Genomic DNA, 57,671 nt, shown 5'->3' on the forward strand with positions numbered 1-57,671 from the left:
AGAGATAATCTTATCTCCACATTTTCCTGCTACTATATTTGTTCTTTTGTATTTTTTACCTGGTATTTTATCGTAAACTTTTTTACCTCTTATAGCTCTTGCATATTCTCTATAAATATAACCTTGTATTCCTGTTTCATCAATATATACTATATCTTCTTCGCTAAAGTTTTTTATCTCATTTAAATATTTATTTACTTTTTCCTTACATTGTTCTTTGTATGAAGTTGTCTTTTTTTTCGTGTTATATTTAATTTCTTTAATGCTTTTCTTATTGCACACTCACTACAATTAAACTCCTCTGCAATCTCAACTAAATATGCATCTGGATGTTTTTCTATATATTTAATTAACTTTTCTGGATAAATCTTTTTTGGTTTTCTAACCTGTATTTTTACTTCTCCTAATTTACATTCNAGAGATAATCTTATCTCCACATTTTCCTGCTACTATATTTGTTCTTTTGTATTTTTTACCTGGTATTTTATCGTAAACTTTTTTACCTCTTATAGCTCTTGCATATTCTCTATAAATATAACCTTGTATTCCTGTTTCATCAATATATACTATATCTTCTTCGCTAAAGTTTTTTATCTCATTTAAATATTTATTTACTTTTTCCTTACATTGTTCTTTGTATGAAGTTGTCTTTTTTTTCGTGTTATATTTAATTTCTTTAATGCTTTTCTTATTGCACACTCACTACAATTAAACTCCTCTGCAATCTCAACTAAATATGCATCTGGATGTTTTTCTATATATTTAATTAACTTTTCTGGATAAATCTTTTTTGGTTTTCTAACCTGTATTTTTACTTCACCTAATTTACCTTCCTTTTCTTTATTTATCCACCTAGTTAGTGTTGTTTCAGATATTTTAAATACTTTACAAGTTTCTTTGTAAGTATGGCCTTCTCTTTGGTATTCTACTGCTCTTTGTTTAAACTTTATATCATAACTCATATTATATTTGTTAACTTATTTAATAATTTTCATACCTTTATTATTAAGTTCGTTTACTATAACTACTATAGAGAAGTCATTTGAACACAAAAATAGAGCTGAAATGTATTCAGCTCCTTCTATTTCGTCTATGTATTCAGGTATTATTCCATTTAGTTGCTTTTGCTTTAGATCTTTTATTCCAGCTTTATCTACTACAACTACGTATCCGCCTAAATCTTCTGCTGTTCTTTCTGTACCGTAGTTTTCATCTAGCATTTCTATGGTAGTTTCTATTGCAGACAGTACTTCTGTTGGTAGCTCCTTTATTAACTGCAAGTCTTGTTTTTTCCAAATACTTATTATCATTGTATTTTCCTCCTTGTTTTTGAACACAAAATAAGCTAGATGAAGTATTTTTACCTCATCTAGCTTTATCATAGTTATAATATATATTTGAAATTACTTTTTATTACATGTATTTTTAATATCTTCGTTTAAATCTTTCTCTTTATTAAGTTTATCCAATATTAAATATCCCCAAAAAGATACTATTCCTGATAAAAATATTACACTTAATGTAACTTCATTAATGTAACTCATATATGCATCGCTAACTCCTACACCTGATAACATTCCAGAAAAAATGTATCCGATAATAATCGTTACGATACTTCCAATTAAATATTTCATAATATATTTTATCCTTCCATTATCTGTAGCACATAAGTTGATTTGGTCCTATAGACTCAACTTTAGAAGAAAAACTTATCCCTGCACTTGCTGGAAATGAAACACTTGGACTTATAGATAGTGTTGAATGTTCATACTTAACTCCAACTCCAACTTGCTTTATATCTTCATTTTTTCTATGTAAATAAACTTTTCCTTGTCCCGATTTAGCATAAGTTAATCCGTTATTTCCTAAAACTTTAAATTTAAAAGATGCGCCTGTATTTCCTGCTCCATCTATAGATGCAGATATCTTTTTACTAGAGCTAACTCCTGAACTATTTAACGGTTGATATGATACATTTAGATAAGAATTATTATGGAAATACATTCTTTCACCGTTAGATACAGCCATTAAATCAGTTCCTCTAAAAAGTGGTGCTCCATTCCATTTAAATGAAAAATTTACTACAAGATTCGTAGCTTTATTAGTCTTGTCATAATAAAAACTATCTTTACTTCTAGTTACAGTACAAGTAGCACTTGCTCTTATCATTTGTTCTTCTGAACCATCAAAATTTCTAATTATATTTATTTGTTCATTATCATATCCTAATCCTGATAAAAATTCATTAGATAATTCATTTAACTCATCTATGTTTTCACTAAATGCTTCTTTGTATTCTCTTATTTGCTTTATATCTTGATCTGAGTATCCTATTTCTCTTAACTTAGATTCACTTTTTTTATTTAGCTCCTTTAATTTAAGATACTCATTTATTGTTTCTGTTTCCTCACTATCATTTAATATTTGTATATTTTTATTTTCTAAACCAGTATTATTCTACATCGCATTTACATTACTTAATACAGGTGTTGTAACTGCTACCCCCACTAAAGCTAATGCTATACTCTTACTTGCTCTTTTCTTAAAATTCATTTCAATCTCCTCCTTTGTAATTGGATGACATAGATATTCATCCTTAGACCCTATGTTTTTCCAAACCTCAATTTATCAAGGTTTGGTTTTTCAATTTCTTAATTTGATTATATTTGGAAAATTATGTAAATAAAAGTCTTTAATTATAATAATCTTTGTGATATTATTGTCATATATGAATTTTAATTAAAAATAGCTATACCAATCACTAATGGTACAGCTATTATCTTACTAACTTTTATTAATTTTTCTTACAAAAACCGCGCTCCGTTACTTGTGATACGGTTCATTATTATTGATTCTAAACATTTTATAAATTTGTACTAATTATAACCAATATTTATCTAGTTATCTTCCTTGCTAATGTAGCCGTCCATATTCCCATCATAGTTAATCCTAAAAACATCTCAACACCAGATAAAAAAATACTTATATTTACAGGCGTTATATCACCATAACCTACAGTTGTAAATGTTACAGTACTAAAATACAAACAACTCATAAAATCTGTTATCACATTTCTTTTCAAAAATCCATGTGAAAAAACATCTACATAATTTATAGTAACCCCTTCTATACTAAGTCCCGTAAACATGTATATAACAGCAAAGACAAATATTATTTCAAGTGATGTTATAAGTGCATATGTAGGTCTTTCTCCATAACCACATAATAGCCAAAATATTGTTGACTTTGTCTTATCTATTCCAGTAAGAGATTTATTCTCAACACACTTAGATAAGTAATAATACTCTGATGCATAATTTACTAAATTATTCTCCTCTAACTTTTTAGCTATACTCTTATATACTTTTGCAGCTTCCTCATAAGACTTTTTATATTTTTTATCTAGCTTAATTGTATCTATAAAAACATATTCATCTAATTTAGTTATATTTTTATCTTCAAATTTTAATTTTTCTATAGCTGAATTTACAATTTTTAAGCCCCTACAATCACAATCACTTATTTGATTATTAACTATAAGCATATTACTAAAAATAGCATTTTCTAAAGTAGATTCTATAAATTTTAAATCACTAATTCTACATTCTTTAAATACACTACTTTCCAAATTACAATTTTTAAATATACTTTTCATAAAAATGCATTCATCTGAAAATATATTTATATTATCAGATTTATAAAATCTACAATTTTCAAATAGTACATTTTCAAATATACATTTTGAAAATATATTTCCATTAAATATACAATCTTTAAATATTATATCTTTAAATTTACATCTCTTAAAATTGTTATATTCTAATTTTGCATAAGAAATTATATTTATATCCTTATTTATATGCCCTTTTATACTTTTATCTTCTATATGAGTAAATAATATTTTTCCTTTATCTTCTATATTATAATTGTCTTCTCTATCTAAAGTTGATTTTCCCTTTATATGATTTTCAGATTTTAAAAATCTATTATTATATAAATTTAGCTGTAAGTAATAATTTTTTTTATGATTATTAATTCTATTTTCCAATTCTATATTTATATTTTTCTTTATCTTCTCAACATTTTGAAGTTGCATTTTTTTCCCCTTCGCTTAAATATTCATATCTATAAAAATTTATATTCTCTAAAATAATAAAATTTCCTACTTTATAGAATACTTGTCTAATTTAATTAATATAACTATAATATATAAATTTATTTATACAATTTTTAAGGGGGATAAAATGGATAATAAAATTAATGAACTTAAGAAAAACTTACCTAAAGAAAGTTGCTCTTTTTGCACACATCTTTCTTTAGATGGTCCAGATGAAAATCTTAAATACAATGTTAAATGTGTTATATTCGACAGTCTACCTAAATGTAATGATAATTGCGAATACTTTGAACCAGAATATAGTGGTATAAATAGTTATGATTTAGATGATTTGTATATTAAGTTTCTAGATTCTTGCTTGAGAGTTCCTTATTATGAATATAAAAAATCTATACATTGGAAATTGTTTAAAGATTATGCTTTAAATAAGTTAGGTAATAAATGTTGTAAATGTGGCAATGAAGAAAATTTAGATGTGATTCATATAAATAAAAATTTAGGAAGAGAAACATTAGATGACGTAGCTGTTATGTGCTTTAATTGTATTTATGACTTATAAAAACTTATATTGATCTTAGTTACTATATCTACTTTTTATTATACTAACTTTAATCTATTAAATTTATACATTAAAAAGTAATAAACTAAAATATAGTTTTATTACTTACATAATTTGCTAGGTATAAATATTTTCACTATTTGTTATAAAAATAATCTCTATGTAAATAATAAGTTATATATTATTTTATGGAGGTATACATATGACTTTAAATTGTTCTGCTTATAATTGTACTTATAATCAGTCTGGTACTTGTTACGCTGGAAAAATAACTATCTCTGGAACAAAGGCAACTAACTCATCAAATACACATTGTTCTACTTTTTCAGAAAGTAACGGAAATTTAACTAATTTATCTAGCAATTATTTTACTACATCTAACGATATAACTTGTAAAGCTGTAAATTGTCATTATAATGCTAATCATACATGTACTGCAGATAGTGTACACGTAAATGACTCTCATGTAAACTGTGATACTTTTATAAATGATTAAAATCATTCTCTATTATTTATTAAAACATATATATTTATAGTATTTTTAACCTGTTGTGCTAATTATTTTACTAATAATATTGAAATTACTATATAGTTTTTAACTATCAAAATGTAGATTGTTATAATCTAGTATTTTCAATAATCATATTTAATTAGCACAGCAGGTTAATTATATAGTTTATAATAAATAATACAACTACAGGCATTTCTGCTATAACATTTATTCACTAAACTTTTTAATTATGTCATCTAAACATGATTGACATATAGAATAGTTATTATAATACTTTATATTATCTTGTGTACTGCAAAATAAACATTTAGATTTTGATTTTGCAATTTCTATATGGTCATCAAACAGTTTTATGCTAACTACTTCATTTTGTTCAAAGTTTAATTTATTTCTCATTTCTTTTGGTATAACTATTCTTCCTAGATCATCTATATGACGTTCTATTCCTAATGATAATTCTTTTGATGTATCTTTTTCCATAACTGTAAATTAATCCCTCCTTAATATTCTATTATACATTTATTTTCAGAATACTTGTTGAGGTAATTTTTGGTAATCTTTCAATTTAATAATACTTTATTTTACTAAATCAGCTTCACTATATATCCTTACATCTTCTTCTTTATTTAATACCCTAAGTATACCTAAAGATAAAGATTCTAATTCATTTTCTCCTGGCATAACACAAACATCACTTATGAACTCTACTCTTTTTCTTATATTTTCAGTGATAAGATTAGAGTAAGCTATCCCTCCAGTTAATATTATTGTATCTACTTTTCCATATACTACTGTTGCCAATTCTCCTATTCCTTTTGCTATTTGATAAGTCATAGCCTCATGAACCAATTTTGCATTTTCATTTCCTTCACTTATCATCTTTTCAACTTCTCTTACATCAACAGTACCTAAGTATGAAGAAATTCCACCTTTACCCCTAATAGTTTTAAGCATCTCTTTGTGTGTATAGTTTCCTGAGAAACATCTATCAATCAACTTTTTACAAGGTACTCTTCCCGATCTGTCTGGAGAAAAAGGACCTTCATCATCAGATACTATATCTACCATTTTGCCATTTTCGTGTACACTTAGGGTTATTCCTCCACCTAAATGAGCTACTATTAAATTTAATTCATCATATCTTTTATTGTTATCTTTAGCATACTTTATAGCCATAGCCCTTGAGTTTAATGCATGGCTTAAACATTCTCTATCCATTCCATTAACTCCAGACAATCTTGCCACATCAGTTAACTCATCAACTGATACTGAATCATATATGTATGCATTAATTCCTAAATTTTTAGCTATTTCATAAGATATTATTGCACCTAAATTTGATGCATGTTCTAAAACTGGTTTATTTATTAGTCTATCTATCATTTCATCATTTACTAAATACGCTCCAGATTTAACTGGTAGCAATAATCCACCCCTTCCAACTATAGCACTTAAAGAATCTAACTTTATATTATTTTCTTTCAATGCCTTTAATACTTTTTCTTTTCGCATTTCAAATTGTTCCTGTACTTTATCGTACTTTTCTAAATCTTCTACTTTATGGTCTATAGATTTTACTAATATCTGTTTTTCATTATCATATACAGCTATTTTAGTTGATGTAGAACCTGGGTTAATAGCTAATATTCTATAAATCATATATTTCCCCCTTAAAATATAAAAATTGCTATCTCAAAATAGAATTTATTAGTTACCTATAAAATTCTATTTTGAGATAGCATCAATAATTAATTAGACTTTAAAGGAAATGCTTCTTCTGAAACCATTTCCATTCCTTTTTTAAATGCTTGTAAGTTTATATCAACAAATTTTTCTTTAATATTTTCTCTTATTATACTTTCCCAATCTATATCTTCAAGGCTCATAGATTTTACTAATGCTCCTAAAAGAATTATATTCATTACTTTTGAATTGCCCAACTCTTTAGCTTTATCTGCTGCGTTTATTATAGTTGCATTTAATCTATTAAGCTCATCTTCTATTTCTTTTTCTTTATAAATAGCTTTACCTGTCAAAACTGGTATAGAATCTATTCTATAATTATTTACAACTATCTTTCCTTCTGGCTTTAAATATTCTAACCACCTTAAAGCTTCCATTTTTTCAAAGGATACTAATATATCTGCACCACCTATTTCAATAACTGGTGAATAAACTTTTTCTCCGTACCTAACTTGTGAAGATACTGAACCTCCTCTTTGGCTCATTCCATGTATCTCACTCATTTTTACATCATATCCAGCATTCATAAGACCTGTAGTTAATAATTTACTTGCAAGTATAGTTCCTTGACCTCCTACACCTACTAACATAATACTTTTTGTCATACTAATTTACCTCCTTAGATATAGCATCCTTTGGACATACTTGACTACATACCTCACAACCTACACATTGATTTTTATCTATGCATACTAATTTTTCTTCTGATTTAAACGATATAGCAGGACATCCTGTTTTCATACACAACTTACATCCTATACATTTATCAGTATCAACACTACATTTAAAAGTAAATGGATTATTAAACTCTTCTATATCTTGTCTTGAGAATTTTTTAAGAGCACATGGCCATCTTGTTATTATTACTGATGGTTCTTCTAAATTAAATGCCCAATCTAAGGTTTCTTTTACTTGTGATAAATTATTTGGGTTTATAGTTCTTATGTGCTTAACTCCACATGCTTTAACTAACTCTTCTATATTTACTTCACTAGTTACATCACCTTGTAATGTATATCCTGTACCTGGATTTTGTTGATGTCCTGTCATTCCAGTTATTCTATTATCTAATATTACTGATATAGAATTTCCTTTATTATAAACAACATCTAATAATGAGTTTATTCCTGTATGGAAAAATGTTGAATCTCCTAAAACTCCAACAACTCTTATCTTGTTGTTTTCTTTCATATTAAATACTTTTTGAGCACCATGACCACTACTTAAACTTGCACCCATACAAATAGTAGTATCCATAGCATTATATGGAGGCGCAAATCCTAAAGTATAGCATCCTATATCACCTGTAACCATAACATTTTTTCTTTTTCCTAATTCATAGAAAAAACCTCTATGAGGACATCCTGCACATAATCCTGGAGGTCTATTAACTACTAAATCTTTGTTATAATCTATAGTATCATTTGTTTTACCAAATACTGATTTTCTTATAACATCTGGTGTAAGTTCTCCATATGAAGGGAATATATCTTTACCATGACATTTTATATTATTAGCTTTTAATTGTTCTTCTATAAATGGGTCATTTTCTTCTATTACATAAACGTTATCTACTTTAGAAGCAAATTCTTTTATTTTTTCCATTGGTAGAGGATTTGTAAATCCCAGCTTCATATATGATGCATCATCTTTAAATACTTCTTTTGCATAGGTATAACACATTCCTGATGCAACTATACCTATTTTAGTATCATTTATTTCATAATTATTTAAGTGAGTATTATTAGAGTACTCTAGTAATTTACTCATTCTATCATCTATTTCTACTCTTCTTACTCTAGCATGAGCTGGTACTGTTAAATTCTTTTTAGGATTTTTAATATACTCCTTTATAGGAACTTCTACCCTATCACTACACTCAACTATTCCTTTAGAATGACAAAGTCTTGTTGTAACTCTAAATAAAACAGGCGTATCGTACTTTTCACTTATTTCAAATGCCTCTTTAAGCATATCCTTAGCTTCTTGACTAGTTGATGGTTCAAACATAGCTATTTTTGCAAACTTAGCATAGTTTCTATTGTCTTGTTCATTTTGTGAAGAATGCATTCCAGGTTCATCTGCAGTTATTAAAACCATTCCTCCATTTACTCCAGTATATGAAAATGTAAATAATGGATCAGCCGCAACATTAACTCCAACATGCTTCATAGATGCCATAGTTCTAGCTCCTGCAATTGACCCTCCTATAGCTGCTTCTAATGCTACTTTTTCATTGGTTGCCCATTCTGCTACTATATCTTCTTTATATGTAGCTACATTTTCTAATATCTCAGTACTTGGCGTTCCAGGATATGCAGATGCAAATCTTACACCTGTTTCATATGCTCCACGTGCAATAGCTTCATTGCCAGTCATTAATAATTTCATAGCTTAGTTTCCCCCACAAATATTTATATTTTTAACCCTTAGCTAAAACATGATTTAATGCATTTTTTATAATACTTGGTGCAATAGCACATTTTTCTTCTGATACTGCACATACTGCAAATCTAAGTCCTTTTTTAAGCGGTACTACAAATACATTATCTTTTGTTAATTCTTCACTAACAGCTTTAGGGTCTTCACAAGGTATACTTATAAAGAATCCATCTATATATGGAAGAATATCAAGTTCACACTTTTTAGCACTTTCTACAAATGCTTTTGCTCTTTTACTTAACATATCTTTGTATATTTTCTTTTCATCCATATATTCTTTATATTTTTTAGGATCATTAATTATATTAGTAAGAACTTTCATAGGAGCTCTATTACAATTTGACCAGTTTGCTCTACAGGAATGGACACAAGAATAGTAGAATTGTTCTGCTACATCTTCACTAGATGATATACAAATAGCTGCTCCCATTCTCATTCCATAAGCAGTAAATCCTTTTGACATACTAAATCCAACTATAACTAGTATATTTTCTGGAAGGTTTGTGAATTTTTCAAAGAATTTTCTGCATCCATCATCATCTTTTACAAAGTCGATGTATGCAACGTCTACAAATAATATTATTTTTTTCTCTGGATTTTTGGCTACTTCTTTTGATAAGTCTAATATTTTATCCCAATCATCATCTGGAACGCTATATCCTGTTGGGTTATGAGCTGGTGTGTTTAATATAGTGAATATTCTTTCTTGTTTAGAAGCTATATCTAAAAATTTTTCTTTAAAAGAGTTGAAATTGAAATTATTATTTTCATCTAATAGTTGATATGTAGTTACTTTTCTTCCTACTTCTTCGCTTATATTTACATATGGACTCCAAAACCAATCTGATGTTAATATTTCATCACCTTCATTAGTATAATTCCATACTGCAAGTTTTATAGCTCCACTTCCACCAGGAGTTGCAACTGCTCTTATATGTGCCTCTGGCATAGAATCTTTAAAACAAGCTTTTTTTACTGCTTCTAAGTAATCCTTTTGACCTGCTATTGATGCATATGCTGCTATTTCTGAATTTGGTAATGATTTATATTCATCAAATACAGTATTTAAAGTTATAAGATTTCCATCATCATCTGTTAATGCTCCTATAGTAGCATTTATTACATTTTCTTTACCAAAATCATTTATAGCCTTTTGAGCCCTTTCTGATATATTAAAAATTGGGTCTGAAACTCTTGGCCAATTGGCATGTTTTGCAACCATTGTTTCTTTCATAAAAAGTCCCCCTTTTAAAATTAATAAAAGTAAATATCATACTATTATATATTTTATTCTATACTTTTTATTTTTAAAACTATTTTGTATAATGAATAAGCTCTGTTAGAGTATTATATTGTAGTGATTTTTCAAATAAATTAGTATCTTTATTAACTTAGCTAACTTTGTTATGTTATTATTATAAAAATAACCATATCTTAGTATTTTCAATAATTTGAATTATAAGATATGATTACTTATTTTAACTTAACTCAACAAATCTATTTCTAATAGTAATTCTAATTATATCTTTATATTTAGTCGACACATTTATGAACATATCTTTAACTAGTCCACTTTTCTTATTATTTTTACTTAGTTGTATAAACTTAAACCAACCTAGATAATTAAATATACCATTTTTAAATTTAGTATATATATGTATACCATTCATATATTTATTAATAGATATATTTTATGGTATGGAGGTTCTATTTTTATGCAGTTTAGAAATGGTAAAATGTATATTCCAACAGATAAAGGTTCTTTATCCGTCAACGGAGTTGGATATTTAGAGATTGAGTCCGATTTAATTAGATTAAACCTTGGAATTACAAGCGATAGTAAAAGCGCTGAGGAGGCTAAAGATAAAAATTTACAAACACTTGAAAGCTTAATTACTAGCTTAACTGACTATGGTATACCTAAAGAATACATAAACACTAAAGATATATCAGTTACTAGAAATTATATTGGATGTGCTAATCAACAATTATCATTTATTGTAACTAATTTAATTACAGTTATGATACATGATGTATCAAAATTAAAAGATATTTATTCTTTAGCTATAGAAAATGGTGCTAACGATAATATAAATGTAGACTTCTTACTATCTAATCCTACTTATTATTACAGTAAAGCACTAAAAAAAGCTAGTAAGGATGCACTTAATAAGGCTGCTTTGCTAGCTAGTAGTTTTAATATTAAATTCAATCCAGCTCCATTTAAAATAATTGAAAAAAGTTCTTCTTTATACTCTATTGCTTACTCTTCTTCTAAATCATTTGTAGCTTCTACTCAAGATTTATCATCTGGATTAGTTAAAATTACTGCAGAAATTGAAGCTATCTTTACTACTGTCTCTTGTTAAATAAAAGTTACTTTAAATTTTTAATACTTAATTAATAATAGTAAAAAATACCTTAGATATATTTTTTATATCTAAGGTATTTTTTATTTATTATCTAGAATAATATTCAACAACTAAAATATCATCTATCTCTATTGGAACTTCATTTCTTTCAGGTTTTCTAGTAAGTACACCTGAAAAGTTCTCTAAATCCTTTTCTAAATAAGGATATTGGCTAGTAACATTTTGTTGAAAACTTTCTTTAAACATTGTATTATTTCTAGACTTTTCTCTTAAAGATATAACTTCTCCTATAGATACTCCATAAGAAGGTATATTAACTTTCTTTCCATCAACTAGTATATGTCCATGAACAACCATTTGACGAGCTTGTCTTATAGAACTTGCTAATCCTAATCTATATACTAAATTATCTAATCTACATTCTAATGCTTGTATTAAAGCTGTACCTGTAGATTCCTTAGATTTCTCAGCTTTCTTTACATAATTAGCAAATTGCTTTTCTAACACACCATAGTATGCTCTTAATCTTTGCTTCTCCAGTAACTGTACTCCATAAGGTGAAAGTTTCTTGTCTGCTCTAGACGTTCCTTTTACTGCTCTATCCATTGCTTTTGGATGTCCACATACATTTAAGCCTAGTCTTCTACATTGTTTAAATCTAGGTCCCATCATTTTTGCCATAATTATCATCTCCTATTAATATTAGAAATTTGCCGCGATAACTTTAAGCCTAAATTTAATATACCACACTTTTTTATAATTGTAAATGAATTTCATTATCGTTAAAATAAAAAACTACGATACAGATCGTAGTTTTTTTAGACGTATGTGTAATTATTTTAAGTAAATTAAAAGTTATGGCAAGTATAAGCGATACATCAATATGTAAAACATAGAAAAATATTATAGCGTGCTGAAGGTTATAATATTTTAAAGTTTACACAATAAATCACTTATAAGTACATAATTAAGTATATATGTACTTTATAACTTTTACTTATTTAAAGTATAACATACATAATCATCGTTGTAAATAATAATAATTATCATTTTCAACATTTTATATAAATTTATTAAATATCAAAATAAAAGTTTTAAAAATTATGTCCCTAAAATTATTATTGATAGTAATATCAATCTAATAAATAATAAATGCTTTACTTCCTCTTTTTATCTTTAGTTTTTAATTATATTAAAAAAAGTCTACATAATAGTAGACTTTTTATATCACACAATTTTCTATTTGAATTATATAATCTTGGCATTTTTCACAAATTATTATACTTACTATGTAGCTATCATCAACTTTACCTTGTCTAGATAATTTGTTAAATGATAATCCTTTATACTCTTTGCTTATATCACTTATTACATACTCGCCTTTTTTAGTAAGTATATAAAAATGATACTCTAAAAATCCAAAAAACTTTTGCTTTTCTTTTACACCTGCTAAACACTCAGGACATGCTTCTTGATAATATTCTATATCAAAGTCAACATCATCTGCTTCATTTAACATATTTAATATACTATCAACTGTTATACCTTTAACCGGCTTTTCTTCATCATTAATTAATTCACTACAATTATTTGCATTTAATATATACTCTGTATCTTCGTAAGTAAATTTATATTCCCTCATATTAGCACCTCTTTAATTTATTCTATTTCTGATTTAAACGGAACCTTTTCACTTATTGCTTGTGAGTATTCCTCTTCATCTATATAACCAAGTTCTTTCATCTTGTATAATATAACTTCTTGTCTTTTCTTAGCTTCTCTATGCTCTTTATATTTAGCTGGATTATTAGTTATTCCCACTAACATAGCACTTTGAGCTAAAGTTAAATCTTGTACATTTTTTCCAAAATATACTTTTGAAGCTTTTCCCACTCCATAAGCTGACTTACCAAAATAAACATTATTTAAATAAGTACATAGTATTTCATCCTTAGTCATAAATTTGTCCATTTGAGTAGCATAATATATATCTTTTATCTTTCTTTTCATAGTTCTATCATCACTAGTTAAAAGATTTTTAGATATTTGCATTTCTATAGTACTTCCACCTTGAGTAGTATCTGATAATATATTATGCAATAATGATCTTGTTAAAGATATAATATCTACACCTTTGTGTTCATAAAATCTTTCATCTTCTATAGAAACTAATGCCTCTTTTAAGTATTTTGGTATTTCATTATCAGGTACTACCTCACTACTTATATAATTCTCTCTCAATATTTCTTTATTTATAACTTTTGTATCTCTTAAAGAAGATACTACAAATACAGATCCCACTGCTGATAATCCAACAAATAAAGCCAATGTAACTATTAAAAATGCCTTTGCTAGTTTAAAGCCTCTTTGTTTATTCTTCTTTCTTCTACTACTTCTTGTACTTTTATTAACCTTATTTGTATTATCTCTTTTTATTTTATTATTTTCTATTTTTCTTTCATAACTTGTATTGTCTATTCTTACTTTTTCTTTATAATATCTTTGATGTTGTTTATATTTATAATTATAATCATTTGAGCTTACTTTTTTTCTTCTTATTCTATTATCATCATTATTATTATAATTCATATGATCCTCCTAAATATTATAAATTTAATTATACCTTGTTATATAAAATAAATCAAAGTACAAATTTGTAAGATATTTATAAAATTGGTGATTAAAACTATAAATTTAGGGAATTATATATTTTGTACTATTTTTTTAAGGAGGTGCTATAAATGGCTTACTTTATAACAGATGCTTGCATAAGCTGTGGAGCTTGCGAGCCAGAATGTCCAGTTAACTGCATATCTGCAGGAGATGACAAATACATAATAGATGAAAATATATGTATAGAATGTGGTACATGCAATAGTGTATGTCCAGTTGATGCTCCTCAACCTGAGTAGTAAAAAAAAGAAAAGCATTTGCTTTTCTTTTTTATTTTATATCTATAGTTTTTACTATTGTAGTATTTCTAATATCTTCTATATCAGAAAATTCCAATCTTATAGGTTCTTTTGTGTTATGTAGTGTTACTCCCATTTTTAGTGTTTTGCTTTCTCCACTTTTTAGGTTTCCTATAAATCCACTTATCTCATCTTTATATGTACTTACAAAATATTTAGTAGCTAAGCTACCTTGATATGGATATACATCTAAATTAGCTAATTCTATATCGTTTAAACCATTGTTTTTTACATCCACAGTTATTATAGCTGATGCATTATAAACTTCATCCAATTCTATAGATGTATTGTTTATAGCTATATCTGTTACCTTTATATTTATAGCTTTATCATTTATATTGCTTGTCCATATATCTTCTTCAGTTATATATTCTTTTTCTAAACAAATAGAAGCTGTAGATAAGCATAACAAAAAAAATATAGTAACTATACTTTTAAAAAATTTAGTCTTCATATTTTCCTCCTAACAATTTATTCTTATTTTATGCATAGGAAAAAATTTCATTCATCATTAGTTAAATTAAAGTAATTTTTAAATATAAATTTGTACTATTATTTTTTTATATTTTTTATTATTTTTTTCGACATTTCTATTGATTTTTTTGTCGAACTTTGATATTATTAATTCAAGGTTATTCCCCTAATAACCGATTATTTTACTCCCCAAATAAAATATATTCCCTAATAAACCCCTTTTTATAATATATTTTACCCCTTTTTATAGCCTTACTTGATCGGATTAAAGTAAGGCTATTTTTTCATATTTTTTTATTATATCTCTTATAGCTCTATAGCCTTTTGCCTTTGTTTCAACATATAAGCTTTCTCTATAGTCATCTATAATTTCCCACATATTTCCTACTTTAAGTAACATTATATTTATATAATTATCGTTAGTATTTAAAGTCCATGTAAATTTTTCTTCATTTTCTTTATTATGATACCAATCTAAATGTGTATTTATAGATGATATATCATTCATAATTTGTAAAACATTATCATACCTATCATAAGTATTAACATTAATACATTTTTCAATTATATTTATCATCTCTTTTGGTATATGTGGTAAATATTTTTTTCTAATCGGAAATTTTCCTTTTGCACAAGCAATCTTTAGACTATTTAAATCTTTATATCGTCTTGCTTGCTTATTATACTCTTCATTGCCATTGCACAACCTGTATAGTGTAGTTCCTATTTGATATATGTCTATCTTTTTATTTATTGTTGAATTTGTACATTGTTCTGGAGCTATGTGCTTATAGTATACATTTTTTAACCTTGCATTACCTAGATTATTTAAATATAATGCTGAACCAAAATCTGTAAGTATTGCACTTCCTTCATTACTTATCAATATATTATTAGGCTTTATATCACAGTGTACAATATTATTTTCATGAACATAATATATCGCTGAAAGAAAATCTAATGAATATTTTATTATTTGTCTTAGTGTAAGGTTTTGATTTTCTATTAGATGCTGAAGTGATCCATTTTTTAAGTAAGGCATCGTTATATATATATATTCATTATCATAAGATGCTGAATGTATTTCCATTATATTAGGATGCTTTAGTTTATATATTTTTTTGGATTCTTCAAAATATCTTTCAGGTTCTTTTAGACCTTTCTTATCTATTTGTTTTAGTATAAATTTAGATCCAACCTGTAAGTCTTTTACCATGTATAAAGATGAGTTAACACCTTCTGACTTTATATTATTTATTACTTCAAAGTCAAACTGAGTACTTAATTGCATATCTCCACCCCATAACTTGATAGTACTTCTTCTAAAGTTCCCTCTATTTTTATAGTATACACTTCTAATTTATCTTTTATATTTAAATATGCCTTTTTTACTTTATTTTGATTTATTATCATACTCATAAATTTTCTTATATATTCTAACTTATCTCCCATACTAAATGATACTGGTATTCTTATTTCATTTTGGATGATAATATCTCTCTTATCATTATATATAGAAAATACTTCAAATTGAATTCTATCTCTATATATATTTATAGATATTAAATTCATGATATTAACCCCCTGTAAAGTAAATTCATCTTTATATACTATGAATTTAATTCAAGATTAAACACTATTTATAAAAATTTCAATTAATCTAGTTTTACTCTTCATAAATATCTCTCAATGTAAATATCAATTCTTTCTATATAAAATTTATTTTTTATAAAAAATTATTAATAATATTGCTAATATATTAATACGTTAATAAAATGTACTAAGGATTATTTTGTCAGAAAAATCATATAATTATAGTTATATAAATTAAATGGAGGGATACTAATGAAAAAATTTGTAAAAGCAAGTACAGCAATACTTATTAGTATTTTAATGCTGACTGGATGTAGCAGCTCTAGCAATAATGAAAGTAATGCTGTTGATCCAAGTGATGTGATGCAAAATATAAATGCTCGAAAAGCAATAGCTATGGCTATTGATAAAACATCATTTGTTGAAACTATACTAAATAATGGTTCTATAGCTACAAATAAATTCGTTCCATCTAAATTAGCAATAGACTCTGAACTTGGAGACTATAGCGATTTCTCTGGTAACTTAGGTTATGAAAATAATGATGAGGAAGCTAAAAAGTATTGGCAAAAAGCTAAAGATGAATTAGGATTTGAGAATGTAACATTAAAATTAGTTCTTACAGATACTGAATTTAGTAAAAGATTAGGTGAATACATACAATCCGAGCTAGGAGATTTAGATGGTCTTACAATTGATTTAAAACAAATGCCTATGAAACAAAGAATGGAAGCTTTAGCTAATGGCGATTATAATATATCATTTAGCGGTTGGGGTCCAGACTATCCAGATCCATTGACTTATCTTGAAACTTTTAGCTTAAATAACACTTATTATGAAGACACTGGATACGATAGTAAAGAATATAACTCTCTTCTAGATAAAGCTAAGAAAGCTTCAACTACTAAAGAAGCTTGGACTGAATATAAAAATGCTGAAGAAGTTTTATTAAATGATGCCTACTTAGTCCCTATTTACCAAAGGGGATTTGCTTATTTACAAAAAGATTATGTAAAGGATATAGTAGTTAATCCTTACGGCCCTAAATACTTATATAAGTATGCAGATGTAGATAAACCTAATAAAACTCTTAATATGAGTAATAGCGATGACATCACTACTTTAGATACTAGTCTTGTAAAAGATGCATTATCTAGTGAAGTTATTTCTAATACCATGGAGGGATTAACTAGATTAGATAAAGAATTCAATGCATCAGAAGGTATGGCTAAGTCTTGGAAAGTTTCAGAAGATGGACTTACTTGGACATTTAATTTAAGAGACGATGCAGTGTGGTCTAATGGTGAAAAAGTTACTGCCCATGATTTCGAGTATGCATGGAAAAGAACTTTAGACCCTGCTACTGCATGTGAAACTGCTAGTATCTTCTATGATATTGTTGGCGCAAAAGATTATAATTTATCTAAAAATTCTGATAGAGACAGTGTTGGTGTAAAAGCAATAGATGATTATACTTTAGAAGTTAAGTTAAATAGACCTGTTCCTTATTTTGATAAAATGGTAGCGTCTACATCTTTTTATCCTCAAAATCAAAAATTCGTAGAATCTAAAGGTGATAAGTATGGAACTAGCATTGAAAATAGCATATTTAATGGACCATTTATACTAAAAACATGGAAATTAAATGATCAATATGCAATGGGTAAAAATCAAGCTTATTGGGATAGTAACTCTGTTAAGTTAGATTCTATTAATGTTAAAATAAGTAAAGATTCAAACACAGATATAAATCTATACAATGCTGGTGAAATAGATAGAACTACAGTGTCTTCTGATCAAGTTGATAAGTATAAGGATAGTCCTGAATTTGGAACTGGAATAGACTGTGCAACAAATTTCTTACTATTAAATGCTGGAAATATAAATAAGTAATATTTTAATATAAAAAGAAGCTTATTAGCTTCTTTTTATATTTTATCTTTTATTGTTAAAAATAGTTTTGCCGTAGCCAACGTATCGCTATCAGCTCTATGTGCATTTTTATTTTCTATATTATAATAACTACAAGCAGTTTCTAACTTTTTATTCTTACCATTATATGATTTTACTTGTTTTAGCATCTCTAATGTACAAATGTAATTTGTTATAGGCTCTAAGTTTAAAGCTTCTAAATAATAATTTAAAAATTTTAAATCAAATTTTGCATTATGAGCTATCATAATTTTATCCCCTAAGTATTCTCTAAATCTAGGTAAAACTTGCTCTATACTTTCTTCATTTTCTACCATATCATCACTTATATTAGTTATCTCTGTTATAAAATAAGGTATATGATTTTTAGGTTTTATTAATCTTGAATAATTCCTTCCTATTTCACCTTTAGTTATTTCTGTTACACCAATCTCTATTATTTCACAGCCTTTATATGGATCTAGCCCTGTTGTTTCTAAATCCACAACTATATATTCTTTCATAATTATTCTCCTTTTTATAATAAAAACTTCGATTTGCTTAATACACGTGTCAGCGAAGAGCTTCATATCACCAATGATATGACACTCAATACCACTTTGAGCAATGTGTTGACGAATCATTTCAGTTACATCCATTGCTCTAAATATTATTTTTTATATTTTTAAAGTTATTGATTTTACTTATATTCAGAAATTATCTACAAAAAATATTATAATTTTCTTATACATAAAAAATTCGCTTCGCTCATTTCGCCAACGATATATCCTTGCTACCACTACGGATACATCCGTTACTCAAAAATGTCATTTTTTACGTTTATAAAATTATTGATATTACTTATATTCATAGGTTATCCACAAATATAGTTATGATATAATTTCTTTATACGCAAAAAATAAGTACCTATAATATTATAATATATAAGGTACTTATTTTTTAATACTTATTTTATATATGTTATTTTACAACTTAAAATGAGATATATCTTAAATAATAAAAAATCAATAGCTATATAAAAATATTTATATAAAAATAGCTAGACAACGGAAACTCCAATATATCTAGCTATTTTTATTATTTATCTATAAGATAATTCTCTAACAGAATCTACTTTAAATTCTTTTATTAAAAATCCTACTATTATCAGCGTACTTATTATATCTGCTAATGGTTGAGCTGCCCATACACCATTTAATCCAAGTAACTTAGGTATTAATAATATTAATGGTATAAATACTATTACTTGTCTTAGTAGACTAAGTACTATTGACATTTTAGCATTTCCTATTGATTGGAAATAAACTGCACCTAATATACATATACCTACTGCTGGTAGTGTTAATGAATATATAGATATTCCATTAAGAGCTAACTCCATAAGTGTAGCGTCTTTAGTGAATATTCCTATAAGTATCTCTGGGAATAGTCTAGTTGCTATAAGTCCCAAAGATAATATTCCTATTGCTCCTATCATACCTATTGATAATGCCTTTTTAGCTCTATCAAATTGCTTAGCTCCATAGTTGTATGCAATTATAGTTTGCATACCCTGGCTTATACCAAATACAGGCATATAGAATAATAAATTTATAGATGTTATAGCAGTCATTGCTCCTATAGCTAAATCTCCACCATATAGTTTTAAAACTTTATTAGTTATTAAATGTATAAATCCTGCTGATAACTCCATACAGAATTGTGTTAAAGCTATTACTAGTATTCCTTTTATTATTTTTGATTCTATTCTTATATTCTTTAATCTTAGTTTTAAGTTTGATTTACCTTTAGTAAAGTAATATGTTGACCATAGGCAAATTACTAACTGACATATAACAGTTCCTAAAGCTGCACCTTTGATTCCCATACCAAATCCAAATATAAATATAGGATCTAATATTAAGTTAAGTAAACAACTAGTTATCATCATTTTTGAGGCAAGTTTAGGATTTCCTTCACCTCTTATTGCACTATTCATTGCAAATCCTGGTAAGTTAAACCATGCACCGCACATTATTACACTCATATAATCCATTGAATACTTTATAGTATCGCTACTAGCTCCGAAGAAGTATAATATATCCTCTAAGAAAAATGCTGATATAATCATCATTGCTATACCTACAAATAGCTCTATAGCAAAGGTATTACCTAAGGCTTTTTCTGCTTCTTCTTTGTTACCTTCTCCTAGTTTTATAGCTATATTAGTGCTTCCTCCAACTGCAAGTCCAACACAAAATGCTCCTAGTATTGTCATAAATGGCATAGTAACTCCAAGCCCTGATATAGCTAAAGCACCTACATCTTTCATAGAACCTATAAAAGCCCTATCAACTGTATTGTATAAAGATGTTACCATCATAGCTAGTATAGCTGGTATTGAGTACTTTATAACTAGTCTTAATACTTTATCATCTCTTAATTCATTTGTTGTCTCTATCTTACTTGTCATATATTTCTCCTAACTTATCATGTTCTAAGTTAAACATGATAGAATTTAAAAAAGATATTACACTAAATTTAGTATAATATCTTTTTTATCTTATACATTAACATAATGTCTTCCTTTTGGTATTATAAATGGTGAATTTGATACTGGATCTTTTATAACTTCACAGTCTAATCCAAATACAGTATCAATAAGTTCTGATGTTATAACTTCATCAGGAGAACCTTGTTTAATTAATTTACCTTTACGAAGAGCAAATATATAATCTGCATATCTAGCAGATAAATTTATATCATGAAGTACCATTACAATAGTTGTATTTCTTCTACGATTTAAGTCCGTTAATAAATCTAGAATTTCTACTTGATAAGCTATATCAAGATATGTAGTTGGCTCATCTAAAAGAAGTATATCTGTTTGTTGAGCAAGTGCCATGGCAATCCAAACTCTTTGACGTTGACCACCAGATAACTCATCTACACATCTATTTGCAAGGTCTGTTATTCCCATTATTTCAAGTGCTTCTTCTACTGCTTCAAAGTCTTCTTTACTCATACTTTTTAACATTGTTTGATATGGAAATCTACCTCTTGATACTAAATCCCAAACTGTTATACCTTCTGGAACTACTGGTGATTGAGGAAGTAGTCCTAAAACCTTAGCTAATTGTTTTGATGGCATTGAAGTAACTTTCTTACCGTCAATAACAATATCACCTGAAATTGGCTTAATTAACCTAGCAAGTGTTTTTAGTAAAGTTGACTTTCCACATCCATTTGAACCTATAATAACACTGATTTTATTGCTTGGAATAGTTATATCTACGCCATCAATTATAATCTTTTTATCATAGCCTGTTACTATATTTTTTCCCTCAAATGAGTGTTGATTATTATTCATTATACTTCCCCTCTCTTATTTACACATATTAATAAAAATAGCATATACGGTGCTCCTAGTATTCCTGTTATAACACCTACAGGGAATCTTGTACTAAAGACAAATTGTCCAATCATATCAGATGCAAGTACTAATAAAGCTCCAACTAAAGCTGAAGGTATTACATTTGGCGAACCTTTCCCTACAAGCTTTGATGCTATCGGTCCTGCTAAGAATGCAACAAAGGCAATTGGACCTGTTGTTGCAGTTGCAAAAGCAATTAAAAATACTGCACTTAAAACTAATATAACTCTTACTAAATTTACTCTAATTCCAAGAGTAGTTGCAAATTCATCTCCAAGTTCTAAAACTTGAAGGTATTTTGTTAGTAATACAATAATAGTTCCAAATACAACTACTACTACAAATAAGCTTGGTACACTTTTCATTGTCATTCCGTTTAAACTACCACTTAACCATCTAAGTGCACCAGAAACATCATATTGTGTTGCTTTTAATAATAAAAAGGATATTACAGCTTGTAACATAGCCTGTATACCAATTCCAATAAGTATTAATCTACTTCCTGAAAAACTTACATCATTAGATAATAAGTATATAAGTGCTGCTATTATAAGTCCTGATATAACGGCTATAATAGATACACTAGGACCACTCATACCAAGCATTAGTATACAGAAAACTGCTGCCACACTTGAGCCTGATGTAACACCTATAATATCTGGACTTGCTAATGGATTTCTAAGCATTGTTTGGAATGTGTTTCCTGCAATACCAAAAGCCATACCAACTAATAAAGCACAAAGCATTCTTGGTAAACGAAGTGTTTCTATTGCAAAAGTTGCACCTTTTACATTTTCTCCACTTAGTACTTTTATAACTACATCTAGTGGATACTTAGTATTTCCATATATAAGCATCATAGTGCAAAGGCATAAAGTTAATGCTGCAAGTAAAATAGTAACACCTATTAAACGATTCTTTCTTTGTTTATAACCTTGTGTAATTATACTATTCTTACTTTTTATCATATACTTTTCACCTTCGCTTTCCTTGCTATCATAATAAGTATTGGTGCTCCTAAAAATGCTGTAATAATTCCAACTTCAAGCTCACTTGGGCTACCAATTATTCTACCTATAACATCTGAAATAGTTAAAATAATTGCTCCTCCAATTGCCGACATAGGAATTAAATTTTTCATATCTGAACCAAAAATAAGACGTATAGTGTGTGGTATCATTAAACCTACAAACCCAATAGGACCTGCTATTGCTGTAGTTGCACCACATAATATAACACCTGCTATTGCACATAAAATTCTAACTAATCCTGTATTTACACCAAGACCAGTAGCTAATTCATCACCTAAAGATAGTGCATTTAATGCTGGTGTTGATACTATACTTATAACAAATCCTACAATCAGAAATGGAAGTACAGCTTTAATACTTTCCCATGTTGCTCCACTTAAACTTCCTACTTGCCAAAATCTATATGCATCCATAACATCTGCACGTGGAAGTATTATTAAACTAACTAAAGATGATAAGATTGCACTAACTGCTGAACCTGCTAAAGCAAGTTTTATAGGTGTAATACCTCCAGCACCAATAGATGCTATACCATATACACAAATAGCTGTAATAGCTGCTCCAACAAGTGCAAACCAAATATATCCATTAGCTGTGCTTAAATTAAAAAATGTAATCCCTATTACTACAAATAAAGATGCTCCTGTATTTACACCTAAAATACTAGGGTCAGCTATAGGATTACGAGTAATTGACTGCATAAGTGCTCCTGATACTCCAAGAGATGCCCCTGCAATAAGACTAAATACCGTTCTTGGTATACGCTCACGAACTACTAATGCATTAAAAGACATATCTTTACTTTGTGTTAAAGAATTAATTACTTCGCTAAAATGAATATATCTTGACCCCCATGCAAGTGAGGCCAAGATACACATTCCTAGCAAAATAAAACTAAGTAAATATATTACTGTTGATTTTGATTTTGATAGTTTCATTTTCTTTAATTATACGCTACTTATCTAATTATTTAACCTTAGATGCAGCCGCTCCTAATATTTCTAAGTATTCATCTATTGTTGCAGGTATTGATAATGCACTAGGTGTACAAGATGCAGATAATACTGAACCATCTTCTATAAGTGCTACTGCACCATTTTTAACTGCAGGAACAGTTCCTAATAAAGCATCTGATTGTAATGCTTTTAATAAATCATCATTTCCATAAGCGACTAATATATCAGCATCTTTTAATACATCTATGTTTTCAGCACTTATTTCTATTGAGAAGCTATCTGCTCCTAACTTAGATATACTTTCTGGGAAAGATAATCCTAAGTCAGTTAAGTATGCTGCACGAGGATCTGTTGGTAGATATATGTAAAACTTACCTAAATCAGCTGGGTTAAAGTAACAGAATACTGCAGTTTTACCTTTTAAGTCTGTGTAATTAGCAGTCTTTTCTTTTATTAATGCATCTAAATCTTTTACTAATTTTTCACCTTCAGCTTGTTTACCCATTGCAGTTGCATCCATAGTTATTTGTTCTCTCCATAATGTTTGCCAAGCATTTTTTGGATATGCTACTACTGGAGCTATTTGGCTTAATAAGTCATACTCTTCTTGAGTTATTCCTGAATAAGCTGCTAATATAACATCTGGATTTGAATCACTTATAGCTTCATAATCTAATCCATCTATATCATCGTAAACAACTGGCTTTTCAACACCTAATTCTTTATATTTTTGTGCTGTCCATGGTAATAATCCATTTTCATCACTTTTTCCGTAGTTAGCTTTAGAAACTCCTACTGGAACTACTCCTAATGCTAAAGGAACATCATGATTCCCCCAAGATATTGTAGCAATATTTTTTGGCTCACTTTCAATTACAGTTTCACCGTATGCATGTTGTATTTTTATTGGATATTTTCCTGATGTATTTTGAATATCATTTTTACTTTCTTCTGTTGTTGTCGCTGAACATCCTGTCATTAAGACTGCACAAGCAACCACTGCCGAACATAACTTTTTTAATTTCATAATATTACCCTTTCTCTATTTAATCTAATAATCATTTTCAATTACAGTTAATTATTATATATATGTTTTTTGTTTTTGTAAATAATATTCTTAAAAAATTTGTATATTTTTTTTAATATTTATAGATATAGTAAAAGTAAGCAAAATTTTCTATTAAATTTTATATAATATTGATTATTATTTATACAATATACCCAAATAACAGCAAATAACACATTTTTTTATCATTCTTCAACCTTTTATTAAAGTATAAGACTTTGTTAGACAATTGTGTGACAAATAATAAAATAGCTAGACATATTGGAGTCTCAATTGTCTAGCTATTTTTATATAAATTATTTTGTAATATATTAATTTTATGAACATCTTACCTTAATAGAAAACACTAATTATACCGCAAATCAATAATTGTAATCCGTACTTTAGGTGTATTTTTGCGAATAATTCTGATTCCATATAACAAATAAGTTTATTTAGAAATTGTAAATTATTAAATTCTTGTATATTTTTATTTTCTTTATTTGTTAATTTACCTAAAAATATAAATGCTATGCCTACAAGACCTATATTTATAAAAAAATCCATATGCATACACCCTAACTTTATGATTTTATCGTTATATATTTGGTAATATATAACAATTACCAAGTTAATTATATTTTATCACTTTCAACACTAATTTAAAACATAGTCTAAATTTATTTATCTTTTTACAAATTAACGGAATTAAAATTCCTAAACGAAACAAATAGTGCAATATTTACCTGTTTTTTTATTTATAACTAGGAGAACCTATATTCAGAACAAACGTTTTGATAGGAGGTAAATATGAACATGAGATCAGAACTATTTAACTGTATTTGCGAGTTAAATACTTGTCAAAATCAATCTATAAAAATTATATTTACAAATAAAACAGAGAACATATTTACTGATGGTTTCGAACTAACAGAATCTTATAATTGTGGTTACTTAAAATGTATAAAACTTATAATAAAATTATTATCCTGTCAAAGTGAAGAAAAAGAAAATGTCTTCAAAGAAATAAATTCAGTTGACTTGTCTTATTACTATAACTATTCATGTAAAAGTTGCTTTGTTAAAGGTTTTATAGTAAACGAACTTAATAATAAAGGTATGAAAATTATTAAATAAGCTAACAAATATAATATGAGTTATGATATAAAGTTTAAACAAAGAGCAGTAGAATACCAAAGAGAAGGCCATACTTACAAAGAAACTTGTAAAGTATTTAAAATATCTGAAACAACACTAACTAGGTGGATAAATAAAGAAAAGGAAGGTAAATTAGGTGAAGTAAAAATACAGGTTAGAAAACCAAAAAAGATTTATCCAGAAAAGTTAATTAAATATATAGAAAAACATCCAGATGCATATTTAGTTGAGATTGCAGAGGAGTTTAATTGTAGTGAGTGTGCAATAAGAAAAGCATTAAAGAAATTAAATATAACACGAAAAAAAAGACAACTTCATACAAAGAACAATGTAAGGAAAAAGTAAATAAATATTTAAATGAGATAAAAAACTTTAGCGAAGAAGATATAGTATATATTGATGAAACAGGAATACAAGGTTATATTTATAGAGAATATGCAAGAGCTATAAGAGGTAAAAAAGTTTACGATAAAATACCAGGTAAAAAATACAAAAGAACAAATATAGTAGCAGGAAAATGTGGAGATAAGATTATCTCTCCTTTAGTGTACGATAAAATAATGGATAGTAAGTTTTTCGAAAAATGGTTTAAAGAAATGTTTTTAAATGAAGTAGAAAAAAATAAAGCTATTGTAATGGATAATGCAACATTTCATTGTAAGAGTAGATTATACGAATTATGTAAAAATGCTAATAAAAATCTAAAACTAATATTTTTACCACCATATTCTCCAAATTTAAATCCTATAGAAAAGTATTGGGCAACATTAAAGAAAAATTTGAAAAAAATAACTAAAAATAACAAGAGCCTTGAAGAATCTATTTACGAACTTTTTTTAAGTTCGACTACTATATCCACAAATATAGTTATGATATAATTTCTTTATACGCAAAAAATAAGTACCTATAATATTATAATATATAAGGTACTTATTTTTTAATACTTATTTTATATACGGAACTGGATTTACATGCTTTCCGTTTATTCTTACTTCAAAATGAAGATGCGGACCAGTTGAGTTACCTGTAGAACCTATTTTAGATACTACTTGCCCTTTTTCTACTCTTTGCCCTACTGACACTGCTAATTTACTATTATGCCCATAAAGAGTTACTTTTCCATCATCATGCTGTATCATAACAGTGTTACCATATCCTCCTTTAGTCCCTGAAAATATAACTTTTCCTGAGTCTATAGCTACTGCAGGTGTTCCTGTTGGTGCTGGTATATCTATTCCAGTATGCATCTTTTTAGTATTAAAAATTGGATGTATTCTATATCCATATGGAGAGCTTATTCTAGAATGCCCTGGCACTGGCCAAGAACCACTAGATATAACTTGTCCTTCTCCATTGACAACACTTTGCGCTGCTATTTTTTCTATTTCTGATTCTAATTCATTTTCTTCTTTTTCTAATTCAGATTTTAATTTTTCTAGTTCTATTTTATCATTATTTAAAGATTCATTATCTATTTCTAATAATAATTTTAACTCTTCTTGCTCAACCTTTTTATTTTCTATTTGGCTCTTTTTATCTTCTATTTCTTGTTTATTTTCATCAAGTTCTGTTAAAACTTCTTTATCTTGTTTTACAATTTGCTTTACTATATATACATTATTAAAAAAGTCAGATATTGATGAACTATTTAATAAAATCTTTATATAGCTCATAGAATAATTGCTATTTATTACTTTTATTCTTTTAGATAATTTATCTTTATTATTTTGTATATTATTTTCTAATTCATTTATTTCAGATTTTATCTCATTTATCTGCAAATCAAGTTTGCTTATTTCTTCATTAGTAGATAATATTTTTTCTTCAACTTCAATTATTTTAGAATTTAATTCTATTATTTGTTCATCTAATCGTAATTGACTATTCCTATTTTCAGTTAGTTTTTTTTCTAAATCTACTTGTTTATTTTGACCATAAACAATACTTGTACTAAATATTATACTACATAATGTTATCGTAGTTATTACTTTCCTCACTAATTCTCCCCCCTAAATCTTATACTTTTAAATGTCTTTTTACAGATATAATACTACCTAGTACTCCAATGGTAATTCCTGTTATAAATAAAACAAATGCTAAAAATATTGCTATTTCTGAAACTGGAATCATCATGTTATTATTCATAAAGTTAATTGCATTATTTATATTTTCTAATATGTATTCATACATATATATACATATGAATAACGCTATAGTAGATCCTATAAATCCTATAGTAAAACCTTCAACTATAAATGGCATTCTTATAAAGTTATCACTTCCACCTACATACTTTATTATTTCAATTTCTTCTTTCTTGCTGTACACTATAGCTTTTATAGTATTTGATATTATAACTAAGCATATTAATATTAAAAATATAATAAGTACTGCACCAAAGTTTCTAATAGAGTTTGATATTTTAACAAAGTTTTCTATTACATCTTCATTATATTCTACATTTTTAACATTATCTAAAGTAGATATTTTACTTGACACTGCTTTTATATCTTTTGAATTTTCTAATGTAACGATGTAGCAATCATCTAAAGGATTTTCTACCTCTTCTAATAAATAGGCATCTTCTCCCCAGCTACTTTTCATGTCATTTAACATGGTTTCTTTGTCTTTAAACTCTACACTTTTTATTCCTTCTATATTGCTTAATTTATCTTTAAGATTCTCTATACTAGTTCCATCTAAGTTAGGTTGAATAGATACTCTTATTTCATTTATTTCATATTTTGTTGTTTTTATGAATTGATTTGTATTTAATACAATACTAGTTATTATACCTAATATTATTAACGATGCACTAACAGAAATTATAGATATAAAACTCATAGTTTTATTTGTAAAGATTCCTTTTATACCTTGTTTTACACTATATAAAAAATTAGACAGTAGCTTCATACATTTCCCTCTTCGTGTCTCTTATTATTTTTCCTTTTTCTAATTGAATAACTCTTTTAGGAAATAAATTTATAATTTCATTATCATGTGTTGCCATTATAATAGTAACACCTTCTTTGTTTATATCATTTAATATTTCTAATATACTTATAGAGTTTTCTATATCTAAGTTACCAGTACATTCGTCTGCTATAATTATTGATGGTTTATTTACTATAGCTCTTGCTATAGCCACCCTTTGAAGTTCTCCACCAGACAATTCATCTGGATATTTATTATACTTATCTGCTATTTTAACCTTCTCTAAAACTGACATTACACTTGGTTTTATAGTTTTTGAATTGGCTCCAACTGCTCTCATTGCAATTTCAACATTTTCATATACAGTCTTATCTCTTAAAATCCTAAAATCTTGAAATACTACACCTAAATTACGTCTATACTCATGAATTTTTCTATGTTTAATCTTACTTAAATCTTGTCCTAGTACTGACACCCTTCCTGATGAAACTTTTTCTTCTCGTGTTAAAATTTTAAGTAGTGTAGATTTTCCTGCACCAGAATGTCCCACTAAAAATATAAATTCACCTTGGCTTATTCCTAAATTTATATTATCAAGGGATTTGTTTCTATCAGAATATACTTTTTCTACGTTGGTAAATTTAATCAATTTTATCACTCCATATATCCTTTTTTTTACACTAAATTTATGCACATCATCTATTATATATTATAAGTATCATTTTTGTAACAGTTTTGTAGCATTTTGTCGTTTATTTTTATTTTATATTAATTCTATTCAAAACTAAAAAGCTATTTCATATTAAGGTAAATTATATATGAAATAGCCCCTTTATTAATATTTAAATTTTTTCATATTTTTTTCATCCTTTAAATATACTAGTCCATTTCCCTGTACAGTTCTAGGATATTCCAGCACTCTTGTGTGCTTTATCAATTGTGCATATAATTCTTCTTGTGTTAAATTTCTTTGAAATTCATTTTTAGACCAATTTTTTAATAAAGCTAAGCTTCCTGTAACATGAGGCGCTGCCATACTAGTTCCACTCAAAACAGCAAATCGATTATTAGGATAAGTCGAAAGTATATCAACTCCAGGTGCAACAACATCTATAGCTGTATTAGAGTTAGAAAACTTAGCAGGTACACCTTTTTTATCAACAGCTCCAACAGATATTACATCTGGATAAGCTGCTGGATATGAATATTCAAAACTATCAGCATCTCCATCGCCTTCATTACCTGCTGCACAAACCACTAATATATTACTATTAACTGCTTCTTTTATTACCTTTTCTAGTTTAGGACTATTTTCTGATAACCCAAGTGACATAGATATTATATCTACCTTTTGCTCTACTGCATATTTTATAGCATTTATTACCCAATTTAACTTACCTGTTCCAGTTCTATTTATAGCCTTTAAAACGTAAATTTGCGCATCTGGAGCCACACCTGTTATATTACTTCCATTTGCGCATATAGTACCTATTACATGAGTTCCATGTCCAACTCTATCAATCACTATATTAGGATTTTTTTTATCTTCATCTGTAAAATTTTTTACACCTATTATATTATTTTTTAGGCTTTCATGATTTATATCACACCCAGAATCTATCACTGCAATTTTAACTCCAGCACCTTTTTGTGACTCTTGCCATATACTTTTTGCCTTTATCATTTCTACTCCATAGATGGATTTTGTTCCTATGCCTCTAAACTCTTTATTTATTGTAAAAGGTATTAGCTTTACATCTAAATCTAAAATTTCTGTTTTCATTAATATCACTCCAAAATATTGTATATTAAATTATATATTTTTAGAGTGATTATGGTGATTAATATTATCATTTAAATATTTTTCTATATTTTCTAGCATTTCTTTTTCTTCTATAATATTTAAATCTATATCATTTATGTACTTTTCTTTACCATTAGCTTTATATACACCATTTAATATATTACCTTCAATTACTACATCAATTACAACTTTAGAGTTTAAGTAGTAAGTTCCTACCTTTCCTTTTTTATCATTTTTCCATTCACCAATATATTTATATAGACTACATACATATGTACCTATGCCATGGCGCTTTCCTCTTTTAAAATCACCTTCATATATTCCTTCATTTTTATATCTATATCTTCCATTACCTTCAAATAAATCATCCTTAAACTCACCTTCATATACAATATTATCTATAGACTTTAATATTCCATATCCTTTTTTTAAACCATATCTATATTCACCTTCATATGTATCACCACTAGTATTTATATAGCACCCATGTCCATGAAATACATTGTCTTTAAATTCCCCTATATATTTATCTCCATTTGAATAAATATATTCACCCCTTCCATTAATTTTATCATTTAAGAATTCTCCTATATATTTATCTCCATTTGCTTTTATTAATTTACCATCTCCAAATTTTAAATTATCTTTCCACATACCTATATACTTGCTTCCATCTTTATAATATAATACACCCTTACCTTCTTTTTTATTGTTAATAAAATGACCCTTATATATGTCATTATTTTTGTATGTGTAAGTTCCTATTCCCTCAGCTACTCCATTTCTAAAATCTCCACTATATGTACATCCATTGTTATAAGTATATTTACCTATGCTATGCATTAAATCATTTTTCCATATACCTTCGTATCTTTCTTTATTTGCAAATATACAAACACCAAAACCCTGTCTTTTACCATTTATGAATTCTCCTTTATACAAGTCTCCATTATCATATTTATAAACTTTCTCATTAGTCAAAGATTTATCTACAACTTTATATGAATTATCTTTATTTTCATTTTCAGTCTGTTTAAGTATTTTGCTACTACCTCTCATACTTAAACTATTATTTCTCTTATTTTTACTTTTAGTTCTTGAATATTTTATAACTGTAAATATTATAAATATAGAAGATAATAATAGAAAAACCTTAAATATAGTAAAAAAATACACCTTTATCTCGTCCATATTGAGTATAATCTCCTTTTATTAAATTAAGATATATTAATTTATATTTTTTAGATTTATTTATTATACTTATAAAAATTCACTTCCCTTGAGCAACATGTCTGTAAAGTATTTTGCTCACCCTACAGACACATACATTGCTTGACCTACTGCGTGAGCTAAGCATTTTAAAACATCATTTTTACGTTTATAAAATTATTGATATTACTTATATTCATAGGCTATACATAAAACTTTTCATGCTATAACTTACCTATACATAAAAAGCTATTAATAAAATATTTTATCAACAGCTTTCTTCTAAAATATATTCAAAATCTATACCTTCATATAATAAATCTTCATTAAATAATAATATTATATTTTCAATTTCTTCTTTATACTCTGTAGTTGTAACCTTATATAGCATCAAATCGTCGAATAAATCCTTCATATCAAAATAAAGATTTTCTAATAAGAAAAAATATCCTACTTTTAAGTCTTTCAGATTATTAATAACTTCTAATTTTCTATTTATATCTCTTAATATTTCTATATTATATATATCAATCTGTTTTATAGATTCTATATATATACGAATAGTTTTTAATATTTCTATAGATATATCCTTATGTATTTCATCACTATTATTTCCATATAAATTTATTCTATATTCTTCAAATATGTATTCTAAATTTTCATTTATAACTGTAAATGGTTGCCTTACAATATCTTTTATCGTTAATATATTCCTAGTTTCTTCACTATTTTCTAGTGTTTTATCTAATATAAATAAATTATATGCATCATATAAAGGGTCATGTGCATCTCCATAAAATTCAACATTTGCGCAATCTAATAAATTTTTAAGTGATACATAATTAATACATCTTATTCCGTAATTTATATATTTATCTTTTATATCTACAAATAAGTTTTTTATATTATTTACAAATCTAGGATGATTATATTTATTCGAACTTTTTTTATCTGTATTGTTAAAGCACATTAAATCTAAGTTCCCAAATGTATAAATTCCTTCTATTTGATAAATTTTTCCCAACCATTTTTTAAATTTCCTCATAACAGTTTCATAAGAAGGAGCCTTTGATATATCCTCTTGGCTTATATTTGTAAGTTCTTGTATATGTGGAAATATATTTAAATTAGTTATTGGTTTTACTAAAGATTTAAATTTTTCAATTTCACCAGTGTCTGTATCATACTTTATTGCTCCTATAGCTATTATATCCGCATCTAGCATATCCTTTTTTGTTTTTGTATTTGCCATATTCATTTCAAAATCTATATATATTTTTTTCAAATAAATCACCCCTATTTATCTAGCTATAAATATATTTTACCATTTTCTATAATTATTTTTATTGATAATTTAAAATAATAATATAAAATAAAAACACTGATATAGTACCAGTGTTTTCATTTTATATTATTATTTTTCATAATTTTCTAAGAATGAATGTTTAACTCCATCTTGTTGCCAGCCTAAAACAGAATCTATATTAACATTTTCAGCTGCCTTAAATATAGATTTTTCAACATCTTTAAAGTTTTCACCTAAACTTTTTATAAGATCTTTTATTTCATATCTTTTATTTCCAGTCTTTTTCGCTGCAACCATACATGCACAGTTTAATGGCCATATACCACTATTTTGTATAAACCTAACTATATGTTCTTCTCTTATATAGTAAAGAGGTCTTATTATTTGTATTCCATCAAAATTTGTTGAATTTAATTTTGGTAACATTGTTTTAAAGTTTCCTGCACATAATAAGTTTAACATAGTAGTTTCTATAACATCATCATAATGATGTCCAAGTGCAAGCTTATTACACCCTAACTCTTCTGCCTTTGAGTATAATGCTCCTCTTCTCATTCTAGCACACATATAGCAAGGATAATCTTTAGCTATTTCATCTGCTATTTCAAAGATTCTAGAATCAAATAAATGTATTGGAATATCTAAGTATTCACAGTTATCTATAAGTAGTTGCTTTATATCTTTATGATATCCTGGATCCATAGCTATAAATTCAACTTCAAAGTTAACTTGTCCATGTCTTTTTAATTCTTGGAACATTTTAGCCATAAGTAAACTATCTTTTCCACCAGATATGGCAACTGCTATTTTGTCACCTTCTTCTACTAGATTATAATCTCTTATAGCTTTTATAAATTTAGACCATAAATGTTTTCTATATTTCTTTATTATACTTCTTTCTATATCCTTTAATGGCTGTCTTTCATCAAAAGGAACTATAATTTCACAGCCTTTTCCTGCTAATTCGCTCATTTTATCACCTCATCCTTATGTGAACATGCAAATTATTTTATCATAAAATCTATTATGAATTCAAGTAATACACAAATTAAATACTTTTATTTAACATATTTATTAAAAATCATTAATAATATTTAAGTTATTCAAGTAACCAAATTTGCTTGTACGAATACTATATTATTAGATATTTATTATCTAAATTTTTACTGGGAGGAATTTTAATGGAGGATAAAAAAAGAGGTATATCTAAAAATTGCGGTTGCGAACTTGCTAGACCTTATGTAAATGATCAAACATTTACAAAGATGTATTCGCTTTCTGCTGCACTAAACAAAGGAACTTTATTTCCTGAATTATATTTGATGGATTCACTAATGTACAATAAAGAATTATATTCTACACCTAAAAAATTACGTGGGGGTAAAAGATAATGGCTCAATTAAATAGATATGAAATAATATTAAAAATCCAAGAATTAAGTTTTGCTTGCGTAGATTTAAATTTATATTTAGATACTCATCCAGATGATGCAAATGCTGTAAATATGTACAACTCTTTTTCAAAACAATTAAATGAAGCTATACGTAATTATGAATGTAAATATGGACCTTTAACTAATTTTGGCTATGGTAAAAGTGGATGTCCTTGGCAATGGATTGATCAACCATGGCCTTGGGATAGAGAATTTAACTGTTAATATTAAAATATAGGGGAGGATTAAAATTTTATGTGGGTATATCAAAAAACTTTACAACATCCTGTAAACATAAAAAATATGGATTTAAAAATGGCTAAGTATTTAATAACTCAATTTGGTGGACCTAACGGGGAATTGGCAGCTTCACTTAGATATTTAAGTCAAAGGTATACTATGCCTACTGGTAAAACTAGAGCTCTTTTAACTGATATAGGAACTGAGGAACTAGCTCATGTTGAAATGATTGCTAGTATGGTTTATCAATTAACAGCAGATGCTACTCCTGAACAATTAAAGGCTGCTGGACTTGGTACAAATTATGCTCAAAATGGATTTGGTATATATCCTTCTGAAGTTAAGATAACATATACCCAATTTTTAATTTAGATATATGTTATCAAATTTATTATATAAAGTCAATATATTCATACATCAGTATATATTAAAATCTATATATATTTTATCATGGCTAATTATAATCTTATCAATTAATTCTTGTAATATATTTTTCTTTTCCAAATCGTTAGATTTATCATATATATCATCAAAATTTTTATACTTCTGTAGTAAGTAAATTGCTTTTGATGTTTTATTCTTTAATTTGTTTAATTCATCTATATTTATATTTAAAACTTCTTCTAGTCCTTGTTTTTCATCTTTCAATTTTTGTATTAATCCATTTACTATTTCTATATCTAAATTACTCTCACCTAGAATTATATTTTCTATTTGTTTTATAGCTTTTTCTATATCCTTATTTTTCTTTTCTATATTTCTTTGAATTATATCTATGGTATCATTTATACCTTTTATACTATCATTTATTTCTTTGTTATATCTCTTTTCTAGTGTTTCAATATCTGTATTACCCATAATTGATTTTATATCATTAATTACTAGTGGCTCTATTTTATTACTGTTATAGTTCTTCGTTATCTTTGCTTTTACATCTTTGCAATGTTTACATCTATAATATGGTCTTTTATCCCCATTTTTAAGTTTTACATAGTCCACATGTACTTTTCTTATCTCTCCATCTTCGCATTGATGCCATAATATACTTTCTAGAAGTGCATCCGTTTTATTTACATATTTAGTAGTTCCTTTAGTTCTTCTATTCTGCATGATGTCTTGAACTTTATAAAATAGTTCATCACTAACTATTCTCAATTGTGGCATATCTATAAGTTCACCTTGATATTGTTTTTTACCTATGTATATTGGGTTATGAAGTAATTTAAGTATCTTTTGCCTATTAAACTGTTCACCACGTTTAGTAATTTTATTTTTTTCTATAATTTTTATTATTTTAGGTATTCCGCCTATTACATATTCTTCAAATAACATTATAACTATCTTACTCTCTTCTTCGTTTATTTCAAGTTTCTTATCAACTACTCTATATCCATAGTTCGGAGTCCCTCCTGCATACCCATCTTGTTTTATTTTTGCTAATTTACCATTTTTAACTCTTTTTGATGTTTTTCTACTTTCTTGTTGTGCTGTCCAGAACCTAATACTATTTAATAAATCATCTGTATCACAACCACCATTTAGGACACCTTCTGTTACTGATATGACCTTTACTTTACATTCTGTCATTAAAGACATAAAACCTACCATTTCCATCCTACGACCTATTCTGTCAGAATTAAATATTATTAATGTATCTAGTTCTTCATTTAAAGCCATATCCTTTATTATCATCAATCCTTTTCTATCTTCTAGTCTAGTTTTAAATCCAGATACAGCATCTTCTTCTATCCATTCGTCTACTATAAGTCTATTATCATTTATATACTTATCAATAGCTGTTTTTTGTGATATATTATCTTGCATTATTGAACTAAATCTAGTTAGCACAACTGTCTTTTTTCTCATATACTCCACCTTCTTTTTTTTCTTCTGTTTCAATTCTTTTTATTATACCTGTAAATATATCATATAATTTATCTTTATCAACCATTTTATTAGTATATCTTATTTCTACCTTCATATCTTCTATTTTAACTTTTTTCATATCCAATCAATCTCCTATTATGGTCTTAATGTAAAATATGAAAGCTCTATAGCTTATGTGTATGTCCACTACTTTTGCTATCTTTTACATTCTAAAACTGTCTTTTTTAGTGTTCAATGAATTATATACAAGATAGCTACAAAATGTAAAAAATATTAAAAATAGGTGTTGAAAAGTATTTATTCCAACACCTGCAGCCTTAAAATAAAAGAATAATTTTATTTAGTTTTTTTGAGCTTCTTTTTCAAGTTTTTCTTTAAGTTTTGATATAACATATTTATTCTCTAGACTTGTTATAAGTTCTTTAGCTTCTTTTATGTTTACTTCTGCATCTCTTTTATTTAGACATATAATCCATTCATACTTTTCATCTTCACACATATTAATAGTAATCAAAGTACTTTCTAATTTTTTAGCTTGTTCTATAGTGTCATACTCTTTTAATATTCTTGTATGTTCTACTAAGTATCTGTTAAGTTGTCTAATGTTTTCGAACTTATACATCTTCATTAATACCCTTAATAATTGACCTATTTTATTATTTCTTGATATATTCTTATTACACCATTTTGAAGTTCTAGTTCCTATCGTTTCATCTGTTGAACCTATATATTGATATATAGCCCTCGAAATACCATATTTTTTACTTTTATAATAGCTTAAATCTGTGAAGTCAATTTCTCTAAGATATACTAATGATTTATTCTCCATCCTTAGCACCTCCAGCAGGTAACATTGGGTTAAATATCATATGATTATTTATAATAGCCCTAATGGCTTCTAATAGACTTCTGCACTTATTTTTGTACATGAATTTTTCTATATATTGTTTTTGTTCTACTGTGCACCTTGCTTTTATTAATTGGTCTTTTATCATTGGTTTTACCTCCTATATTTTGAATTCTAAAAATGGATCGAGTTACCGACCTTGTAATAAAAAAGCTGGATTACTCCAGCTTTATTTATTTAATACATTATTTAAGTAATACATTTCTTTAACTAATCTATTGATATTTATGGTATTCTTAGTTCTTATGTTATTAACTTCTTCAAGAACTCTCTCATCATCCCAATGAGGAAACCATAAGCCTATTAATTTACTTGCGTACTCTTTATACTCTTTTACTGATATGCTATCATCCCAATGAGTATTTAATGCTACATCTAGTATTCGACCAACTAGCCTAATACTTACTCTCATCCTAAAATTACTCTCATTAGAGTAACAAAATTTAGACATATCCTTTAAATGTGTTATTTCTTTTTCTGTTAAGTTTTCTAAATTCATTTGTGTCACCTTTCTAATATTTTTTAGGTATTAGAATTACTCTAATACCTTTTATGTTTTGTCTATTAGTTCATATGTTTTGTATGCTTAAGATAAGTAATTATAGACACTCGTAATAGCAAGTGTAAAATTTTAGATTACTTTTCTTATAAATTTTTTCATTTATTAATTTCCTTCTTTTCTATCTTTATAGCTATAAGTTAAAGGATTATGTGTTACACGACCGTCCTCATCAAATTCAATTCCTACACTTTTCATAAGCTGAATTAAAGGGTCGTCTTTAAATTTATCTTGCTTACCGCTTCTATTTCTCTTAGCTTTTTTTATAACAACCATTTACTCATCCTCCTTAAATATTGGTGTAACTTTTGCTCTAGTAGATGGTGTTAGTCCATAATTTCTGCATATGCTATCAATCTTAGTCGCAACTTCATTTTTGATTTTCATTGTTCTAATATACATCTGCAAATCATCTTTTAAGCCTTCCATTTGGCTATTTAGATAGTTGTATTCAACTATTAGATTAGATAATAAGCATAGCTGGATGATGTCACTATCCAACAAGTTAGGTATTACACTACATAAGAACTCTATTATTGCCAAATGTTCTTGCGTCTCTCCTAGTATTCCTAGAAAGTTATTTGATTCTAAATTTTCTGTTCCTATTACACTCCAAAGGTCTTGTATCTCATTTTCTTTCGCTTGTTTTGTTGAATTGTATTTTACCTCCATGTCTTTTAACCTCCTGCATTTTGTATCACAAATTAAATATATACAAATCAACTTTTCAACGTAAAAGTTCAATTAAAATTTTTTTTATTTTTTTCATGAAGTACCTTAGCGACCCTATATATATTAGAAATTTTAAAAAAAGTCATACCTATTGATATGACTTGTAGTAACTAATACTAGATTTGCAGCTATTTATTATGTTTATCTAAATACTCTCTTATTGCACTTGATATGATATCTTGTACTCTATATTGCTTATGCCCTTACAGAATGTAGTTAATTCTTTATGTATATCTGTATATATTCTATAGTTTCTATTTACTGTATCTTTACTATCATAGTTATCTATAGAACTATGTATTATACTTGTAGTATCTATTACTACATTTGTATCAATGCTATTTGTATTTAATCTATTATTAATTATATCTATTTATTTTTGTAATTCTTTTATTTGAACTTCTAAGCTGTTTATTCTATTCTCTAATACCTTTATATCATTAGACTTATTATTCTTTTTTGCGCTTTTTTATTAGCTTTAGTAATAGTGTTATCTATTTTAATACATCTATTATCTCATACCCAAAGGATTTAAACCTTTTTCTTGCGGTTGCTCTATCAATTCCTATAGATGTACAAACCTTTGTTAGCCTGTTGAATTCTAATTGACTATTTATGTATTCTATTTGTTCCAACATCTCTAAGTTATTGAAGTGTTCCTTATTCACTCTATCAACCCCTTTTGTGTTTATATCATTAATTGTATCATTGTATTAATTTTAGGCATAATAAAAGCTATTCAATAAGTTAGAATAGCCTAATACCAATTTAATTCACCTTTTTTAATTCGATATACTCTAAGCCAATTACCATCACTTAAAGTCACCTTAATAGCTTTCCCATCATAAGTAGCGTACTTCTCACCAACTAACTCTACAGCTCCTACTACTTCTACATCTGTATTAATATCCTTTTAAACTCATTCAATAGCCTTATATGCTCCTTAGCCATTACTTAAGTCCTCCATTAATTCTCTTTTATACTTATAATAAGTATTCTTAGCTACTCCAATAAGCTTCATTACTTCAATATCTTTTAATGTTCCTTTGAAATCCTTTGAGTATTTGATTATTTGTTCTTTTTTCTCAATAGATTTCTTTGTAGTTAACTTTACACCTTTAGGCTGTCCAATTTGTTTACCGTTTAATTTGGCTGTTGCCATACCTTCTTTGGTTCTTTGCTGTAGGTCTTTAACTTCTTTTTCTGATTGATTAAAAGCTATTTGTATTTGTTCTTTAGCTAATGCCATTAGATACTCATTTATTGCCTTAAGTAGTATATCTTCTTTAGTTCCCATTAAAGGGATATTCTTATTAAGTGTTTGTTTGTAAGTATCTGTATTAATCATAGGCTCTTTTATAAATACTAAGTTTACGCCTTTATTATAAAGTTCTTCGTATAGCTCAAAGCCTTCTATAGCGTTTCTACTCATTCTACTAACGCTATCAAATACTATTGTATCACCTTTAGTAACTATCTTTAGTAGCTTATTAAATTCTTTTCTACCTTCTACTTTTGTAGCTGTGTAAACCTCTTTTATTATTGTAGCTGTAGGGTATTCAGCTGTTATATTCCTTATTTGTCTATCTATTGATTGGTCTTTAGTACTTATTCTACAATATCCGTATATCATTTGTATTAACTCCTTTAGTATTAATTGTGTGGTTCGCCACTTTTGACACTCTAAGTGTAGTGCTATTTTTATATTAAGTCAATAACTTTTGATACTTTTTTTGATCATCTCACTTTTAATACTGTTTTAATACTATATTATTGTAGTATCTGTAGTAGTTCCTAATTATAACCTAACTATTAAGTACAGCTTAAGCTATCGGTATTACTTCTATAAGCTCAAATATTGTTTATGTTTATATAGTTAGGATTTATTAGTGTTCATTTATTCTTATAAGCTCCTAAGGGTTTATACATTACTTTAACTGTCTAAACTCCTATAGATGGATTAATTTGTATACTTTGGATGAAATAATATTTTGGTGTAAAGCTTTTATGATAGGTAGTTTTATACTTTGTGTTGTTGGTTTAGCTCTTAAATCATACTACAGCAATTAATATAAACAAAATAGAGTATCTAATTTTTTAGATACTCCGTCTTATTGTCTAACTCAAAATACTTTTTATATAGTATATGTTCCCAATCTTTATTTTCTTTTAAACTCAAAGCTATTATATATTTACTACTTCTATCTAAAAATTCATTTGTATACTCTCTAAACTCATTTTCTATATATGATATATCATTTAAAAAGTCTGATGATATGTTTTCATCTATAAACTTATTTATCTTTTTGATATATGCTTTTATATCTTCTTTTGTATTAAAATTAAACCTTATAAAGTCTAACTTATGAGTAGAATTATTATCTAAATCCAGTTCATTTAAAGTAATGTTTGGATAATAACTCTCTAACTCACAACAATCTAAAGTTTTATTATATGCAATTACTTCTTTGTATTTTATATCGTAATGTGCTGTATTAAAATATCTATATACAATATGTTTTTTATACTCTTTTACACTTTCCATATCTAAATCAATTATATCAAATACATCCAACATCTATATTGTCCCCCTAATGACTGTTATATCTTACAATATTATATCATATCATCATCAAATATAGTAGTACCAATGACTTTGTATATACAAATTGATTTATAAAAATTATATTTTTTATTTGTGAAATGATTTTTTTCATTAATTATGTACTATAATATAAAAGAGATTACATTCTAGTGATGTGGAGTGTGGTTTCCATAATAATTATTTGGATTTCTTGAACTTGATGTTTATTTCAAGTTCTATGCCACTTTTTCTCCTACCAGAGTTAAAGTGGTTTTTCATTTTGCTTAAACTTCAGATATATTTACATCAATATTATTAAATATCTAAAATATAAATATGTTAAAATTCTTATTCATAAAGATTACTTACCTTATACTACTATGCCACATTGGTTTGCTATCGCAAACGCAACGTGTCAACACCAGACGCGCTGGTGTTGGATATTTTTATTGCTTATTATAATAAAAAATGTCGTTTAAAATTAATATATATAATATTCCATTAATAGTTAAATATACGACTTTTAACCGACAAAATTATCCTACTAAGATTTTACTTAATTTAAGTATATTTTTTATTTCAAATTCTATGTCATTACTTCTAAAAAACGTAGGCTCTCCCCACATTACATCATTACTTTCTTCTTCATACACTTCCTTGTGTAGAGATTGTAATCTTTTAATTTCTTCTTCTCTAATGTTTCTAGTTGTATTCTCTAATAGTTCATAGAAATTATTTTTTATATAGTCTATATTCTGATTGTATTTTCTATCATCCACAACTCTTTTAAGAGCCATTCTAGTTGTATTAATTATATAACCTTCCCAGAATGTTATACACTTATCATCAAACTCCTTTGATAATAACTCACAAACTATTTTACTAAAACGTTTAAATTCATTAAATAACATCAACTTGCTCGTATCATCTATTTTTGATTTTCCCTCTTCTACTCTTAAACAATTTAATATATCTAGTGCCTTAAACTTAGTGTCTAAAAATATTTCTATATCTCTATTATCATCTAAAACTTTATTATAATGCTCTCCATTCTCTTTTATTAATCTTAAATGTATCTTTTGATTGTAATATATATAACCACTATTCTTTAATCTTTTTAACGCGCTTTCAATTCTTTTATTTAATTGAGTACCTATTTTTAATCTATACTTTCTCAAGTATTCATAATTTATACCTATTTCACAGCGAAATGCATCTGTTTCATATAAAAATTTCTTATATTCTTTTGACATTAACATTAATCTAACTAATAGTTCATTACTTGTTATTGTCACTACTTGACCACAATATTCTGTTAATAGTTTATGTAATATTACATCACCTATTTCTATAGATGTTTCTGAATTATTACCTAATGCTCTTTTGTCTATAAACTCTATTTCATCTATTTCCTTTATTTTATCTATAACAAATTTATGACCTTCTTTATGATAATCTATAGCATTTCTTAATCTTTCTAATTGTATTTGTTTCGCCTCTCCTGTTCTCGTTTTTATTTCTAATAAATTACAAAGTTTTTTATAGTTTTTTATTACTTGCCCTACTTTTAAATTTTCTATTTTGGGTATTTCTATTTTTTTCATCTTATCAAATCTCCTTTGTAGCTACTATATATTTAAATTTTTAATATCAATCTCTCGGTGAGTAATTATATACAGCTAAAATATAAAATGTAAAAAATATATAGAAGTAATTTATTTAACATTGGATTATTCAGATAGAATTTGTTTATAATCTAAATAAAATTTTATAAGGTAGGTATTTAATGAATTTAGAATTATTTATGTTTTTTCATAAACATTTAGTTTATCAATAATATTATCCCTATATTATAGTATATTTTATTAATAAAGTATTTAGTTGTAATTTACATCTTATCAAAATATATTTAAATATTAAAAAAGCTAAAAATTATTTTAACTTTTTTAAATAATCTTTAGCTTTCTTGCAAGTCTATATCTTTTTTTATATGTTTAAATATTTCGCTTTTTTCTAATTTGTCTTTATTTTTTTCTAGTGATTTAGATATCTTATCAACTTGTGTTTGTGATATATTTTGTTTTTCTTTATTTGCATCTTGTACCATATAAAAAGTATCAAACACTACTTTATGACTACATTTTTGTTCATTAGCTTTGAAATTCCCTCCAGATAAATTTACTAATGTATTTTCTTCACTTTCTACTGATAATTTGTTCATTATTGTATAAACAAATATTCCAGATAAATTAGCTATTATAGAAATGCCCTTTTCTTTTTCAAATGAATATGTATATACATAGTCAAATGAACTATTCAAAATAAAACTATGTGGATGAGAATTCTTAATATCATTGGTTGCTTCTTTTATATCATCAAAAAAGAACATATGAACCTCATTATTTCCTATATCATTTCTTTTTTCTAATAAAAATTCTCTTAATACTTCTTCATTTTTTATAATTTCTTCTAGTGTATCTCTATCTATATTTCCATTCTTTAGAAACTCCAATAAATCAAGATATAATGTTCTCCAATTTACAGATACTATAAACCTTATTAACCATTCTTCATACTCAAAATCTTTAATCTTTTCATTTTTGTATGGATGAAAAACTTTATTAGCAAATTTTGTTTCTAATTTACTAAATCTATCTTCACAATCACCACATAATAAATATTCTTTACTTCCATCTTGTAATCTTACATCTGGGTCATATGGATTTCTCATAAATCCACTTGGAGAATTTTTCATTATTCTTCTAAATATAAATTTAGGAACTATATGACTTTTCTCTAGCATATCTTGTTTTCTACATAATGCACACGTACCAAGACGTTTTCCCTCATTCGTTATACTCATTTAAATTACCTCCGTTATACTTTCTAACTTAGATTTATCTACAAAATTATATTTAGGTTTTAACATTGCTATTAAATAACTTTCCAAAAACAATATTTCTTGTACATTTTGTTCAATAAAGAAATATGTTAATTTCGCATTATCTACTAATTCATTCCTTAAGGTAATTGCCTCATTTTTATTTCCACTAGATATTTTGTAAAGCATTCCACCTGTATCACTTATTATGAAATGCTGTTTCATACGCTCTTTTAAGTCCCACCTTGATACATTTTTTTCTTTATCTTTTTTTGTAATTGTATGGCATTCACCTACATATATAATTTCTATATTTTCATCTTCAATCTCTTTGTAAAATATATAAATTCCTACTTTGCCCCTAGCATCTTTTATCTTTTCATAATTATTATTCTTTAAATCAACACCAACTTCTATTTTCGTAGATATATCTGAATATTTAACAGTCTTTAAATTAGCTTTACTTATTAATTTAATATATTCTGAATTTTCTCCATCATTTCTAATAATAGCTGATATTAGTTTTTTATTTTCCATGACATTCCCCTCTTAACTACTGTAATATATTGTTTGTAATATTTTACATTATATTATAATATAATGTAAGTATATTATGGAAGGAGGTGTTTTAGTGGCTATAGATTTATTACCTGAAAATATAAGACAAAATTATGAAATTTATGAATGGAACTATGCTACATCTATACTTTATTGTGATTTTAGACAAGAATTTGATGAAATAGTTAATATACTAAGTAATTTCAAATTAAAAAGAGAAGATATAATAAAAAAAGGTGGTAGAAAATCGCCTATTGCTAATGCTTTAGACTCCGAGTTTTATAAATTAGGCTGGGAAGAAAAATGGTTCAAAGTCAATATAGACGTTGATGGCAATTCAGTTTCAATTCCAACTCATGGTGTTGATTGTTATAAAAATAATGTAGCTGTAGAGGTTGAATGGAATAATAAAGACCCATTTTTTGATAGGGATTTAAATAACTTTAGACTATTATTTGATTTAAATACAATAAGTGTTGGTGTTATAATCACTCGTTGTTCTAGCTTACAAGAAATATTTAAGACTTTAGGAAAGGGCGACTCTTATGGTTCTTCTACTACTCATATGAATAAACTCATCCCTAGAATACAGTCTAACGGTGCTGGTGGCTGTCCAGTATTAGCTTTTGGTATATCTGATAGTCTATATGAAGAATAAATAAAAATAGAGTAATACATTTTTGTATTACTCTATAAGTTACTTGTTTATTTTTTTAACTATTATTAGTGTTTCTAATACATTTTTCTTTCTCTCTTCAGTTCTTCCCATAGTTGAATGATAGTGTTCAAATAATTTAAGTGTTACTTCATAATTTAAGTTTATGTTATCGATATTTAATAAGCTATTGATATTAATATTAATTTCATCAATTTCAATATCTCTATATATTTGACTTTGTTCTTCTTTTTCAACATATGATTTAATATTACTTAAATATAATTCTTCATCAAGTTCAATATTATTAAATATACAATATGCGTCCAATAATATAGTTTCTAAAGTAATCATACAAGTTGAACTGTTTGAATAACTTAATACTAATTCACAATCATTATCTTTTAAATTAATGAACATATCTTTAAACGCACTTCTCACTTTTGTTAATATACAGAATGGTGACTGGTGTCTATCTGTTCTATATCTTCCACCATATCTAATTTTAGGATAATCATATTTAACAAAAGTTTCTAAAATGTGATAAAATCTTGAATAATGGACTGAACAATATGGTGGGTCTGCATATACTAGAGTTCCACTATCTATTTGACTTATACAGTCTTCGTAAGATAAAGAGTATGTTTCTACTTTACAATTATTATCTATCATATTTGCTTTAATCTCATTATATTTTCTAATGAAAAACTCTGACATACTTTTTTTTCTATATATCAATATATCTTCCATAGAGCTATCTTTTTCAGCTTTCCTATATTGTGCATAATGACCTGTACTTTGCGAATTATAAGCCATAGCATACATTGTACAAGATAAAATTAAATTGTATAATGGTTCTATATTAGAATACTTATCTGCTATGCATCTAAATGCATCAATCCATACACATTGTCTAAAGCTCCAATATGTTCCTGAGTATTCTTTGGCAAATAAGTGATATCTCAATATTTCTTCTTTAGAACTATTTTTAATAGTATTATAAAATTGTTCATCTTCATTTAAATCTTGTTGAAATTTCTCTACTTCATTAAATTTTGATAAATTAAATTCTACTTCATAATTGGATTTTTCCCAATAATAGTTAAATTCATTTATCCAACTTTCTACAATTTGCTCAGCATCTTTCACTATATCTTCAGCTGTAGGATATACATTCCAATCAAATTGAGATAAGTATGTTTTCGTGAAAATACTTGAGTAAATTTGTATGTCATTAGATATGAACTTTATGTTATTACTTCTTAATGCTCCAGCTAGTGTACTCGAACCTGCAAATAAGTCACATACTGCTTGATTTTCTTTATGAACTTCATTTAATCCTCTTACGACATAATTAATAATTTCAGTCTTTGAACCCATGTATTTTACTAAACTTGGTATATTTTCACTTAATACTAACAACTTCCATTTCTTCCTTTCTCTAATTGATTTAAAAAATGTATATAATATATATTATTTTGTCAATAACTTATACATTATATCATATTTTTATCATTTTTTATCTTTTTTAATATATGCTGTAAATTTCATAATTATATTCTTTCTATAAAGTTATTAATTATTTTACTATCTGGTATTAAACTGGATGATTTAATTTCATATATAAACCTTCTATCATATTTATTAACTATCTTAGGTTTGCAACTAATATTTACAACTTGTGTTCCAGATATTTTCAAGTTATATTTAATTTTATTAAATCTCCATTTTGATATATTTAATACTTCACAAACTTCGTAAGCAAACATATCTAATTTAACTTGATGCTCCCTATATATCTTTAACACTATTTCTGGAGCTACATTCGGTAGGTGACTTTTTAAAAGCTCCTTTACTTCTTTTTCTTTTAAGTTACTATACTTCTTTATGCCTATTCTACCTAATAGTTTTTTACATTCATTAGTAGTTATTCTATCTATGAGCTTTATTGTATCTTTTACTATACATCTATCTATAACATCTGGTTCATATTCTCTATAGTCTATATTAAACACTTCTAAAAATATACTATATAACTTATTATATTCTTTTTTGTTTATATATTTTATTTTCATTATTTCTTATTCTTTTTTTATTGCTCTCATTATTCCTATTATCGTTATATCCTTCTACTAGTGTAAACTTTATGCAATGCTTTCTATTTACTGTTGCCTTACCAAATCTATATATTTCTCTATTATAATATAGACATTTATCACATGCACATCCTATAGGTTTTATTTCTTGTTTCTTCCTTTCTATAAATACATTCTTTGTTCCTGTCATACTCATACCTGTTTTTTTACTTTTCATCTTATATCTCCAATCTTCATATCATCTAGCTCTTTTATTATTAAATATATCAACTATATCCAATTTTCATATTTTACTAAGACCTATTAACTTCTAGTAACCTAAACTGATTATCCTTGAAGGCTTAGCCATTTGGACATAGTTACCCACAGATAATTGTGAGTAGCTCTCCTTTTCAATTATCCTAGTTAGGATAGGTATGTTACGACCATACAACGTTACGGACTAGTACAAGCTATTACAATATCTGTGTCAGTAATTTAATACCTGCTACATCTGACCCCATAGCCACGTTATAAATGATACTGCCCTCAAATCAGACTTCCAACCCACTCCTGTTATTTTTGTAGTCCAAGGTTACTACTCTTTGCCCTTCAATATGGTACTAGTCATATCTATATGCAATTGGGATTGATTACCCAAACGTTTAGTTGGCTCTTGTGGTGTTCCCTGTCGAGTGTCCACATTGCTCTAGGTCTAACGTTCTTCCACTATACAACCTTTTTGTGGTAAAATAAAAAAATAACCACCTATTAAGTTTTTACTTAATATTGGTTATATGTTTCTTTATCTGATGCAAATGGAGTTCCTTTTACAACAGCTTATATAGCTGTAATGGGAGACCCTGTAACTGATTTACATGAAGATATGGCTGCTGAACAAAAAGCTTTAGCAACTTATTATCATCTTATAAACTTAACTGATGATGTAGATATAATAAATGTTTTAAGATTCTTAGGAGAAAGAGAAATCGTTCATTATCAAAGATTTGGGGAAGCTTTAATGGATGTTTATGACCTTAATGAAAGTCAACATGTATTCTAAAATTTAGTTTTTACAGCAACGTATACAAGTTTTATTTAAAATACGTTGCTTTTTTACGCTTAAGGATATTATAATATTAAAAAAATGTGGATAATTTATGAATGTAAGTAATATCAATCAACTGGTTTTGAGCGTAAAAAAGATTTTGAGCAACGGACGAAGTCGTTGGCGACATGAGCGAAGCGAATTTTTTATATTTATTATTAATAATATAAAACATAAAAAGCCCTTATATTAATTTGTAAGAACTTTTTATATTTTATATATTTTAAAAATTACATTTATTTTCCTATATAAATATTTATATATTAGATAAGACCCTTACTTTTATATCTTCATTTAAATTAATAAAAGCTGATATGTTTTCTATATCTTCAATCATAAATACCTGTAAGTATTCATTTAATATTTTAAGTGGCGCATATTCAATTCTAGATGCAAAATAACAATAAAGATTCTTAATATACTTTATATAGCATTTATTCATTCTTACCTCTGCATACATGGAATTTGTAGCTTCTCTAGATGATTTAAATAGTTCCTTAAGTCTCATATATGCACATTGCTCATCTTTAGTTGTATAAAAACTAGATAAAATTTCATCTAAAGCTTGTTCAATAATTAAAAGAGCTTTTGTGTTTATAAATAAATCTATATAATATGAATCCCTACTATATTTAAATTGATAGAAATCAGTTATTACATTCATAACTTCACTCCTTATCTTTTGTTTAATTATTAATTCTACTGTATTATTATTTTCAATATATGGTCTTATTTATACGCTATAAAAATTATTATATCTTTAAATTTTTGAAATAATTATTTTATACTTCTAAGTATACATACTAAGAAGGAATACGATATTTTTCATAGAATATAAACTATTAAACACACTCTTTATATTTTGGAGGGATATAATGAATTTACTACCTATACCTTGGATGAAACTAAAACTAGAAAGTATATACAATGTTAATTTATACGGTAATTTGTATTTAATTTTTAATGATATAAATAATAGTTATAATATTGATACCAATTCATTAAGCAATTTACTAGTAGACCATAATATTTTAGTGGATGATTCTCATCCTCTATATTTATATCTACCAATTGAATTAAATGATCAGATTTATAAATTAATGACTTCTTTTAGATATTTATATAAAGATAATGTATATATAATTTTAGGTGGTTACAAAGATACTTATCCAAATTTAAATGAATTAGATTGTCTAGCTAATTTATGTAGTAAGTATGAAAATTTAGATTCTATTGTAAATTATTCATACTTAATTGATAATGATAAAACCTATGAAATATTTACTTCTCTATCAGATACTCAAAAAATATATATTAATCCAATATCATCATGTTCAGTATCTGGAATAGTTTTAAATTATCATATGAAACAGCTTAATCCTAATAATGTTACTCATATATCATTTGTTGATTTAATGAATTCTCCTTATGATGATAGCTTTATTAGCTGTTATTTAAAAGGACTAACGAATAATAACAATAACTTTAATTATAATTTTTAGACTGCCTTGCAGTCTTTTATTTTTTTGTGATATCATATAAAATTATAATATATAAGTGAGTATAAAAGGAGGTTTTACTATGAAACTTATATTAGCAGAAAAACCCTCTGTAGCTAAAACCATTGCATCATTTTTAGGCGCTAAAACTCGATGTGATGGATACTTTGAAGGCAACGGGTATATAGTTACATATGCTGTTGGTCACTTAGTTGGTTTATATGATATGAAAGATTATGATAAAGATAAATATTCGGGTTCATGGAAGTTAAATAACTTTCCATTTATCCCTCAAGATAAATTTAAATTTAAAGTGGATAGTTCTAAAAAGAAACAATTTGATATTGTTAAAAATCTTATACATAGAGATGACATAGAATATATAATAAATGCAACTGATAATGATAGAGAGGGAGAACTTATCTCCTTTTTAATATTTTTATTAGCTAAAAATAAGAAACCAGTAAAAAGAATTTTAGTTAATGAATGGACTCCAGAAGATATAACTCGTGGTATGAATAATTTAAAAGATGATGTTGATATGAGAAACTTACAAGCCGCAGGATATACTAGACTTATAACTGACTGGTTAATAGGTATAAATTTCACTTCTGTTGCTACTTTAAAATATGGTAATGGAAAACTATTAAATATAGGACGTGTTATCCTTCCAACTGTTAAATTAGTTTATGACAGGGATATGGAGATTTTAAACTTTGTACCTAAAACTTATTATGAAATAGAAGGTAATTTTAAATCTAAAAACGGTGAATACAAAGGAAAATATATAAAAGGAAAAGAAATTAAATTTGATGATATAGAAGAAGTTAACAAAGTTATAAATAGCATAAATTCTAATGAAGGTAAGATTATAGATAAAAAAATTACTACCTCTAAAGAATATGCTCCTAAACTTTTTAGTTTAACTTCTCTTCAAGGATATATTACTTCTAAATATTCAAACTTTACCTCTGATAAAGTATTAAGTGTGTGCCAATCACTTTACGAAGGTAGCGGAAAAGGTGGATATATAACTTATCCTAGAACTGATTCAATATACTTAGAAGAAAGCCTAGCTTCTAAAGTTTCTCAAACTTTAGATAAGCTAAAAGTAGGTCTTGAATATGAAAATAAAATTAAATTTACTAAAACTAAAAGAGTTTTTGACTCTTCTAAAGTAGATAGCCATAGTGCTATAATACCTACTTATATAATACCTACTAAATTAACACCTGATGAACAAATAGTTTATAACGCTATAAAAGATAGATTTATTGCAAACTTTATGCCGCCTGCTGAATATGAAAATACTGAAATTAAAACTGATGTAGATTCAAATATATTTTTAACTAAGGGTAAGGTTCTTAAATCTAAGGGATATTTAGAAGTATATAAAAAAGAGGAAAAAGATGATTTACTTCCAAGTGTATATGTTAATGATATAGTTGAAGTTTTAGAAATTAAACCATTAACTAAGCAAACTACTCCTCCTAAACCATATACAGAGGATACTTTACTTAAAGCTATGAAAAGCTGTGGTAAAAATGTTCCTGATGATGATACTACTGTGTTATCTGGTTATTCTATAGGAACTTCTGCTACTCGTGCTGACGTTTTAAAAAAAATTTCTCAGGTTGGATATGTTGGAAAAAAAGGAAAATCATATTTTATAACTGATTTAGGAAAAAATTTAGTCGAGATATTCCCAGTTAAAGAATTATTCGATGTTGATTATACTGGTAAACTTGAAAAAAGTTTAAGTGATATACAAAAAGGTCAGTTTACAAGAAAAGAATATTTAAATAATATAATGACATTTATATTTAATAATGTTGAACTTATAAAAAGAGATACGCCAAAAAATATTAGTACAGAAACTTACAGTTATAATCCAAAAACTAAAAAATTCTCTAAAGAATCTAGTATTAAATCTAAATCAAGTACATCTAAAGAAAATAAAGCTAATAATGAGTCATTAGGAAAGTGTCCTATATGTCAAAATGATGTTGTTGAAATAGAAAAAGGATTTATATGTAAAAACTATAATGAATGTAAATTTGGAATTTGGAAAAATGATAAGTTCTTAGAATACTATAAGAAAAAACCTAATAAAACTATGGTAAAAAGCATTCTAAAAAATGGCTCTGCTAAAGTAAAATCACTTACTTCAAAACAAGGTAATAAATTCGATGCCACGTTAAGATATTCTAAAAAAGACAATGGATATTTTGGTTGGGATCTAGAAATATAAGGTTGCTAATTTTAGCAACCTTAAAATTTATCATTCAAAGTTTCATCTATTTTAGACCTTGCCATTTTTATAAAATCTGAAAAACTATATCCCTTTAACTTACACCCACACTTAGGACAATAATCTAACTTTTTAGATACTAATGCTCTGCAACTAGGTTCTGGACATCTTACCTTTTCATTAACCTCATATACTCTAAGTCCACATCTTGGGCAAATTGTTCCCGGACGAGATGATACATCTTTCCCACATCTTGGACATTTAGTCATATAGTATCCCCCCTGAAATTAAAATTTAAATAAATAAAAACCCTTATATTAATCTATGCATTTGACTAGTTATAGTGCTTACACATATTTATAATTAAAAGGGTTTTATTCTTTATATCATATATTTAATCTATATTATTAATAATATTTTTTATTTATCACTATCTTTATATATCTTTAGACCATTCTCTTTCATTATATCTAGTATTATACCTGCTGTTTCTTCTATAGCTTTATTAGAAACATCTATTACAGGACATCCAGCCTTTTTCATTATTTTTTCTGAATAATCTAATTCTTGAAGTATTCTTTCTAGGTTAGCATAACTTGCGTTGCTTGATAAACCTAATGCTTTTAACCTTTCTTGTCTTATAGAATTAAGTTTTTCTGGCGTATTAGTTAATCCTATAATTTTTTTAGGGTCTATTTCAAATACTTCTTTTGGTATTGGTATTTCAGGTACTAATGGTACATTTGCAACCTTTATATTTTTATTTGCTAGATACATACTAAGAGGTGTCTTAGATGTTCTTGATATACCTAAAAGTACTATATCTGATTTTAATATTCCTCTTGGATCTTTTCCATCGTCATATTTAACTGCAAATTCTATAGCTTCAACTCTTTTAAAATAGCTTTCATCTAATTTTCTTATAATTCCTGGTTCTCTTTTCGGTTTTACACCAGTTTTATTTGATATTTGCTTAAGTAAAGGAGTCATTAAATCTACATGACTTAATTCTTCTTTATCACAGAAGTTCTTAGCTATATTTAATAAATTTTCTGAAACTAAAGTATATACTATTATAGCTCCTTCATTTTTACCACTTTCTAAAACTTCCATTAAAAACTTCTCATCAGCTACATATGGAAACCTTCTTATTTCACAATCATTTTCTGCATTAAATTGAGACAATGCAGCTTTTGTAACTTGTTGTGCAGTTTCCCCAACTGAGTCTGATATGACATATATAATTAAATTATCCATCTATTCCTCCTTAATTATCAGCTATCTCTAAAAATAATTTCGTTATATTAGTCTTAGATAGTCTACCTATTACTTTAATCTGATTTGTATCCTCTTCATTAATTTCAACTACTGGAATAGAGTCAACTTCATGCTCTATTATCTTTTTAGCTGCTAATACTACATCATCTTCTTTATTTGTAGTTATAACATTAGGAGTTCTAGTCATTACCATACCTACTGGCATTTTATTTATATCTGCACTTCCTATTGTAGCTTTTAATAAATCTTTTCTAGATACTATACCACATAAATTTTCATTTTCATCTATTATAAATACGCTACCTACATCAGATAAAAACATTGTAACTATAGAATCGTATATATTTGTATCTTGCTTTATAACTACAGGCATACTCATTATATCTTTTACTTTTTTATCTTTTATTTTATTACCTACTAAACTAGCACCACTTATGCCTGAGTAGAAATATCCAACCTTTGGTCTTGCATCTAATATACCTGTCATCGTAAGAATAGCTAAATCCGATCTTAATGTAGCACGAGTTACATTTAAGATAGAAGCTATACTCTCACTTGTTATAGGTTCATTTTCTTTTACTATGTCTATTATTTTTAATTGCCTAGGATTAAGTTGAATAATAGTCACCTTCTTTCAAATATGATATACACTTTCACTAAATATACTTTATATTATATATATACTTTTTGTAATTTTTTAAAATATATATTGCATTTATAATATTTAATACATTTTGTTTTTTATGCTTTATTAGTATTGTTTATTTTAAATAATAATCTAAATTATTTTATTTATTTTATATTATAGTATATAATTCATTATACTAATCTATATTTAACGTATTTTTATATTTTCTATCAAACTATATTTTTTCGTAGAATAATATCTAATATCTAATATCTAATATCTAATATCTAATATCTAATATCTAATATCTAATATCTAAATTTTATTTTAATATTTAGATTTAGTAAATACAGTATCTTAAAATTAATCTATAATTTATCTTTAAAAAATAATAGGAGGAATCAATATCCCCCTATTTATTATTTATATACTATTTTAGATAAATCACATATGCTTAGCATTGTGTCATATATTTGCTTTAATAATCCTAATCTGTTATTCTTTATAGCTTCATCCTTATCCATTACCATTACACTATCAAACATAGCATCTATAGATGGTCTTAATGATGCAAAGCTATCTAGAGCTTCACTATATTTTTTATCATTTAATAATTCTTTAACTTTAACTTTTATATTATTAAATTCTTTGTATAAGTTTATTTCAGCATCTTCTGTTAATAATTGTTCATTAACATCACTAGATACAGCTTTTTGAGCTAATGTAGAGACTCTGTTAAACGCAGTTAACATTTCAACTAGCTCATCTTTATCTAACCAGTTATTAAGTTCAGTAGCTCTTAAGTGCATATCTGATATATCATTTATTTCTGAGCTTAACACTGCATCTATTACATCATATCTTATACCTAAATCTCTAAATAGATTTTTTATTCTTTCTTTAAAGAATTCCATAATAGAATTTACTACTTCTTCTTTATTAAACTCTAAATTAGAGTAGTTATTTAATGCTAACTCAACTAATTCCTTTAAGCTTATATCTAATTTACTATCCATTAATATATTAAGCACACCTAACGCTTGACGTCTTAAAGCATATGGGTCTTGAGAACCAGTTGGTTGTATTCCTATTGCAAAGAATCCAGCTATAGAATCTAATTTATCAGCTATAGATAAAGCTATACCTGCATTAGTTTTTGGAAGTATATCTCCTGCAAATCTTGGTAAATAGTGTTCAAATATAGCTTCGCAAACAGCTTCATTTTCACCACTTACTCTAGCATACTCTCTACCCATTATACCTTGAAGTTCTGTAAATTCGAATACCATACCTGTAACTAAATCTGCCTTACAAAGCTTAGCTGCTCTTTTTGCATCTTCTTTATCTTGTTGTAAGTTTAATAAATCTATTATATTAGAACTTAAATTTTCTATTCTTAAAGTTTTATCGTATACTGTTCCAAGTTTAGCTTGGAATACTACACTCTTTAACTTTTCTATATAGCTTTCTAAACTCTTTTTAGTATCTTCTTTATAGAAGAATAATGCATCTTCAAGTCTAGCAACTAAAACTTTTTCATTACCAGCTTTAACTTTGTCTATTCTATAATCATTACCATTTCTAACTGCTATAAAGTTAGGAAGTAATTTTCCATCTTTAACAACAGGGAAGTATCTTTGGTGTTGTTGCATTGGAGTTGTAACAACTTCTTTTGGAAGTTTTACATAATCTTCATTGAATTCTCCATAAAATGCTGTTGGGTATTCAACTAAGTAAGTTACTTCTTCTAATAAATCTTCGTCAAACTCAACTTCTCCACCTAAAGATTTAGCAACTTCTATACATTGCTTTCTTATCATTTCTTTTCTCTTATCTTGGTCAAGTATTACAAAGTTTTCTTCTAACTTTGTTAAGTAATCTTCTAATGAATTTACTTCAAATTCACTTTGTCCTAAGAATCTATGACCTTTTGTTATATTAGATGATTTTATTCCTTCTAAATCTATTTCAAGTACATTGTCATTTAGTAAAGTAACCATCCATCTTATAGGTCTTGCAAATCTCATGTTTCTTCCACCCCAACGCATAGCTTTAGGGAAAGTTACATTTTTTACTGCTTCAGGTAATATAGTTTTTAATACTTCACTAGTTTCTTTACCTTCTTGTCTTATTGTTCCAAATATGTATTCATCTTTTCCTACAGTTTTGAAAACAACATCTTCTTCTTTAAGACCTTTACTCTTCATAAACCCAAGTGCAGGTTTTGTAAAGTTTCCATCAGCATCTAATGCTATTTTCTTTGAAGGTCCTTTAACTTCTTCTTCTAAGTTACTTTGTCTTTCACTTATATTTTCAACTATAAAAGTTAATCTTCTTGGAGTTCCGTATGTTTTTATATCACTAAATTCGATTCTATTTTCATTGAACATCTTAGTTAAGTTGCTCTTTATTTGATCTAAGGTACTACTTACAAATCTTGATGGTAATTCTTCAACACCAACTTCAAATAAAAGGTAGTTATTCATTATTTATCACCTCTCTTTAAAAGTGGGAATCCCATTTCTTCCCTTTGCTTTACAAATGCTGCAGCAACATTTCTTGACATATTTCTAACTCTTCCTATGAAAGATGCCCTTTGGCTAACCCCTACAGCTCCTCTTGCATCTAAAGTATTAAATGCATGAGAACATTTTAGTACATAGTCATAAGCTGGAATTACTAGACCTTTTTCCATTAACTTAAGACCTTCTTTTTCATATATATCAAATAAGTTAAATAACATATCTGCATCACATTCTTCAAATGCATACATAGAGTTTTCGTATTCAGCAGATTTAAATATATCTCCATAAGTCATTTCATCATT

The 57,671-nt window shown here is 26.6% G+C and carries 66 protein-coding genes and 4 pseudogenes (1 of these 70 only partly in view); 15 read left to right on the plus strand and 55 right to left on the minus strand.

Annotation, left to right across the window (positions count from 1 at the left end):
• From BN7997_RS15850 to BN7997_RS12860, 7 genes and pseudogenes are all read right to left on the minus strand, one after another.
• Positions 1 to 282: pseudogene (locus BN7997_RS15850) on the minus strand (hypothetical protein); the annotation flags it as partial.
• Positions 195 to 437 carry an IS630 transposase-related protein gene (locus BN7997_RS15145; RefSeq protein WP_074010983.1) on the minus strand — a complete coding sequence of 81 codons (243 nt, stop codon included), beginning with the start codon at positions 435 to 437 and terminating at the stop codon, positions 195 to 197. The gene BN7997_RS15145 and the pseudogene BN7997_RS15850, both read right to left, overlap by 88 nt.
• A 174-nt stretch (positions 438 to 611) precedes the next feature.
• Complete coding sequence (locus BN7997_RS12840; RefSeq protein ID WP_071119193.1) at positions 612 to 962, minus strand: IS630 transposase-related protein; 351 nt, start codon at positions 960 to 962, stop codon at positions 612 to 614.
• A 15-nt stretch (positions 963 to 977) separates the two neighbouring features.
• Entirely contained in the window at positions 978 to 1,310 is a 333-nt protein-coding gene (locus BN7997_RS12845) for a hypothetical protein (RefSeq protein ID WP_071121144.1), read from the minus strand.
• Between the two features lie 93 nt (positions 1,311 to 1,403).
• A complete protein-coding gene (locus BN7997_RS15660) occupies positions 1,404 to 1,544 on the minus strand; it encodes a hypothetical protein (protein ID WP_154665258.1) in 141 nt (46 codons plus the stop codon).
• A gap of 109 nt (positions 1,545 to 1,653) precedes the next feature.
• A complete protein-coding gene (locus tag BN7997_RS12855; protein WP_071121146.1) occupies positions 1,654 to 2,169 on the minus strand; it encodes a hypothetical protein in 516 nt (171 codons plus the stop codon).
• Between the two features lie 724 nt (positions 2,170 to 2,893).
• On the minus strand, positions 2,894 to 4,096 hold the full coding sequence (locus BN7997_RS12860; protein WP_071121147.1) for a pentapeptide repeat-containing protein: 1,203 nt from the start codon (positions 4,094 to 4,096) through the stop codon (positions 2,894 to 2,896).
• Between the two features lie 148 nt (positions 4,097 to 4,244).
• Between BN7997_RS12860 and BN7997_RS12865 the strand changes: the two genes are divergently transcribed.
• Both BN7997_RS12865 and BN7997_RS12870 read left to right on the plus strand, forming a co-directional pair.
• Positions 4,245 to 4,676 carry a hypothetical protein gene (locus BN7997_RS12865; protein ID WP_071121148.1) on the plus strand — a complete coding sequence of 144 codons (432 nt, stop codon included), beginning with the start codon at positions 4,245 to 4,247 and terminating at the stop codon, positions 4,674 to 4,676.
• Between the two features lie 202 nt (positions 4,677 to 4,878).
• Complete coding sequence (locus tag BN7997_RS12870) at positions 4,879 to 5,172, plus strand: DUF1540 domain-containing protein (protein ID WP_071121149.1); 294 nt, start codon at positions 4,879 to 4,881, stop codon at positions 5,170 to 5,172.
• Positions 5,173 to 5,394: 222 nt separating this feature from the next.
• Here the strand turns inward: BN7997_RS12870 and BN7997_RS12875 are convergent, their stop codons facing one another.
• The 6 genes and pseudogenes from BN7997_RS12875 to BN7997_RS15480 all read right to left on the minus strand — a co-directional run.
• Positions 5,395 to 5,667, minus strand: a complete 273-nt coding sequence (locus BN7997_RS12875) for an AbrB/MazE/SpoVT family DNA-binding domain-containing protein (RefSeq protein ID WP_071121150.1) — start codon at positions 5,665 to 5,667, stop codon at positions 5,395 to 5,397.
• A 96-nt stretch (positions 5,668 to 5,763) separates the two neighbouring features.
• Positions 5,764 to 6,846: a butyrate kinase gene (gene buk / locus BN7997_RS12880; protein ID WP_143023209.1), complete on the minus strand. Its 1,083-nt coding sequence runs from the start codon at positions 6,844 to 6,846 to the stop codon at positions 5,764 to 5,766.
• An 89-nt stretch (positions 6,847 to 6,935) separates the two neighbouring features.
• Complete coding sequence (locus tag BN7997_RS12885) at positions 6,936 to 7,535, minus strand: indolepyruvate oxidoreductase subunit beta (RefSeq protein WP_071121151.1); 600 nt, start codon at positions 7,533 to 7,535, stop codon at positions 6,936 to 6,938.
• Between the two features lies 1 nt (position 7,536).
• A complete protein-coding gene (gene iorA, locus BN7997_RS12890) occupies positions 7,537 to 9,321 on the minus strand; it encodes an indolepyruvate ferredoxin oxidoreductase subunit alpha (RefSeq protein WP_071121152.1) in 1,785 nt (594 codons plus the stop codon).
• A gap of 31 nt (positions 9,322 to 9,352) precedes the next feature.
• Complete coding sequence (locus BN7997_RS12895; protein WP_071121153.1) at positions 9,353 to 10,606, minus strand: pyridoxal phosphate-dependent aminotransferase; 1,254 nt, start codon at positions 10,604 to 10,606, stop codon at positions 9,353 to 9,355.
• Positions 10,607 to 10,850: 244 nt separating this feature from the next.
• Positions 10,851 to 11,027, minus strand: a pseudogene (locus BN7997_RS15480) (IS1595 family transposase); the annotation flags it as partial.
• 60 nt (positions 11,028 to 11,087) lie between these two features.
• Between BN7997_RS15480 and BN7997_RS12900 the strand changes: the two are divergent.
• Positions 11,088 to 11,741, plus strand: coding sequence for an SIMPL domain-containing protein (locus tag BN7997_RS12900; protein ID WP_071121154.1), 654 nt, complete (start codon positions 11,088 to 11,090; stop codon positions 11,739 to 11,741).
• A gap of 90 nt (positions 11,742 to 11,831) precedes the next feature.
• Here the strand turns inward: BN7997_RS12900 and rpsD are convergent, their stop codons facing one another.
• The 3 genes from rpsD to BN7997_RS12915 form a co-directional block, all read right to left on the minus strand.
• Positions 11,832 to 12,425: a 30S ribosomal protein S4 gene (gene rpsD, locus BN7997_RS12905; protein ID WP_071121155.1), complete on the minus strand. Its 594-nt coding sequence runs from the start codon at positions 12,423 to 12,425 to the stop codon at positions 11,832 to 11,834.
• Between the two features lie 541 nt (positions 12,426 to 12,966).
• Positions 12,967 to 13,386 (minus strand): DUF3785 family protein, encoded by a 420-nt coding sequence (locus tag BN7997_RS12910; RefSeq protein WP_071121156.1) that lies wholly within the window; start codon positions 13,384 to 13,386, stop codon positions 12,967 to 12,969.
• Between the two features lie 17 nt (positions 13,387 to 13,403).
• Entirely contained in the window at positions 13,404 to 14,333 is a 930-nt protein-coding gene (locus BN7997_RS12915) for a transglycosylase domain-containing protein (RefSeq protein ID WP_071121157.1), read from the minus strand.
• 152 nt (positions 14,334 to 14,485) lie between these two features.
• On the opposite strand from BN7997_RS12915, the gene BN7997_RS12920 reads away from it, so the two are divergent.
• Positions 14,486 to 14,656, plus strand: coding sequence for a 4Fe-4S binding protein (locus BN7997_RS12920; RefSeq protein ID WP_071121158.1), 171 nt, complete (start codon positions 14,486 to 14,488; stop codon positions 14,654 to 14,656).
• A 31-nt stretch (positions 14,657 to 14,687) separates the two neighbouring features.
• On the opposite strand, the gene BN7997_RS12925 is transcribed toward BN7997_RS12920, so the two are convergent.
• The 3 genes from BN7997_RS12925 to BN7997_RS12935 all read right to left on the minus strand — a co-directional run bounded on the left by BN7997_RS12925 (position 14,688) and on the right by BN7997_RS12935 (position 16,762).
• A complete protein-coding gene (locus tag BN7997_RS12925) occupies positions 14,688 to 15,170 on the minus strand; it encodes a hypothetical protein (RefSeq protein ID WP_071121159.1) in 483 nt (160 codons plus the stop codon).
• 285 nt (positions 15,171 to 15,455) lie between these two features.
• Positions 15,456 to 16,481, minus strand: a complete 1,026-nt coding sequence (locus BN7997_RS12930) for a serine/threonine-protein kinase (RefSeq protein WP_071121160.1) — start codon at positions 16,479 to 16,481, stop codon at positions 15,456 to 15,458.
• Positions 16,472 to 16,762 carry a hypothetical protein gene (locus tag BN7997_RS12935; RefSeq protein ID WP_071121161.1) on the minus strand — a complete coding sequence of 97 codons (291 nt, stop codon included), beginning with the start codon at positions 16,760 to 16,762 and terminating at the stop codon, positions 16,472 to 16,474. Before BN7997_RS12935 ends, BN7997_RS12930 begins: the two co-directional genes overlap by 10 nt.
• Positions 16,763 to 17,035: 273 nt before the next feature.
• Between BN7997_RS12935 and BN7997_RS12940 the strand changes: the two genes are divergently transcribed.
• Complete coding sequence (locus BN7997_RS12940) at positions 17,036 to 18,676, plus strand: ABC transporter substrate-binding protein (protein ID WP_071121162.1); 1,641 nt, start codon at positions 17,036 to 17,038, stop codon at positions 18,674 to 18,676.
• Between the two features lie 35 nt (positions 18,677 to 18,711).
• Here the strand turns inward: BN7997_RS12940 and BN7997_RS12945 are convergent, their stop codons facing one another.
• The 7 genes from BN7997_RS12945 to BN7997_RS12975 all read right to left on the minus strand — a co-directional run bounded on the left by BN7997_RS12945 (position 18,712) and on the right by BN7997_RS12975 (position 25,726).
• The gene (locus tag BN7997_RS12945; RefSeq protein WP_071121163.1) at positions 18,712 to 19,218 is read right to left on the minus strand and encodes a 3'-5' exonuclease; all 507 of its coding nucleotides are present in this window, start codon (positions 19,216 to 19,218) and stop codon (positions 18,712 to 18,714) included.
• Between the two features lie 578 nt (positions 19,219 to 19,796).
• Entirely contained in the window at positions 19,797 to 21,167 is a 1,371-nt protein-coding gene (locus tag BN7997_RS12950) for an MATE family efflux transporter (protein WP_330385881.1), read from the minus strand.
• A gap of 90 nt (positions 21,168 to 21,257) precedes the next feature.
• Positions 21,258 to 22,064, minus strand: coding sequence for an ABC transporter ATP-binding protein (locus BN7997_RS12955; RefSeq protein WP_071121164.1), 807 nt, complete (start codon positions 22,062 to 22,064; stop codon positions 21,258 to 21,260).
• Positions 22,064 to 23,095, minus strand: coding sequence for a FecCD family ABC transporter permease (locus BN7997_RS12960; RefSeq protein WP_071121165.1), 1,032 nt, complete (start codon positions 23,093 to 23,095; stop codon positions 22,064 to 22,066). Before BN7997_RS12960 ends, BN7997_RS12955 begins: the two co-directional genes overlap by 1 nt.
• A complete protein-coding gene (locus BN7997_RS12965) occupies positions 23,092 to 24,096 on the minus strand; it encodes a FecCD family ABC transporter permease (protein WP_071121166.1) in 1,005 nt (334 codons plus the stop codon). The genes BN7997_RS12960 and BN7997_RS12965 overlap by 4 nt, the downstream gene beginning before the upstream one ends.
• 28 nt (positions 24,097 to 24,124) lie before the next feature.
• Positions 24,125 to 25,141, minus strand: coding sequence for an iron-siderophore ABC transporter substrate-binding protein (locus BN7997_RS12970; RefSeq protein ID WP_071121167.1), 1,017 nt, complete (start codon positions 25,139 to 25,141; stop codon positions 24,125 to 24,127).
• A gap of 372 nt (positions 25,142 to 25,513) precedes the next feature.
• On the minus strand, positions 25,514 to 25,726 hold the full coding sequence (locus tag BN7997_RS12975; RefSeq protein ID WP_071121168.1) for a hypothetical protein: 213 nt from the start codon (positions 25,724 to 25,726) through the stop codon (positions 25,514 to 25,516).
• 243 nt (positions 25,727 to 25,969) lie between these two features.
• On the opposite strand from BN7997_RS12975, the gene BN7997_RS12980 reads away from it, so the two are divergent.
• From BN7997_RS12980 to BN7997_RS12990, 3 genes are read left to right on the plus strand one after another with little or no spacing between them, the layout of a single operon-like run.
• The gene (locus BN7997_RS12980; protein WP_071121169.1) at positions 25,970 to 26,296 is read left to right on the plus strand and encodes a hypothetical protein; all 327 of its coding nucleotides are present in this window, start codon (positions 25,970 to 25,972) and stop codon (positions 26,294 to 26,296) included.
• A gap of 15 nt (positions 26,297 to 26,311) precedes the next feature.
• Entirely contained in the window at positions 26,312 to 26,662 is a 351-nt protein-coding gene (locus BN7997_RS12985; protein WP_071119193.1) for an IS630 transposase-related protein, read from the plus strand.
• On the plus strand, positions 26,575 to 27,195 hold the full coding sequence (locus BN7997_RS12990; protein ID WP_143023211.1) for an IS630 family transposase: 621 nt from the start codon (positions 26,575 to 26,577) through the stop codon (positions 27,193 to 27,195). The genes BN7997_RS12985 and BN7997_RS12990 overlap by 88 nt, the downstream gene beginning before the upstream one ends.
• A 66-nt stretch (positions 27,196 to 27,261) precedes the next feature.
• Here the strand turns inward: BN7997_RS12990 and BN7997_RS15915 are convergent, their stop codons facing one another.
• From BN7997_RS15915 to BN7997_RS13025, 7 genes are all read right to left on the minus strand, one after another.
• Complete coding sequence (locus tag BN7997_RS15915) at positions 27,262 to 28,314, minus strand: murein hydrolase activator EnvC family protein (RefSeq protein WP_071121170.1); 1,053 nt, start codon at positions 28,312 to 28,314, stop codon at positions 27,262 to 27,264.
• A 19-nt stretch (positions 28,315 to 28,333) separates the two neighbouring features.
• Positions 28,334 to 29,230 carry a permease-like cell division protein FtsX gene (ftsX, locus tag BN7997_RS13000; RefSeq protein ID WP_071121171.1) on the minus strand — a complete coding sequence of 299 codons (897 nt, stop codon included), beginning with the start codon at positions 29,228 to 29,230 and terminating at the stop codon, positions 28,334 to 28,336.
• On the minus strand, positions 29,214 to 29,900 hold the full coding sequence (ftsE, locus tag BN7997_RS13005) for a cell division ATP-binding protein FtsE (protein ID WP_071121172.1): 687 nt from the start codon (positions 29,898 to 29,900) through the stop codon (positions 29,214 to 29,216). Before ftsE ends, ftsX begins: the two co-directional genes overlap by 17 nt.
• A 186-nt stretch (positions 29,901 to 30,086) precedes the next feature.
• Entirely contained in the window at positions 30,087 to 31,034 is a 948-nt protein-coding gene (locus BN7997_RS13010; RefSeq protein WP_071121173.1) for a S8 family peptidase, read from the minus strand.
• A gap of 30 nt (positions 31,035 to 31,064) precedes the next feature.
• Positions 31,065 to 32,246 (minus strand): MORN repeat-containing protein, encoded by a 1,182-nt coding sequence (locus BN7997_RS13015; protein ID WP_071121174.1) that lies wholly within the window; start codon positions 32,244 to 32,246, stop codon positions 31,065 to 31,067.
• 286 nt (positions 32,247 to 32,532) lie between these two features.
• Positions 32,533 to 33,558 (minus strand): 3'-5' exonuclease, encoded by a 1,026-nt coding sequence (locus BN7997_RS13020; protein WP_242873422.1) that lies wholly within the window; start codon positions 33,556 to 33,558, stop codon positions 32,533 to 32,535.
• A gap of 120 nt (positions 33,559 to 33,678) precedes the next feature.
• On the minus strand, positions 33,679 to 34,542 hold the full coding sequence (locus BN7997_RS13025) for a tRNA 2-thiocytidine biosynthesis TtcA family protein (protein ID WP_071121176.1): 864 nt from the start codon (positions 34,540 to 34,542) through the stop codon (positions 33,679 to 33,681).
• A gap of 209 nt (positions 34,543 to 34,751) precedes the next feature.
• Between BN7997_RS13025 and BN7997_RS13030 the strand changes: the two genes are divergently transcribed.
• The 3 genes and pseudogenes from BN7997_RS13030 to BN7997_RS13040 form a co-directional block, all read left to right on the plus strand.
• On the plus strand, positions 34,752 to 34,961 hold the full coding sequence (locus BN7997_RS13030; RefSeq protein ID WP_071121177.1) for a spore coat associated protein CotJA: 210 nt from the start codon (positions 34,752 to 34,754) through the stop codon (positions 34,959 to 34,961).
• Positions 34,961 to 35,227 (plus strand): spore coat protein CotJB, encoded by a 267-nt coding sequence (locus BN7997_RS13035; RefSeq protein WP_071121178.1) that lies wholly within the window; start codon positions 34,961 to 34,963, stop codon positions 35,225 to 35,227. Before BN7997_RS13030 ends, BN7997_RS13035 begins: the two co-directional genes overlap by 1 nt.
• A 30-nt stretch (positions 35,228 to 35,257) precedes the next feature.
• Positions 35,258 to 35,581: pseudogene (locus BN7997_RS13040) on the plus strand (manganese catalase family protein); the annotation flags it as partial.
• 78 nt (positions 35,582 to 35,659) lie between these two features.
• On the opposite strand, the gene BN7997_RS13045 reads toward BN7997_RS13040, so the two are convergent.
• The 13 genes from BN7997_RS13045 to BN7997_RS13085 form a co-directional block, all read right to left on the minus strand.
• Positions 35,660 to 37,108 carry a recombinase family protein gene (locus BN7997_RS13045; protein WP_071121179.1) on the minus strand — a complete coding sequence of 483 codons (1,449 nt, stop codon included), beginning with the start codon at positions 37,106 to 37,108 and terminating at the stop codon, positions 35,660 to 35,662.
• On the minus strand, positions 37,080 to 37,247 hold the full coding sequence (locus tag BN7997_RS15665) for a hypothetical protein (protein ID WP_154665259.1): 168 nt from the start codon (positions 37,245 to 37,247) through the stop codon (positions 37,080 to 37,082). Before BN7997_RS15665 ends, BN7997_RS13045 begins: the two co-directional genes overlap by 29 nt.
• A 222-nt stretch (positions 37,248 to 37,469) precedes the next feature.
• Positions 37,470 to 37,958, minus strand: a complete 489-nt coding sequence (locus tag BN7997_RS13050) for a hypothetical protein (protein ID WP_071121180.1) — start codon at positions 37,956 to 37,958, stop codon at positions 37,470 to 37,472.
• A complete protein-coding gene (locus BN7997_RS15670; RefSeq protein ID WP_154665260.1) occupies positions 37,948 to 38,124 on the minus strand; it encodes a hypothetical protein in 177 nt (58 codons plus the stop codon). The genes BN7997_RS13050 and BN7997_RS15670 overlap by 11 nt, the downstream gene beginning before the upstream one ends.
• An 81-nt stretch (positions 38,125 to 38,205) precedes the next feature.
• Positions 38,206 to 38,535, minus strand: a complete 330-nt coding sequence (locus BN7997_RS13055) for a hypothetical protein (protein ID WP_071121181.1) — start codon at positions 38,533 to 38,535, stop codon at positions 38,206 to 38,208.
• Positions 38,536 to 38,700: 165 nt separating this feature from the next.
• A complete protein-coding gene (locus BN7997_RS15675; RefSeq protein WP_154665261.1) occupies positions 38,701 to 38,871 on the minus strand; it encodes a hypothetical protein in 171 nt (56 codons plus the stop codon).
• On the minus strand, positions 38,872 to 39,267 hold the full coding sequence (locus BN7997_RS13060) for a hypothetical protein (protein WP_071121182.1): 396 nt from the start codon (positions 39,265 to 39,267) through the stop codon (positions 38,872 to 38,874). It abuts the gene before it with no gap.
• A gap of 554 nt (positions 39,268 to 39,821) precedes the next feature.
• Positions 39,822 to 39,995: a hypothetical protein gene (locus BN7997_RS15680; RefSeq protein ID WP_154665262.1), complete on the minus strand. Its 174-nt coding sequence runs from the start codon at positions 39,993 to 39,995 to the stop codon at positions 39,822 to 39,824.
• 275 nt (positions 39,996 to 40,270) lie between these two features.
• Positions 40,271 to 40,960 carry a recombinase family protein gene (locus BN7997_RS13065; protein WP_071121183.1) on the minus strand — a complete coding sequence of 230 codons (690 nt, stop codon included), beginning with the start codon at positions 40,958 to 40,960 and terminating at the stop codon, positions 40,271 to 40,273.
• Between the two features lie 456 nt (positions 40,961 to 41,416).
• The gene (locus tag BN7997_RS13070; RefSeq protein ID WP_071121184.1) at positions 41,417 to 41,905 is read right to left on the minus strand and encodes a hypothetical protein; all 489 of its coding nucleotides are present in this window, start codon (positions 41,903 to 41,905) and stop codon (positions 41,417 to 41,419) included.
• Between the two features lie 542 nt (positions 41,906 to 42,447).
• Entirely contained in the window at positions 42,448 to 43,515 is a 1,068-nt protein-coding gene (locus tag BN7997_RS13075; protein ID WP_071121185.1) for a hypothetical protein, read from the minus strand.
• A 353-nt stretch (positions 43,516 to 43,868) separates the two neighbouring features.
• Positions 43,869 to 44,774 (minus strand): hypothetical protein, encoded by a 906-nt coding sequence (locus BN7997_RS13080; RefSeq protein WP_071121186.1) that lies wholly within the window; start codon positions 44,772 to 44,774, stop codon positions 43,869 to 43,871.
• On the minus strand, positions 44,775 to 45,329 hold the full coding sequence (locus BN7997_RS13085) for a GIY-YIG nuclease family protein (protein WP_071121187.1): 555 nt from the start codon (positions 45,327 to 45,329) through the stop codon (positions 44,775 to 44,777).
• Between the two features lie 94 nt (positions 45,330 to 45,423).
• Between BN7997_RS13085 and BN7997_RS13090 the strand changes: the two genes are divergently transcribed.
• Positions 45,424 to 46,008, plus strand: a complete 585-nt coding sequence (locus BN7997_RS13090) for a BglII/BstYI family type II restriction endonuclease (RefSeq protein WP_071121188.1) — start codon at positions 45,424 to 45,426, stop codon at positions 46,006 to 46,008.
• Positions 46,009 to 46,047: 39 nt separating this feature from the next.
• On the opposite strand, the gene BN7997_RS13095 is transcribed toward BN7997_RS13090, so the two are convergent.
• From BN7997_RS13095 to BN7997_RS13105, 3 genes are all read right to left on the minus strand, one after another.
• Positions 46,048 to 47,427, minus strand: coding sequence for a DNA adenine methylase (locus tag BN7997_RS13095; protein ID WP_071121189.1), 1,380 nt, complete (start codon positions 47,425 to 47,427; stop codon positions 46,048 to 46,050).
• Positions 47,428 to 47,558: 131 nt separating this feature from the next.
• A complete protein-coding gene (locus BN7997_RS13100; protein ID WP_071121190.1) occupies positions 47,559 to 48,080 on the minus strand; it encodes a hypothetical protein in 522 nt (173 codons plus the stop codon).
• Positions 48,046 to 48,318 (minus strand): hypothetical protein, encoded by a 273-nt coding sequence (locus tag BN7997_RS13105; protein ID WP_071121191.1) that lies wholly within the window; start codon positions 48,316 to 48,318, stop codon positions 48,046 to 48,048. The genes BN7997_RS13100 and BN7997_RS13105 overlap by 35 nt, the downstream gene beginning before the upstream one ends.
• 579 nt (positions 48,319 to 48,897) lie before the next feature.
• Between BN7997_RS13105 and BN7997_RS13110 the strand changes: the two are divergent.
• A pseudogene (locus BN7997_RS13110) lies at positions 48,898 to 49,143 on the plus strand (manganese catalase family protein); the annotation flags it as partial.
• A gap of 301 nt (positions 49,144 to 49,444) precedes the next feature.
• Here the strand turns inward: BN7997_RS13110 and BN7997_RS13115 are convergent.
• A complete protein-coding gene (locus tag BN7997_RS13115; RefSeq protein WP_071121193.1) occupies positions 49,445 to 49,852 on the minus strand; it encodes a hypothetical protein in 408 nt (135 codons plus the stop codon).
• A 211-nt stretch (positions 49,853 to 50,063) separates the two neighbouring features.
• Here BN7997_RS13115 and BN7997_RS13120 point away from each other — a divergent pair, with 211 nt between their 5' ends.
• Positions 50,064 to 50,690 carry a hypothetical protein gene (locus BN7997_RS13120; RefSeq protein WP_071121194.1) on the plus strand — a complete coding sequence of 209 codons (627 nt, stop codon included), beginning with the start codon at positions 50,064 to 50,066 and terminating at the stop codon, positions 50,688 to 50,690.
• Positions 50,691 to 50,769: 79 nt separating this feature from the next.
• Positions 50,770 to 52,938 carry a DNA topoisomerase gene (locus tag BN7997_RS13125; RefSeq protein ID WP_071121195.1) on the plus strand — a complete coding sequence of 723 codons (2,169 nt, stop codon included), beginning with the start codon at positions 50,770 to 50,772 and terminating at the stop codon, positions 52,936 to 52,938.
• 20 nt (positions 52,939 to 52,958) lie between these two features.
• Here the strand turns inward: BN7997_RS13125 and BN7997_RS13130 are convergent, their stop codons facing one another.
• From BN7997_RS13130 to glyQ, 5 genes are all read right to left on the minus strand, one after another.
• Positions 52,959 to 53,207, minus strand: a complete 249-nt coding sequence (locus BN7997_RS13130) for a zinc ribbon domain-containing protein (RefSeq protein WP_071121196.1) — start codon at positions 53,205 to 53,207, stop codon at positions 52,959 to 52,961.
• 151 nt (positions 53,208 to 53,358) lie between these two features.
• The gene (locus BN7997_RS13135; protein WP_071121197.1) at positions 53,359 to 54,195 is read right to left on the minus strand and encodes a pyruvate, water dikinase regulatory protein; all 837 of its coding nucleotides are present in this window, start codon (positions 54,193 to 54,195) and stop codon (positions 53,359 to 53,361) included.
• 10 nt (positions 54,196 to 54,205) lie between these two features.
• Positions 54,206 to 54,844 (minus strand): transcriptional regulator CcpN, encoded by a 639-nt coding sequence (locus BN7997_RS13140; protein WP_071121198.1) that lies wholly within the window; start codon positions 54,842 to 54,844, stop codon positions 54,206 to 54,208.
• A gap of 419 nt (positions 54,845 to 55,263) precedes the next feature.
• A complete protein-coding gene (gene glyS, locus BN7997_RS13145) occupies positions 55,264 to 57,330 on the minus strand; it encodes a glycine--tRNA ligase subunit beta (RefSeq protein WP_071121199.1) in 2,067 nt (688 codons plus the stop codon).
• Positions 57,330 to 57,671 carry the final stretch of a glycine--tRNA ligase subunit alpha gene (gene glyQ / locus BN7997_RS13150; protein WP_071121200.1) on the minus strand. It continues 537 nt past the right edge of the window, so the window shows 342 of its 879 coding nt (coding positions 538-879); the start codon falls outside the window, past its right edge — the gene reads right to left on this strand; its stop codon occupies positions 57,330 to 57,332. The genes glyS and glyQ overlap by 1 nt, the downstream gene beginning before the upstream one ends.

The organism is Romboutsia timonensis (genome assembly GCF_900106845.1).
Taxonomy (GTDB): domain Bacteria; phylum Bacillota; class Clostridia; order Peptostreptococcales; family Peptostreptococcaceae; genus Romboutsia; species Romboutsia timonensis.

Excerpts from the sequence above, each read along its gene's own strand:
- BN7997_RS12840 (WP_071119193.1), bottom strand. The coding sequence starts at position 962 with ATGAGTTATGATATAAAGTTTAAACAAAGAGCAGTAGAATACCAAAGA.
- BN7997_RS12845 (WP_071121144.1), bottom strand. The coding sequence starts at position 1,310 with ATGATAATAAGTATTTGGAAAAAACAAGACTTGCAGTTAATAAAGGAG.
- BN7997_RS15660 (WP_154665258.1), bottom strand. The coding sequence starts at position 1,544 with ATGAGTTACATTAATGAAGTTACATTAAGTGTAATATTTTTATCAGGA.
- BN7997_RS12855 (WP_071121146.1), bottom strand. The coding sequence starts at position 2,169 with ATGATAAGAGCAAGTGCTACTTGTACTGTAACTAGAAGTAAAGATAGT.
- BN7997_RS12860 (WP_071121147.1), bottom strand. The coding sequence starts at position 4,096 with ATGCAACTTCAAAATGTTGAGAAGATAAAGAAAAATATAAATATAGAA.
- BN7997_RS12865 (WP_071121148.1), top strand. The coding sequence starts at position 4,245 with ATGGATAATAAAATTAATGAACTTAAGAAAAACTTACCTAAAGAAAGT.
- BN7997_RS12870 (WP_071121149.1), top strand. The coding sequence starts at position 4,879 with ATGACTTTAAATTGTTCTGCTTATAATTGTACTTATAATCAGTCTGGT.
- BN7997_RS12875 (WP_071121150.1), bottom strand. The coding sequence starts at position 5,667 with ATGGAAAAAGATACATCAAAAGAATTATCATTAGGAATAGAACGTCAT.
- buk (WP_143023209.1), bottom strand. The coding sequence starts at position 6,846 with ATGATTTATAGAATATTAGCTATTAACCCAGGTTCTACATCAACTAAA.
- BN7997_RS12885 (WP_071121151.1), bottom strand. The coding sequence starts at position 7,535 with ATGACAAAAAGTATTATGTTAGTAGGTGTAGGAGGTCAAGGAACTATA.
- iorA (WP_071121152.1), bottom strand. The coding sequence starts at position 9,321 with ATGAAATTATTAATGACTGGCAATGAAGCTATTGCACGTGGAGCATAT.
- BN7997_RS12895 (WP_071121153.1), bottom strand. The coding sequence starts at position 10,606 with ATGAAAGAAACAATGGTTGCAAAACATGCCAATTGGCCAAGAGTTTCA.
- BN7997_RS12900 (WP_071121154.1), top strand. The coding sequence starts at position 11,088 with ATGCAGTTTAGAAATGGTAAAATGTATATTCCAACAGATAAAGGTTCT.
- rpsD (WP_071121155.1), bottom strand. The coding sequence starts at position 12,425 with ATGGCAAAAATGATGGGACCTAGATTTAAACAATGTAGAAGACTAGGC.
- BN7997_RS12910 (WP_071121156.1), bottom strand. The coding sequence starts at position 13,386 with ATGAGGGAATATAAATTTACTTACGAAGATACAGAGTATATATTAAAT.
- BN7997_RS12915 (WP_071121157.1), bottom strand. The coding sequence starts at position 14,333 with ATGAATTATAATAATAATGATGATAATAGAATAAGAAGAAAAAAAGTA.
- BN7997_RS12920 (WP_071121158.1), top strand. The coding sequence starts at position 14,486 with ATGGCTTACTTTATAACAGATGCTTGCATAAGCTGTGGAGCTTGCGAG.
- BN7997_RS12925 (WP_071121159.1), bottom strand. The coding sequence starts at position 15,170 with ATGAAGACTAAATTTTTTAAAAGTATAGTTACTATATTTTTTTTGTTA.
- BN7997_RS12930 (WP_071121160.1), bottom strand. The coding sequence starts at position 16,481 with ATGCAATTAAGTACTCAGTTTGACTTTGAAGTAATAAATAATATAAAG.
- BN7997_RS12935 (WP_071121161.1), bottom strand. The coding sequence starts at position 16,762 with ATGAATTTAATATCTATAAATATATATAGAGATAGAATTCAATTTGAA.
- BN7997_RS12940 (WP_071121162.1), top strand. The coding sequence starts at position 17,036 with ATGAAAAAATTTGTAAAAGCAAGTACAGCAATACTTATTAGTATTTTA.
- BN7997_RS12945 (WP_071121163.1), bottom strand. The coding sequence starts at position 19,218 with ATGAAAGAATATATAGTTGTGGATTTAGAAACAACAGGGCTAGATCCA.
- BN7997_RS12950 (WP_330385881.1), bottom strand. The coding sequence starts at position 21,167 with ATGACAAGTAAGATAGAGACAACAAATGAATTAAGAGATGATAAAGTA.
- BN7997_RS12955 (WP_071121164.1), bottom strand. The coding sequence starts at position 22,064 with ATGAATAATAATCAACACTCATTTGAGGGAAAAAATATAGTAACAGGC.
- BN7997_RS12960 (WP_071121165.1), bottom strand. The coding sequence starts at position 23,095 with ATGATAAAAAGTAAGAATAGTATAATTACACAAGGTTATAAACAAAGA.
- BN7997_RS12965 (WP_071121166.1), bottom strand. The coding sequence starts at position 24,096 with ATGAAACTATCAAAATCAAAATCAACAGTAATATATTTACTTAGTTTT.
- BN7997_RS12970 (WP_071121167.1), bottom strand. The coding sequence starts at position 25,141 with ATGAAATTAAAAAAGTTATGTTCGGCAGTGGTTGCTTGTGCAGTCTTA.
- BN7997_RS12975 (WP_071121168.1), bottom strand. The coding sequence starts at position 25,726 with ATGGATTTTTTTATAAATATAGGTCTTGTAGGCATAGCATTTATATTT.
- BN7997_RS12980 (WP_071121169.1), top strand. The coding sequence starts at position 25,970 with ATGAACATGAGATCAGAACTATTTAACTGTATTTGCGAGTTAAATACT.
- BN7997_RS12985 (WP_071119193.1), top strand. The coding sequence starts at position 26,312 with ATGAGTTATGATATAAAGTTTAAACAAAGAGCAGTAGAATACCAAAGA.
- ftsX (WP_071121171.1), bottom strand. The coding sequence starts at position 29,230 with ATGAAGCTACTGTCTAATTTTTTATATAGTGTAAAACAAGGTATAAAA.
- BN7997_RS13010 (WP_071121173.1), bottom strand. The coding sequence starts at position 31,034 with ATGAAAACAGAAATTTTAGATTTAGATGTAAAGCTAATACCTTTTACA.
- BN7997_RS13015 (WP_071121174.1), bottom strand. The coding sequence starts at position 32,246 with ATGGACGAGATAAAGGTGTATTTTTTTACTATATTTAAGGTTTTTCTA.
- BN7997_RS13025 (WP_071121176.1), bottom strand. The coding sequence starts at position 34,542 with ATGAGCGAATTAGCAGGAAAAGGCTGTGAAATTATAGTTCCTTTTGAT.
- BN7997_RS13030 (WP_071121177.1), top strand. The coding sequence starts at position 34,752 with ATGGAGGATAAAAAAAGAGGTATATCTAAAAATTGCGGTTGCGAACTT.
- BN7997_RS13035 (WP_071121178.1), top strand. The coding sequence starts at position 34,961 with ATGGCTCAATTAAATAGATATGAAATAATATTAAAAATCCAAGAATTA.
- BN7997_RS13045 (WP_071121179.1), bottom strand. The coding sequence starts at position 37,108 with ATGAGAAAAAAGACAGTTGTGCTAACTAGATTTAGTTCAATAATGCAA.
- BN7997_RS15665 (WP_154665259.1), bottom strand. The coding sequence starts at position 37,247 with ATGAAAAAAGTTAAAATAGAAGATATGAAGGTAGAAATAAGATATACT.
- BN7997_RS13050 (WP_071121180.1), bottom strand. The coding sequence starts at position 37,958 with ATGGAGAATAAATCATTAGTATATCTTAGAGAAATTGACTTCACAGAT.
- BN7997_RS15670 (WP_154665260.1), bottom strand. The coding sequence starts at position 38,124 with ATGATAAAAGACCAATTAATAAAAGCAAGGTGCACAGTAGAACAAAAA.
- BN7997_RS13055 (WP_071121181.1), bottom strand. The coding sequence starts at position 38,535 with ATGAATTTAGAAAACTTAACAGAAAAAGAAATAACACATTTAAAGGAT.
- BN7997_RS15675 (WP_154665261.1), bottom strand. The coding sequence starts at position 38,871 with ATGGTTGTTATAAAAAAAGCTAAGAGAAATAGAAGCGGTAAGCAAGAT.
- BN7997_RS13060 (WP_071121182.1), bottom strand. The coding sequence starts at position 39,267 with ATGGAGGTAAAATACAATTCAACAAAACAAGCGAAAGAAAATGAGATA.
- BN7997_RS13065 (WP_071121183.1), bottom strand. The coding sequence starts at position 40,960 with ATGATATACGGATATTGTAGAATAAGTACTAAAGACCAATCAATAGAT.
- BN7997_RS13070 (WP_071121184.1), bottom strand. The coding sequence starts at position 41,905 with ATGTTGGATGTATTTGATATAATTGATTTAGATATGGAAAGTGTAAAA.
- BN7997_RS13075 (WP_071121185.1), bottom strand. The coding sequence starts at position 43,515 with ATGAAAAAAATAGAAATACCCAAAATAGAAAATTTAAAAGTAGGGCAA.
- BN7997_RS13080 (WP_071121186.1), bottom strand. The coding sequence starts at position 44,774 with ATGAGTATAACGAATGAGGGAAAACGTCTTGGTACGTGTGCATTATGT.
- BN7997_RS13085 (WP_071121187.1), bottom strand. The coding sequence starts at position 45,329 with ATGGAAAATAAAAAACTAATATCAGCTATTATTAGAAATGATGGAGAA.
- BN7997_RS13100 (WP_071121190.1), bottom strand. The coding sequence starts at position 48,080 with ATGAAAATAAAATATATAAACAAAAAAGAATATAATAAGTTATATAGT.
- BN7997_RS13105 (WP_071121191.1), bottom strand. The coding sequence starts at position 48,318 with ATGAAAAGTAAAAAAACAGGTATGAGTATGACAGGAACAAAGAATGTA.
- BN7997_RS13115 (WP_071121193.1), bottom strand. The coding sequence starts at position 49,852 with ATGAATGTAATAACTGATTTCTATCAATTTAAATATAGTAGGGATTCA.
- BN7997_RS13120 (WP_071121194.1), top strand. The coding sequence starts at position 50,064 with ATGAATTTACTACCTATACCTTGGATGAAACTAAAACTAGAAAGTATA.
- BN7997_RS13125 (WP_071121195.1), top strand. The coding sequence starts at position 50,770 with ATGAAACTTATATTAGCAGAAAAACCCTCTGTAGCTAAAACCATTGCA.
- BN7997_RS13130 (WP_071121196.1), bottom strand. The coding sequence starts at position 53,207 with ATGACTAAATGTCCAAGATGTGGGAAAGATGTATCATCTCGTCCGGGA.
- BN7997_RS13135 (WP_071121197.1), bottom strand. The coding sequence starts at position 54,195 with ATGGATAATTTAATTATATATGTCATATCAGACTCAGTTGGGGAAACT.
- glyS (WP_071121199.1), bottom strand. The coding sequence starts at position 57,330 with ATGAATAACTACCTTTTATTTGAAGTTGGTGTTGAAGAATTACCATCA.